At 30.0% G+C, this 57,671-nt stretch carries 57 protein-coding genes and 1 tRNA gene (1 of these 58 running past the window's edge); 23 read left to right on the forward strand and 35 right to left on the reverse strand.

The window, feature by feature from the left end; translation table 11 throughout:
- Positions 1 to 85: 85 nt before the first annotated feature.
- The 5 genes from gshB to L1S33_RS09655 are packed head-to-tail and all read left to right on the forward strand — an operon-like array spanning position 86 to position 4,368.
- Positions 86 to 1,120, forward strand: a complete 1,035-nt coding sequence (gshB, locus tag L1S33_RS09635) for a glutathione synthase (RefSeq protein WP_240562173.1) — start codon at positions 86 to 88, stop codon at positions 1,118 to 1,120.
- A gap of 55 nt (positions 1,121 to 1,175) precedes the next feature.
- Positions 1,176 to 2,015, forward strand: coding sequence for a sulfurtransferase (locus tag L1S33_RS09640; RefSeq protein ID WP_240562174.1), 840 nt, complete (start codon positions 1,176 to 1,178; stop codon positions 2,013 to 2,015).
- Between the two features lie 6 nt (positions 2,016 to 2,021).
- Positions 2,022 to 2,348, forward strand: coding sequence for a hypothetical protein (locus L1S33_RS09645; RefSeq protein ID WP_240551974.1), 327 nt, complete (start codon positions 2,022 to 2,024; stop codon positions 2,346 to 2,348).
- Positions 2,348 to 3,178 carry an N-formylglutamate amidohydrolase gene (locus L1S33_RS09650; protein ID WP_240562175.1) on the forward strand — a complete coding sequence of 277 codons (831 nt, stop codon included), beginning with the start codon at positions 2,348 to 2,350 and terminating at the stop codon, positions 3,176 to 3,178. The genes L1S33_RS09645 and L1S33_RS09650 overlap by 1 nt, the downstream gene beginning before the upstream one ends.
- A 32-nt stretch (positions 3,179 to 3,210) precedes the next feature.
- The gene (locus tag L1S33_RS09655; protein WP_394801772.1) at positions 3,211 to 4,368 is read left to right on the forward strand and encodes a flavohemoglobin expression-modulating QEGLA motif protein; all 1,158 of its coding nucleotides are present in this window, start codon (positions 3,211 to 3,213) and stop codon (positions 4,366 to 4,368) included.
- A 2-nt stretch (positions 4,369 to 4,370) separates the two neighbouring features.
- On the opposite strand, the gene L1S33_RS09660 is transcribed toward L1S33_RS09655, so the two are convergent.
- Positions 4,371 to 4,787 (reverse strand): thiol-disulfide oxidoreductase DCC family protein, encoded by a 417-nt coding sequence (locus L1S33_RS09660; RefSeq protein ID WP_240562177.1) that lies wholly within the window; start codon positions 4,785 to 4,787, stop codon positions 4,371 to 4,373.
- A gap of 163 nt (positions 4,788 to 4,950) precedes the next feature.
- Here L1S33_RS09660 and L1S33_RS09665 point away from each other — a divergent pair, with 163 nt between their 5' ends.
- From L1S33_RS09665 to L1S33_RS09680, 4 genes are read left to right on the forward strand one after another with little or no spacing between them, the layout of a single operon-like run.
- The gene (locus tag L1S33_RS09665) at positions 4,951 to 5,655 is read left to right on the forward strand and encodes an ABC transporter ATP-binding protein (protein ID WP_240562178.1); all 705 of its coding nucleotides are present in this window, start codon (positions 4,951 to 4,953) and stop codon (positions 5,653 to 5,655) included.
- Between the two features lie 2 nt (positions 5,656 to 5,657).
- Positions 5,658 to 6,887, forward strand: coding sequence for an ABC transporter permease (locus tag L1S33_RS09670; RefSeq protein WP_240562179.1), 1,230 nt, complete (start codon positions 5,658 to 5,660; stop codon positions 6,885 to 6,887).
- A 1-nt stretch (position 6,888) separates the two neighbouring features.
- Entirely contained in the window at positions 6,889 to 8,109 is a 1,221-nt protein-coding gene (locus L1S33_RS09675; RefSeq protein WP_240562180.1) for an ABC transporter permease, read from the forward strand.
- Between the two features lie 34 nt (positions 8,110 to 8,143).
- Positions 8,144 to 9,250 carry an efflux RND transporter periplasmic adaptor subunit gene (locus tag L1S33_RS09680; RefSeq protein ID WP_240551980.1) on the forward strand — a complete coding sequence of 369 codons (1,107 nt, stop codon included), beginning with the start codon at positions 8,144 to 8,146 and terminating at the stop codon, positions 9,248 to 9,250.
- Between the two features lie 120 nt (positions 9,251 to 9,370).
- Here L1S33_RS09680 and L1S33_RS09685 read toward each other — a convergent pair whose 3' ends face one another.
- The 3 genes from L1S33_RS09685 to L1S33_RS09695 all read right to left on the reverse strand — a co-directional run bounded on the left by L1S33_RS09685 (position 9,371) and on the right by L1S33_RS09695 (position 12,119).
- Complete coding sequence (locus L1S33_RS09685; RefSeq protein WP_240551981.1) at positions 9,371 to 9,979, reverse strand: acyloxyacyl hydrolase; 609 nt, start codon at positions 9,977 to 9,979, stop codon at positions 9,371 to 9,373.
- A gap of 28 nt (positions 9,980 to 10,007) precedes the next feature.
- Entirely contained in the window at positions 10,008 to 10,895 is an 888-nt protein-coding gene (locus L1S33_RS09690) for a 3-hydroxyacyl-CoA dehydrogenase family protein (protein ID WP_240562181.1), read from the reverse strand.
- A gap of 264 nt (positions 10,896 to 11,159) precedes the next feature.
- Positions 11,160 to 12,119: a Gfo/Idh/MocA family protein gene (locus L1S33_RS09695; protein ID WP_240551983.1), complete on the reverse strand. Its 960-nt coding sequence runs from the start codon at positions 12,117 to 12,119 to the stop codon at positions 11,160 to 11,162.
- 210 nt (positions 12,120 to 12,329) lie between these two features.
- On the opposite strand from L1S33_RS09695, the gene L1S33_RS09700 reads away from it, so the two are divergent.
- Positions 12,330 to 12,971 carry a protein-L-isoaspartate(D-aspartate) O-methyltransferase gene (locus tag L1S33_RS09700; protein ID WP_240551984.1) on the forward strand — a complete coding sequence of 214 codons (642 nt, stop codon included), beginning with the start codon at positions 12,330 to 12,332 and terminating at the stop codon, positions 12,969 to 12,971.
- 56 nt (positions 12,972 to 13,027) lie between these two features.
- Here the strand turns inward: L1S33_RS09700 and L1S33_RS09705 are convergent, their stop codons facing one another.
- The 3 genes from L1S33_RS09705 to L1S33_RS09715 are packed head-to-tail and all read right to left on the reverse strand — an operon-like array spanning position 13,028 to position 14,712.
- The gene (locus L1S33_RS09705) at positions 13,028 to 13,453 is read right to left on the reverse strand and encodes a DUF2147 domain-containing protein (RefSeq protein ID WP_240551985.1); all 426 of its coding nucleotides are present in this window, start codon (positions 13,451 to 13,453) and stop codon (positions 13,028 to 13,030) included.
- 46 nt (positions 13,454 to 13,499) lie between these two features.
- Positions 13,500 to 14,027: a KdsC family phosphatase gene (locus tag L1S33_RS09710; RefSeq protein ID WP_240551986.1), complete on the reverse strand. Its 528-nt coding sequence runs from the start codon at positions 14,025 to 14,027 to the stop codon at positions 13,500 to 13,502.
- Positions 14,017 to 14,712, reverse strand: coding sequence for a Rossmann-like and DUF2520 domain-containing protein (locus tag L1S33_RS09715; protein WP_240562182.1), 696 nt, complete (start codon positions 14,710 to 14,712; stop codon positions 14,017 to 14,019). Before L1S33_RS09715 ends, L1S33_RS09710 begins: the two co-directional genes overlap by 11 nt.
- Positions 14,713 to 14,787: 75 nt before the next feature.
- Here L1S33_RS09715 and L1S33_RS09720 point away from each other — a divergent pair, with 75 nt between their 5' ends.
- The 3 genes from L1S33_RS09720 (at position 14,788) to L1S33_RS09730 (ending at position 16,822) form a co-directional block, all read left to right on the forward strand.
- On the forward strand, positions 14,788 to 15,942 hold the full coding sequence (locus L1S33_RS09720) for a trans-sulfuration enzyme family protein (RefSeq protein ID WP_240562183.1): 1,155 nt from the start codon (positions 14,788 to 14,790) through the stop codon (positions 15,940 to 15,942).
- A 33-nt stretch (positions 15,943 to 15,975) separates the two neighbouring features.
- Entirely contained in the window at positions 15,976 to 16,692 is a 717-nt protein-coding gene (gene bshB1, locus L1S33_RS09725) for a bacillithiol biosynthesis deacetylase BshB1 (RefSeq protein ID WP_240551990.1), read from the forward strand.
- Positions 16,693 to 16,746: 54 nt separating this feature from the next.
- A tRNA-His gene (locus L1S33_RS09730) sits at positions 16,747 to 16,822 on the forward strand.
- 42 nt (positions 16,823 to 16,864) lie between these two features.
- On the opposite strand, the gene L1S33_RS09735 is transcribed toward L1S33_RS09730, so the two are convergent.
- From L1S33_RS09735 to L1S33_RS09755, 5 genes are all read right to left on the reverse strand, one after another.
- Entirely contained in the window at positions 16,865 to 17,614 is a 750-nt protein-coding gene (locus L1S33_RS09735) for a LytR/AlgR family response regulator transcription factor (protein WP_240551991.1), read from the reverse strand.
- 11 nt (positions 17,615 to 17,625) lie between these two features.
- On the reverse strand, positions 17,626 to 18,462 hold the full coding sequence (locus L1S33_RS09740) for a metallophosphoesterase (RefSeq protein ID WP_240551992.1): 837 nt from the start codon (positions 18,460 to 18,462) through the stop codon (positions 17,626 to 17,628).
- Positions 18,463 to 18,467: 5 nt separating this feature from the next.
- Positions 18,468 to 20,435, reverse strand: coding sequence for a sensor histidine kinase (locus L1S33_RS09745; protein ID WP_240562184.1), 1,968 nt, complete (start codon positions 20,433 to 20,435; stop codon positions 18,468 to 18,470).
- Between the two features lie 78 nt (positions 20,436 to 20,513).
- The gene (locus tag L1S33_RS09750) at positions 20,514 to 21,605 is read right to left on the reverse strand and encodes a hypothetical protein (protein WP_240562185.1); all 1,092 of its coding nucleotides are present in this window, start codon (positions 21,603 to 21,605) and stop codon (positions 20,514 to 20,516) included.
- Between the two features lie 26 nt (positions 21,606 to 21,631).
- Positions 21,632 to 21,817: a hypothetical protein gene (locus tag L1S33_RS09755; protein ID WP_240562186.1), complete on the reverse strand. Its 186-nt coding sequence runs from the start codon at positions 21,815 to 21,817 to the stop codon at positions 21,632 to 21,634.
- Positions 21,818 to 22,170: 353 nt separating this feature from the next.
- Between L1S33_RS09755 and L1S33_RS09760 the strand changes: the two genes are divergently transcribed.
- Positions 22,171 to 22,674: a hypothetical protein gene (locus L1S33_RS09760; RefSeq protein WP_240562187.1), complete on the forward strand. Its 504-nt coding sequence runs from the start codon at positions 22,171 to 22,173 to the stop codon at positions 22,672 to 22,674.
- Between the two features lie 127 nt (positions 22,675 to 22,801).
- Here L1S33_RS09760 and L1S33_RS09765 read toward each other — a convergent pair whose 3' ends face one another.
- The 4 genes from L1S33_RS09765 to L1S33_RS09780 form a co-directional block, all read right to left on the reverse strand.
- Entirely contained in the window at positions 22,802 to 24,964 is a 2,163-nt protein-coding gene (locus L1S33_RS09765; RefSeq protein WP_240562188.1) for a PepSY domain-containing protein, read from the reverse strand.
- 11 nt (positions 24,965 to 24,975) lie between these two features.
- Positions 24,976 to 25,449, reverse strand: a complete 474-nt coding sequence (locus L1S33_RS09770) for a DUF2271 domain-containing protein (RefSeq protein ID WP_240551998.1) — start codon at positions 25,447 to 25,449, stop codon at positions 24,976 to 24,978.
- A gap of 78 nt (positions 25,450 to 25,527) precedes the next feature.
- Positions 25,528 to 27,018 (reverse strand): ankyrin repeat domain-containing protein, encoded by a 1,491-nt coding sequence (locus L1S33_RS09775; RefSeq protein ID WP_240562189.1) that lies wholly within the window; start codon positions 27,016 to 27,018, stop codon positions 25,528 to 25,530.
- A gap of 5 nt (positions 27,019 to 27,023) precedes the next feature.
- Positions 27,024 to 27,920, reverse strand: coding sequence for a DUF6607 family protein (locus L1S33_RS09780; RefSeq protein ID WP_240562190.1), 897 nt, complete (start codon positions 27,918 to 27,920; stop codon positions 27,024 to 27,026).
- A gap of 97 nt (positions 27,921 to 28,017) precedes the next feature.
- Between L1S33_RS09780 and L1S33_RS09785 the strand changes: the two genes are divergently transcribed.
- The gene (locus L1S33_RS09785; protein WP_240562191.1) at positions 28,018 to 30,087 is read left to right on the forward strand and encodes a TonB-dependent receptor plug domain-containing protein; all 2,070 of its coding nucleotides are present in this window, start codon (positions 28,018 to 28,020) and stop codon (positions 30,085 to 30,087) included.
- A gap of 43 nt (positions 30,088 to 30,130) precedes the next feature.
- Positions 30,131 to 30,754 (forward strand): HmuY family protein, encoded by a 624-nt coding sequence (locus L1S33_RS09790; RefSeq protein ID WP_240562192.1) that lies wholly within the window; start codon positions 30,131 to 30,133, stop codon positions 30,752 to 30,754.
- Between the two features lie 231 nt (positions 30,755 to 30,985).
- On the opposite strand, the gene uvrA is transcribed toward L1S33_RS09790, so the two are convergent.
- Positions 30,986 to 33,778: an excinuclease ABC subunit UvrA gene (uvrA, locus tag L1S33_RS09795; RefSeq protein ID WP_240562193.1), complete on the reverse strand. Its 2,793-nt coding sequence runs from the start codon at positions 33,776 to 33,778 to the stop codon at positions 30,986 to 30,988.
- Positions 33,779 to 34,050: 272 nt separating this feature from the next.
- Here uvrA and L1S33_RS09800 point away from each other — a divergent pair, with 272 nt between their 5' ends.
- Positions 34,051 to 34,635 carry an RNA polymerase sigma factor gene (locus L1S33_RS09800; RefSeq protein ID WP_240562194.1) on the forward strand — a complete coding sequence of 195 codons (585 nt, stop codon included), beginning with the start codon at positions 34,051 to 34,053 and terminating at the stop codon, positions 34,633 to 34,635.
- A gap of 361 nt (positions 34,636 to 34,996) precedes the next feature.
- Here the strand turns inward: L1S33_RS09800 and L1S33_RS09805 are convergent, their stop codons facing one another.
- Positions 34,997 to 35,647, reverse strand: a complete 651-nt coding sequence (locus tag L1S33_RS09805) for an endonuclease III domain-containing protein (RefSeq protein WP_240562195.1) — start codon at positions 35,645 to 35,647, stop codon at positions 34,997 to 34,999.
- A gap of 34 nt (positions 35,648 to 35,681) precedes the next feature.
- Between L1S33_RS09805 and bcp the strand changes: the two genes are divergently transcribed.
- Positions 35,682 to 36,137, forward strand: a complete 456-nt coding sequence (gene bcp / locus L1S33_RS09810) for a thioredoxin-dependent thiol peroxidase (protein WP_240562196.1) — start codon at positions 35,682 to 35,684, stop codon at positions 36,135 to 36,137.
- A 41-nt stretch (positions 36,138 to 36,178) separates the two neighbouring features.
- On the opposite strand, the gene L1S33_RS09815 is transcribed toward bcp, so the two are convergent.
- The 5 genes from L1S33_RS09815 to L1S33_RS09835 form a co-directional block, all read right to left on the reverse strand.
- A complete protein-coding gene (locus L1S33_RS09815) occupies positions 36,179 to 37,117 on the reverse strand; it encodes a sterol desaturase family protein (protein WP_240562197.1) in 939 nt (312 codons plus the stop codon).
- 27 nt (positions 37,118 to 37,144) lie between these two features.
- Positions 37,145 to 37,780, reverse strand: a complete 636-nt coding sequence (locus L1S33_RS09820) for an alpha/beta hydrolase (RefSeq protein ID WP_240562198.1) — start codon at positions 37,778 to 37,780, stop codon at positions 37,145 to 37,147.
- A gap of 66 nt (positions 37,781 to 37,846) precedes the next feature.
- Entirely contained in the window at positions 37,847 to 38,179 is a 333-nt protein-coding gene (locus tag L1S33_RS09825) for a hypothetical protein (protein WP_240562199.1), read from the reverse strand.
- A 3-nt stretch (positions 38,180 to 38,182) separates the two neighbouring features.
- A complete protein-coding gene (locus tag L1S33_RS09830) occupies positions 38,183 to 39,442 on the reverse strand; it encodes a dihydroorotase (RefSeq protein WP_240562200.1) in 1,260 nt (419 codons plus the stop codon).
- Positions 39,439 to 41,388, reverse strand: a complete 1,950-nt coding sequence (locus tag L1S33_RS09835) for a BatA domain-containing protein (protein WP_240562201.1) — start codon at positions 41,386 to 41,388, stop codon at positions 39,439 to 39,441. The genes L1S33_RS09830 and L1S33_RS09835 overlap by 4 nt, the downstream gene beginning before the upstream one ends.
- A 118-nt stretch (positions 41,389 to 41,506) precedes the next feature.
- Between L1S33_RS09835 and bshC the strand changes: the two genes are divergently transcribed.
- Entirely contained in the window at positions 41,507 to 43,111 is a 1,605-nt protein-coding gene (gene bshC / locus L1S33_RS09840) for a bacillithiol biosynthesis cysteine-adding enzyme BshC (protein ID WP_240562202.1), read from the forward strand.
- Positions 43,112 to 43,113: 2 nt separating this feature from the next.
- Here bshC and L1S33_RS09845 read toward each other — a convergent pair whose 3' ends face one another.
- Complete coding sequence (locus L1S33_RS09845) at positions 43,114 to 44,865, reverse strand: amidohydrolase (RefSeq protein ID WP_240562203.1); 1,752 nt, start codon at positions 44,863 to 44,865, stop codon at positions 43,114 to 43,116.
- A gap of 96 nt (positions 44,866 to 44,961) precedes the next feature.
- Here L1S33_RS09845 and rlmF point away from each other — a divergent pair, with 96 nt between their 5' ends.
- Positions 44,962 to 45,813, forward strand: coding sequence for a 23S rRNA (adenine(1618)-N(6))-methyltransferase RlmF (gene rlmF, locus L1S33_RS09850; RefSeq protein WP_240562204.1), 852 nt, complete (start codon positions 44,962 to 44,964; stop codon positions 45,811 to 45,813).
- A 10-nt stretch (positions 45,814 to 45,823) separates the two neighbouring features.
- Here the strand turns inward: rlmF and L1S33_RS09855 are convergent, their stop codons facing one another.
- From L1S33_RS09855 to argS, 8 genes are all read right to left on the reverse strand, one after another.
- Positions 45,824 to 46,237, reverse strand: coding sequence for a DUF2147 domain-containing protein (locus L1S33_RS09855; RefSeq protein ID WP_240562205.1), 414 nt, complete (start codon positions 46,235 to 46,237; stop codon positions 45,824 to 45,826).
- Positions 46,238 to 46,266: 29 nt separating this feature from the next.
- Positions 46,267 to 46,740 (reverse strand): hypothetical protein, encoded by a 474-nt coding sequence (locus L1S33_RS09860; RefSeq protein ID WP_240562206.1) that lies wholly within the window; start codon positions 46,738 to 46,740, stop codon positions 46,267 to 46,269.
- Between the two features lie 71 nt (positions 46,741 to 46,811).
- Entirely contained in the window at positions 46,812 to 47,387 is a 576-nt protein-coding gene (locus L1S33_RS09865; protein ID WP_240562207.1) for a Crp/Fnr family transcriptional regulator, read from the reverse strand.
- Positions 47,388 to 47,426: 39 nt separating this feature from the next.
- Entirely contained in the window at positions 47,427 to 47,834 is a 408-nt protein-coding gene (locus L1S33_RS09870; RefSeq protein ID WP_240562208.1) for a DUF3592 domain-containing protein, read from the reverse strand.
- A gap of 51 nt (positions 47,835 to 47,885) precedes the next feature.
- A complete protein-coding gene (locus L1S33_RS09875; RefSeq protein WP_240562209.1) occupies positions 47,886 to 48,539 on the reverse strand; it encodes a hypothetical protein in 654 nt (217 codons plus the stop codon).
- Positions 48,540 to 48,705: 166 nt separating this feature from the next.
- Entirely contained in the window at positions 48,706 to 50,094 is a 1,389-nt protein-coding gene (gene lpdA / locus L1S33_RS09880; RefSeq protein ID WP_240562210.1) for a dihydrolipoyl dehydrogenase, read from the reverse strand.
- Positions 50,095 to 50,213: 119 nt separating this feature from the next.
- Positions 50,214 to 50,867: a hypothetical protein gene (locus L1S33_RS09885; protein WP_240562211.1), complete on the reverse strand. Its 654-nt coding sequence runs from the start codon at positions 50,865 to 50,867 to the stop codon at positions 50,214 to 50,216.
- Between the two features lie 22 nt (positions 50,868 to 50,889).
- Positions 50,890 to 52,665 (reverse strand): arginine--tRNA ligase, encoded by a 1,776-nt coding sequence (gene argS / locus L1S33_RS09890; protein WP_240562212.1) that lies wholly within the window; start codon positions 52,663 to 52,665, stop codon positions 50,890 to 50,892.
- A gap of 87 nt (positions 52,666 to 52,752) precedes the next feature.
- On the opposite strand from argS, the gene L1S33_RS09895 reads away from it, so the two are divergent.
- Both L1S33_RS09895 and L1S33_RS09900 read left to right on the forward strand, forming a co-directional pair.
- Positions 52,753 to 53,277 (forward strand): YkgJ family cysteine cluster protein, encoded by a 525-nt coding sequence (locus tag L1S33_RS09895; protein ID WP_072555128.1) that lies wholly within the window; start codon positions 52,753 to 52,755, stop codon positions 53,275 to 53,277.
- Positions 53,278 to 53,470: 193 nt separating this feature from the next.
- On the forward strand, positions 53,471 to 54,301 hold the full coding sequence (locus L1S33_RS09900) for a sterol desaturase family protein (RefSeq protein WP_240562213.1): 831 nt from the start codon (positions 53,471 to 53,473) through the stop codon (positions 54,299 to 54,301).
- On the opposite strand, the gene L1S33_RS09905 is transcribed toward L1S33_RS09900, so the two are convergent.
- The 3 genes from L1S33_RS09905 to L1S33_RS09915 are packed head-to-tail and all read right to left on the reverse strand — an operon-like array spanning position 54,285 to position 56,876.
- Positions 54,285 to 54,560 carry a DUF3781 domain-containing protein gene (locus L1S33_RS09905; RefSeq protein ID WP_240562214.1) on the reverse strand — a complete coding sequence of 92 codons (276 nt, stop codon included), beginning with the start codon at positions 54,558 to 54,560 and terminating at the stop codon, positions 54,285 to 54,287. The two genes, L1S33_RS09900 and L1S33_RS09905, sit on opposite strands and share 17 nt — an antisense overlap.
- 13 nt (positions 54,561 to 54,573) lie before the next feature.
- Positions 54,574 to 55,644 carry a serine hydrolase domain-containing protein gene (locus L1S33_RS09910; RefSeq protein ID WP_240562215.1) on the reverse strand — a complete coding sequence of 357 codons (1,071 nt, stop codon included), beginning with the start codon at positions 55,642 to 55,644 and terminating at the stop codon, positions 54,574 to 54,576.
- Between the two features lie 5 nt (positions 55,645 to 55,649).
- Positions 55,650 to 56,876, reverse strand: a complete 1,227-nt coding sequence (locus tag L1S33_RS09915; RefSeq protein WP_240562216.1) for an exo-beta-N-acetylmuramidase NamZ family protein — start codon at positions 56,874 to 56,876, stop codon at positions 55,650 to 55,652.
- Positions 56,877 to 56,880: 4 nt separating this feature from the next.
- On the opposite strand from L1S33_RS09915, the gene L1S33_RS09920 reads away from it, so the two are divergent.
- A protein-coding gene (locus L1S33_RS09920) for an ABC transporter permease (RefSeq protein WP_240562278.1) crosses the window boundary here: on the forward strand, positions 56,881 to 57,671 show its 5' portion. The gene runs 445 nt beyond the window's last position; the window shows 791 of its 1,236 coding nt (coding positions 1-791); it begins with the start codon at positions 56,881 to 56,883; its stop codon lies off the right edge, out of view.

The following is a 57,671-nucleotide window of genomic DNA, read 5'->3' on the forward strand; positions in this document are numbered from 1 at the left end:
CTAACAACTAACAACTAACAACTAACAACTAACAACTAACAACTAACAACTAACAACTAACAACTAACAACTAACAACTAACAATATGAACGTTTGTTTTTTAATGTATCCATGGGAAAGTATAAAAGCCCCAGAGAACGACACTTCTTTAACTCTCATTCACGAATGTGTAAAAAGAGGTCATGGTGTTGCAATTTGCTCGCCATCTAATTTAACTATTAGAAATAGCGTTACTAGTGCTTTTTGTACAATTTTAAAGCGTGCAGAAAAAGTTCCTGCAAATTTAAAGACGTTTCATAAAAAAACAGAACTTAGAGAGGAAATGCTGCCTTTAGCAGGTTTTGACATTATTTTTATGAGGGCAGAACCGCCTTTAGATCCAATAATGTTAAACTTTTTAGACTCGGTAAAAGATGATGTTTTTATAATAAATTCCGTTCAAGGAATGCGTGTAGCAAACAATAAATTATATACAGCTGTTTTTGAAGATCCAAATAATGAAATAATTCCTGTAACACACGTTTCAAAAAATAAAGATTATTTAGTTAAAATGATTGAAGAATCTAATTCAGATAAAATGATATTAAAACCCTTAAATGGTTTTGGTGGTTCTGGAGTTATTTTAATAGAAAAATCTGCAATGGGAAACATTAATTCTCTTTTAGATTTTTATATAAATAAAGGTGATGGAAATTCCGATTATGTTATTCTTCAAGAATATATTGAAGGTGCAGATAAAGGAGATGTTAGAATTTTATTGTTAAATGGTTTGCCAATTGGAGCTATGAAACGTGTTCCTGGAGATAAAGATCATCGATCTAATGTTTCTGCTGGAGGTACAATTGAAAAACATAAACTTACTGCACAAGAAAAACTATTGTGTAAAAAAATTGGACCCAAATTAGTGAAAGACGGATTGTATTTTGTTGGTATAGACGTAATTGGAGGTAAGCTTGTGGAGGTTAATGTAATGAGTCCAGGAGGAATTACTTACATGAATAGAGTTTATAAAACCAAAGTTCAAGAAAAAGTAGTTGATTTTATGGAAAGTAAATACCTTGAAAGAAATGCTGCGTTTATTAGAAAATCGGATTTAAAAAGACAAGTAGACGAAGCATAAAACAGTTGGCAGTTTTTAAGTTAGCAATAAAAAATAATATTTGTAAAAATAGAAGTTGATAAAAGTTGATAAACCTATAGTTTCAGTAGATTGGCTACATCAAAATATTGATGCAGAAAATCTTATTATTTTAGATGCTACAATTCCTAAAGTAGGAACTAAAAATGAAGTAAAAATCAATAAAAAGGTTATTCCAAATACTCGTTTTTTTGATATAAAAAATACATTTTCTGATAAAGAATCGCAGTATCCAAATACTATTTTATCTGCTAAAAATTTTGAGGAAGAAGCACAAAACCTAGGAATTAACAAAAACACATGTATAGTTGCTTATGATGATTTAGGAGTGTACGCTTCGCCCAGAGCTTGGTGGATGTTTAAATTAATGGGTTTTGATAATATAGCGGTTTTAGATGGAGGTTTTCCTGCTTGGGAAAAAGCTAATTTCAATACAGAAAAACCAAAGAAAAACCAGTTTACAAAAGGAAATTTTATAGCTGATTATCAATCAGAAAAAATAAAAGTAACTGAACAAGTTTTATCAGCAACCAAAAACAATACTATTTTAATTGCTGATGCTCGTTCTAAAGGAAGGTTTTATGGAACTGAACCAGAACCAAGAAAAGAAATTAGAGGAGGTCATATGCCAAATTCGGTTAGTTTACCTTATGGAGAAATACTTTCTAACGGAAGGTTAAAATCAACAGAAGAATTAAAAAGAATTTTCGAAGAAATAAACCCAACAAGTAGCTCCTTAATTTTTTCTTGCGGAAGTGGAATTACAGCTTGTGTTTTAGCTTTAGGAGCAGAAATTGCTAACATTAAAAATTACGCAGTATATGATGGTTCTTGGACAGAGTGGGGAAGTAGAACAGAATTACCAATTATTAAATAATAAATTATGACACAAAATTGGACAAAAGAAGAATTTACAGCATATGTTTTATTATATGTTGCACAAAGTAATTACATAGAGACGGAAGATGAAAGCAATTATATTTTATCTAAAGTAGATGAAAAATCGTTTAATGCAATTCATACAGAAATTGTACATGATAACGATTATCAAAGTATGGAAAAAATTAAGCAATATTTGTTAGATAATAAATATTCAGATGAAGATAAATCAAAGTTAATTAAAGAGATTAAAGAAGTCTGTTTTGCTGACGGTTCTGTAGATATTTTAGAAAAGAATGCATTTATGTTTTTAAAGAAAATATTAAAGTAATGGAAAAGTTATCTGTTGAAGAAATTATTCATAAAATTAAAAATGAAGAAATTTTTGAAGCCGTTTCATCAGATTATTCATTTACAATAAAGATTGAAGAATATGTTCCGTATGCTTGTGGAGCTGTACATGATGGAAATCAATTTAGAAAAGAATTGTGGGATAATTGTAAGCATACAGCGTATGAACGTTGGTTTGAAGAAGACCCGGAAACCAAAGAAATGGTTAAAACGCATCCAATAATTATAGCAGGTTTGGATTCTCGGTTTGAGTACGATTTAAATCGCCCACCAGAAACTGCAATTTACACAGATGCTTGGGGAAAACAATTATGGCATAAAGAATTACCGAAAAGTCAAAAAGAGAAAAGCTTAGTTAAGCATGCTAATTTTTATAAAGTAGTTAAAGCTTTAGTTGAGAAGTTAGAAGAAAAATTTGGAGTTTGTATTGTGTATGATATGCACAGTTATAACTGGAAACGTTGGGATAGAGAAGTGCCAACTTGGAATTTAGGAACCTCAAATATCGATAATAACCGTTTTGGTGAAGAAGTAGAATCTTGGCGTAAAGTTTTAGAAAAAATGCCATTACCAAACTTAATAAAATCAACTTCAAAAATTAATGATACATTTCAAGGAAATGGATATTTTTTAAAGTTTATCACTCAAAATTTTGACAATACTTTAGTCTTAGCAACAGAAATAGCAAAAGTGTATTGTGATGAGTTAACACAAACAATGTTTCCTGAAGTTGTGCAAGCCGTAGAAAAATATTTAAGAATTGAATTAAAAAAACACGCAGAAAACTTTTATAAAAAGCATAAAGCGTAACTTTGTGCCGTAATTTTTGCAATTGATTTATGATGAATGACACTTCTTTAAAAACAGCATCACTTTTTAAAATAGATAATTATGTAGATAGTTTGGTTAAAAAAATTGAACTATTAAGCTACGTAAATCCAACAAATATAGAAGAACAAAAGCAACTGTTTTTTGATTCAAATTACTTTACAGATCCTAATTTTGTATATCCTAAAAGAGATTTTGATAAGTTTAAATTACATAGAGAGTTTTTTACCCAACCGCTAGAAGAAATAGAAGACGAAAGATTACGTAATTTGTATGAAGAAATCATCTATTTTTATTCAGGTTTAATACAATGTATTGAAACTGTTGGAGAAGGTAAGAGGTTTTATTACAATAGTTTACATTCATTCGGAACGCCTACAGAACAAGATGTAGAAAACGCAAAATTTATTCTTCATTTTAATGCTGAAGATGAAGAGTCAGAGATTTTTCAACCAAAATACTCACCAAAAGAAGCCGAAGATTTATTTAGAAATTACGCCAAACAATACGATTTTACATTCGATATAAAATATTCTAAAACTATGGGAGCAATTGCTATGGTTTTAAATAATATTCAAACGTTAGTTTTAAATGAAAACCATACGTTTTCAGAAAATGAAATGGGTATTTTAACAAATCATGAAATTGGCGTACACATGGTTACTACAATGAATGGTTTATTACATCCATTAAAAATATTTTCTCATGGATTTCCAGATAATGTAGAAACACAAGAAGGTTTAGCAGTTTTTAGTGAATATATGTCCGGAAACTTAACTGTTAGAAGGTTAAAAGAATTGGCTTACAGAGTTTTAGCAGTAGATAGTTTAGCTAAAGGATATTCATTTTCTAAAACATTTAGATTACTACATAACACGTATGATTTAGAAAGAGAACAAGCTTTTTATATAACAACAAGAGCACATCGCGGAGGAGGTTTTACTAAAGATTACTTATACTTAACGGGTTTAAAAAAAGTATACGATTATTATAATGAAGGCAAAGATTTAAAATTACTATTAACAGGTAAAGTTTCTTTGGAGTTTGTAGATGATATTACTTATTTACTTGAAAATAAATATGCAACGCCAATAAAGCATTATACTGATGCTTATTTAAAAAATAATAACAAAAATAAAACAATAGACTTTATTTTAAACTCTTTAAAATAAACTTATTCAATAAATTTAGATTTTAATTCTTTAGTAGGAATCATACAGCTTTCTTTTTTACCGAACCATTTATAACGGTTTTTAGCAATAAAATCATACACAAGATTTCTAATTACTGAAGGAAATACCCAAAATAGTTGTGTCATTTTCCAAAAACCACCAAAATTAGCAGCTATTTTTAAAGCAGCAGAAGATTTAATGGTGTAGGAATAGTTTTCTTCAACCAAGATAATAGAATCAATTTTAGTTACATCAATCTTTAAATGGTTGGTAATTTCTTGTCCAATGTTAGATTGTAATGAAGCAAAAACAAAAATATGATGCTTGTCAAACTTAATTATTTTTAACACTGCGTTATTACACAAGTTGCAAACACCGTCAAATAAAATTAACTTTTTTCCTTTTGGAATATTCATCATTATCAGTTACTTAAATAATTATTGCAAAAATATAAGATATTTTGTAACAAAAAATTATTCTCGGCGTCTTATGGTAAGTACTCGTAAAATTAACAGCTTTTAACAAAAGATTAATAAGCATAATTTATAACAAATAGTACTATTGTATAAAATTAACTAACCAATGATTCGAATAGAAAAACTACACAAATCTTATCCAATAGGTAAAGATTCACTTCACGTTTTAAAAGGTATTGATTTACATATAAAAGAAGGAGAATTTGTTTCAATTATGGGGTCTTCTGGTTCTGGTAAATCTACATTGTTAAATATTGTTGGTTTATTAGATTCTCATGATGAAGGAGATTATTACTTAAATGGACAGTTAATTCAGAATTTAAATGAAAAAAAAGCAGCAATTTTACGTAATAAATTTTTAGGTTTTGTATTTCAATCTTTTAATTTGATTTCTTACAAAACAGCTTTAGAAAATGTTGCTTTACCATTGTCTTATAAAGGAATTGCAAGAAAAGAACGTTTAAAAATTGCGCAAGAATATTTAGAAAAAGTAGAATTAGGACCTTGGGCACATCATTTACCAAATGAACTTTCTGGTGGTCAAAAACAACGTGTTGCAATTGCAAGAGCTTTAGCAACAAAACCTAAAGTTGTATTAGCAGATGAGCCAACTGGAGCATTAGATTCTACCACTACAGATTCTGTAATGGGACTTCTTAAAGATATAAATGATGAAGGAATGACAGTTTTTGTTATTACGCATGAAGAGGAAGTTGCAGAGCAAACCAAAAGAGTTGTACGCTTAAAAGATGGTGTAATTATTAGTGATGAATTAACATCTATAGGAAAAGCAAAAGCAAAAGCCCTTTAATTATGTTTGATTTAGACCGTTGGAGAGAAATATTTCAAAGTATCAATAAAAACAGATTAAGGTCAATTTTATCTGGTTTTACTGTAGCTTTTGCAATTCTGTTATTCACACTGCTTTTTGGAATAGGAAACGGTTTACAAAATACCTTTAAGAAAGAATTTGCAGGAGATGCAACTAACTCCGTTTATATTTGGGCAGGTAGAACAACTAAGCCTTATAAAGGTTTACAAAGTGGAAGAAGAATTCAGTTTAAAAATGACGATTACGAGTTTTTAAAGAAAGAATTTGATAATGAAATTCAATTTATTAGTCCTAGAATTCAAAGAAGTGCAAATGTAACTTATAAAACCAAAAACGATACTTATACCATAAGAGGTGTTTATCCAGGTTACGATGTCTTAGAATCTATTTCTATGGCAGATGGTAGGTATTTAAACTTATTAGACTTAAAGAGCAAATTAAAAGTTGTTGTAATTGGTCAAATGGTTGAAAAAGATTTATTTAATGGTTTAAGCGCCTATGGAAAAAACATTAACCTTGGCGGTATAATTTATAAGGTAATTGGTGTGTTTACAGATCCAGGAGGAGATAGTGATGAGCGTTACATTTATATGCCATACACCACAATGCAACAAATTTACGGAGGAAACGACAATATTGGAGATTTTGGGATGACTTACAATCCAAAATTAAGCATTGATGCTGCAATTGCTTTTGGAAATAAAATGAAAAGAGCTTTGCAAAAAAGACATGATGTTTCTCCAAATGATCAACGAGCAATTAGAGTAAATAATTACGCAGAAGACAATAGACAAGTGTCTACAATGATGCTTGGATTAAACATATTAATATTAGTAATTGGTTTTGGAACTTTAATAGCAGGTATTGTTGGGATCAGTAATATTATGGTTTATGTAGTAAAAGAACGCACCAAAGAATTAGGTATTAGAAAAGCATTAGGAGCAAGCCCTGGTTCTATTATTACAATGATAATGTTAGAATCGGTATTAATAACAGCACTAGCAGGTTATTTAGGTTTGGTAGTTGGTGTAGGAATTTTAGAGTATATAGGACCAAGTTTAGAAAAGTATTTTATTTTAAACCCAGGAGTTTCAACTTCTACAGTAGTTGCTGCAACAATAACACTTATTACAGCAGGTATTATTGCTGGTTATTTGCCAGCAAAAAAAGCAGCACAAATTAAACCCATAGTAGCATTAAGAGCAGATTAATATGAAGTTTTTATTCGATTCAGATACTTGGCAAGAAATTTACGGAAGCATCCGTAAGAACATGACTAGAACCGTTATTACTATTTTCGGTGCTTTTTGGGGTATCTTATTGTTAGTGTGTTTGTTGGGGGCGGCAAGAGGTATTGAAAATAGTTTCAATTCGTTATTTGGAGATTTTGCAACAAATAGTTTATTTATTGGTGGAGGTAGAACTTCAATGCCGTTTAAAGGCTTTCAAGAAGGAAAACAAATTTCACTTAATATAAATGATGTAGATGCTATAAAGAGAGAAGTTAAGGGTATTGAGTTTGTTGTGCCAAGAAACGCAACTGGCGGACAAGTAACACATGGTTTTAAAACAGCAAATTTTACAGTTTTTGGAGATTATCCAAAATTAGATAAAGTACAGAAGAAAAATATGGTTTATGGTCGTTTTATCAACCAAAATGATATTAATGAAAACAAAAAAGTTTGTGTTATTACTGAAGAGGTTTACAAACAATTATATGATAAAGAAGAAGAAGCTGTAGGAAGTTATTTAAAAGTAAACAGTATTAGTTTTTTAGTTGTTGGCGTGTATAAAGCAGGACAATTTGAAGGAAATACATCAGTACATATACCATTTAGTACATTTCAGTTAATTTATAACAAAGTAGATGAGTTTGCATGGATGATGGTTACTGGAAAGTCTGGATTTGACATTGAACAAGTAGAATTTGATGTGAAATTATTATTAAAAAATTTACACAAAGTACATCCAGAAGATAATAGAGCGTTTGGAGGATTTAACCTAGGAAAAGAAATAGGTAAATTAACAGGGTTTTTAACAGGTATGCAGTTTTTAACTTGGTTTGTAGGTATTGCAACATTAATTGCAGGGGTTTTTGCAATTGGTAATATTTTATTAATTACGGTAAAAGAACGTACAAAAGAAATTGGTATACGAAGAGCGTTAGGAGCAACTCCAGCTAAAATAAAACAACAAATAGTATTAGAGTCTGTGTTTTTAACATTATTAGCAGGTTCTTTCGGTATAATTGCTGGAGGAGTAATTTTAATGCTTATAGATGCTGCAGACACATTTTTAGTAAATCCAACAGTAAATATACCAGTAGTATTAATAGCATTTTTACTACTAGTAACCTTAGGAACATTAATAGGTTTTATACCTGCATATATTGCTACAGTAGTAAAACCAATTGAAGCATTAAGAGACGAATAATAAATTAAGAATAAGCAAGCAAAAATAAATACAAATGAAAAAAATTATCATTTTTGGTGGAATAGCATTAGCTTTAATAGCAGTGTTAATTTGGTTCGGAAAAAAGAACAGCGCATCACCTGTTAAATACGAAACTGAAAAAGCATTTAAAGCTACAATTGTTAAAAAAACTGTTGCTACAGGTAAAGTACTTCCTTTAGAAGAAGTAGAAATTAAGCCTCAAATTGCTGGGATTATAGATAAAGTTGTAGTAGAAGAAGGAGCAATTGTAAAAATTGGAGACCTTATTGCAACTGTTAGAGTTGTACCAAACGAGCAGTCTTTAACAAGTGCAAAAGGGCGAATTAACTCTGTAAAGATTCAATTAAACAATGCTAAAACACAATACGATAGAAATAAAAATCTTTTTGAAAAAGGTGTAATTTCTCGTACGGCTTTTGAAGCATCTGAATTAAGCTATAATCAAGCTAAAAACGATTTAAGCAATGCCAATAATGATTATCAAATTATCAAAAAAGGATCTGTAGGTTCCTCTGGAGCAAACACAAATATTAGAGCAACAACTTCTGGTATGGTTGTAGAAATTCCTGTTAAAAAAGGATATCAAGTTGTGCAAACTAACGGATTTAATGCAGGTACAACTATCGCAACAATTGCAGATATGAGTAAAATGATTTTTGAAGGTCAAGTAGATGAATCTGAAGTTGGTAAACTAATAAAAGATACCGAATTAGAAGTGTCTTTAGGAGCAATTGAAGACAAAAAATTCCCTGCAATTTTAACTTTTATTGCACCAAAAGGAACAGAAGAAGCAGGTGCAGTTCAATTTAAGATAAAAGCAGATGTAACTTTAGATGATGAGCATTTTATTAGAGCAGGTTATAGTGCAAATGCAGAGATTGTATTAGAAAAGAAAGACAGTGTTTTATCTATAAAAGAAGCTTTATTAAGGTTTGACAAGAAAACTGAAAAGCCTTATGTAGAAGTTAAAACAGGAGAAGATACTTTTGAGAAAAAAGAATTAAAATTAGGAACTTCAGATGGTGTAAATGTTGAGGTTTTAGAAGGCGTTACTAAAGATGACGACATTAAGATATGGAACAAAGCAACTAAAGAAACAAAAGAGAATAAGAATAATTAGTAATTAAAAATTGTTTTTGATTTTTGTTAGATTGAAGAGGAGATTCATTAAGTTGAATTTCCTCTTTTTTGTTTCCTGTTATTCCTGCGAAAGCAGGAATCTATAAAACCTTATAAATATTTACTGAAGTAAATAACTAAATCCAATTTCAAGACCTAAAACGTTATAACCGTCGTTTGGTAATTGAAAATTAAGGTTAGAAACATGTCCAAAGTTACTTCCTAAATAGATAAAAGTTCTAGTCGAGGTCTGGTAATTAAAGCCTAGAGAAAAGTTCTCTATAAACGTAAAACCTTTTGCTAAACGCTCCGTTTCTGTATCAATATAAGAAAACCCAAGTCCAATTGTAAATTGTGTGTCTAGTTTAGTAGTAAGTTGTTTTTTTATACCCAATCCAAATTCTAAACTATATAAATTCATAGCTTTTCTTTCGGCATATATTTCACGTAATTCTAGATAATTATCTCCATATCTAGGTTGTACAAAAGGTGGGTTTAATAATTTATGACGTAAAAACTGAATTTGAGGTTGTGCAATCAATTCAAAATTAAGTTGCTTCCAAGAACCTAATTTGTAAAATAATTGACCTTTATAAGTGTTGGTTTGGTAAGAATAATCTTTATCATCAAACAGAAAATTCTTTTCGTTTGCATGATTAAAAAGCAAGCCAATTTTATAAGGAGAGAATTTACTTTTGTTAGATTCTTGTCCGTATGAAGAAGAAATCATACAGACAAAAATCAATAATATATAGGTGTTAAGAGAACATTTTTGCAACATTCTCAGCTTTTCTACTTTCAGAATAATCATAAAAACCTTCACCAGACTTTATACCTAATTTACCAGCATTTACCATGTTTACTAATAACGGACATGGAGCATATTTTGGATTTTTAAATCCATCATACATTACATTTAAGATAGATAAACAAACATCAAGCCCAATAAAATCAGCTAATTGTAAAGGTCCCATCGGATGCGCCATTCCTAATTTCATAACAGTGTCAATTTCAACAACACCGGCAACACCGTTGTAAAGTGTTTCAATAGATTCGTTAATCATTGGCATTAAAATACGGTTTGCCACAAAACCAGGATAATCATTTACTTCAACCGGAATTTTATTAATTTTCTTGGTCAAATCCACAATAAAATCCATAGTTTCATCAGAAGTATTGTAGCCTCTAATTATCTCAACCAGTTTCATAATTGGCACAGGATTCATAAAATGCATTCCAATAACCAACTCAGGTCTTTTAGTAACACCTGCAATTTGAGTAATAGAAATTGAAGAAGTATTTGTAGCCAAAATTGTATCAGCAGGACAAACTTCATCCAATTCTTTAAAAATTTTCGCTTTCAATTCGGCATTTTCAGTAGCAGCTTCCACTACCAAACTAGCATTTTGCACACCTTCTTTTATAGAAGTGTACGTTGTAATATTTCCTAAAGTTCTGTTTTTATCATCCTCAGAAATTTTTTCTTTAGCAACCATTCTATCCAAATTCTTGGTAATTGTTGCCATTCCTCGGTCTAAACTAGCTTGAGAAATATCAATTAATTGAACATTATAATCAAATTGAGCAAATGTATGCGCAATTCCATTACCCATAGTTCCAGCTCCAATAACAGCTATATTTTTCATGTTTCTTATTTAAGTATTTAATAATTTAAAGATTAAAATATTCAACCTTTAATCATTTATTTTTTCAATTTTTTAATAATTATTTTGGGCGTTTTAACAGGCTTTCGCTACTCGCTTTTTTTAGTTTTGTTCTCGATATAAATTTTTTTCATACTTCAAAAATTCACTCGAACTGACAACTAAAAAAGAGCTTAAACAAACCGCTCAATCCCTAACGCACGTACTTGCTAACTTCCTTCTTCAAACTTCAAACTTCTTTCTTCCTTAAAAGCAATCAATAATCATTTGTGCAACTCTAAGTGCTTCTGTTCCCTGAGTTAAAGAAACCACAGGAACGGTATCATTATTTACAGCATCTGCAAAAGACTCTAATTCATCTAAAATTGCATTATTTGGTATTACATCCGGATTCTCAAAATAGATTTGTTTTTTAACACCTTCAGCATTTTGTAAAATCATGGCAAATTCTCCCGGATTTTCAGGAGCATCTTTCATTTTTACAACTTCAGATTTTTTCTCAAGAAAATCAACAGAAATGTAAGCATCCTTCTGAAAAAAACGTGTTTTACGCATGTTTTTCATAGAAATTCGGCTTGCTGTTAAGTTAGCAACACAACCATTTTCGAACTCAATTCTTGCATTTGCAATATCTGGAGTTTCAGAAATAACTGAAATTCCGCTTGCATGTACATTTTTCACGTTAGATTTTACAACCGATAAAATAATATCAATATCATGTATCATTAAATCCAACACCACAGGAACATCGGTTCCACGCGGATTAAATTCTGCCAATCGATGACATTCAATAAACATAGGAGTTTCAATCTTATCTTTAGCGGCAATAAAAGCAGGGTTAAAACGCTCTACATGACCAACTTGCCCACGAATATGTTTTTGACTTGCCAACGTTCTAATAGCTTCCGCTTCTTGTAAGGTATTAGTAATTGGTTTCTCTATAAAAATATGTTTCCCTTTTTCTATGGCTTGTTTTGCGCAATCAAAATGCGATAATGTTGGAGTTACAATATCAACAATATCTACAGCATCAATTAAATCTTCTACAGAAGAAAATAATTTATAACCAAATTCTTTGGCAACTTTTTCAGCATTTTCAGTAAATGGATCATAAAAACCTACTAACTCATATTTCTCTGATTGATTTAATAAACGAAGGTGGATTTTACCTAAATGACCAGCTCCTAAAACGCCTGCTTTTAACATATAAAAAGTATTTTATTGATTGTTTTTAATTGATTTTTATGAAAAAAACCAACGAAAACAAAGATACAATTTTATAGCATATTTCTCATAAAGAAACTTGTGGAGTCTTAAAAAGAAAATAGTAGTTAAATAGGATTAAAAAATATTATTAATTAATCTCAATTATCGAGTAATTTATTTAGATTAATTACTATTTTTAGCTTCACAAATATGAAAGATACTGCAAAACATCAAGGACTTAGAAATCAGTTAGCTGCTGTTCTAGAAGCCAAAGGAATTACTGATAAAAAAGTTTTGAAAGCAATTAAACAGATTCCTCGACACTTATTTATAGATTCTAGTTTTGAAGCACATGCTTATCAAGATAAAGCGTTTCCAATTGCTGCAGATCAAACAATCTCTCAACCTTATACAGTTGCATTTCAATCGCAAACTTTAGAAGTAAAGCCAGAAGATAAAGTCCTAGAAATAGGTACAGGTTCTGGTTATCAAACGGCAGTTTTGTTAGAGTTAGGAGCAGAATTATATTCCATAGAAAGACAACACGAATTGTTTAAAAAAACATCACTGTTCTTACCAAAATTAGGTTATAGAGCAAAGAAATTAATTTTTGGAGATGGTTATAAAGGTTTACCAGAACAAGCACCTTTTGATAAAATTATAGTAACTGCTGGTGCACCATTTGTGCCAAAACCGTTGTTAAGTCAGTTAAAAGTAGGAGGTAAGCTGTTAATTCCTGTTGGAGATACCACACAAATAATGACGCTCTTTATTAGAAAGTCACCAAAAGAATTCGAAAAACACGAACTTGGAGATTTTGCTTTTGTACCAATGTTGGAAAAGAAGAATTAGACTTAAATTTTTAGTTTTTAATGTCTCACTCAAAATTAATAATTAAAAACTCAAAACTATTTTTTACGAAACCAATATGCAGTTCTACCGAAAGCAGCAAAACCAATATAACCACGTATTTTTAGTTTGTTCTTGTTTTCTAATTTAATATAACATTTGTATTCTTTCCCGTTTTTTGGATCTAAAATTTTTCCTCCGCTCCATTCATCACCTTTATTTTTTAATCCGTTTAGAATGTGCATTCCAAGAATAGGTTCATTTTTAAGGTTGTCTTTACATTCAATACAAACATCATTTTTGTGAGCTATATCTGTAATCTCAATAATTTTTGCATAGGCTTTTCCGTCTTTTTCATAGACTTCAATAATAGAATCTACTTTATTGGTTTCTTCGTCTCTATTTTCCCATTTACCAAAAATGGTTTGTGCGTTTATTGAAAATGTTACTGTGAAAATTAAAAGTGTTAAGAGGTGTTTTTTCATTATAAGGGTTATTTTTATGGATTAATTTCAATAATCATTCCAAAAATTAATCATACTTAGCATCAAAATTTCCGTTCCATTTTCCTTGAACTCGCATAATTTGCTCAATAACATCACGTACGCAACCTTCGCCACCTTTTTTGTCGGAAATATATTTAGAAACTTGCTGAATTTCTCTTGCAGCATCATTTGGGCAACATGGCATTCCAACTAATTTCATTACAGGAAAATCTGGAACATCATCTCCCATGTACAATACATTTTCTGGTTTTAAATTATACTTTTCAACCAACTCGTTGTATTGTTTTATTTTATCGTGAGCGCCTAAATAAATATCTTTAATACCTAAATTAGCTAAACGAGTTCTTACACCTTCGTTAGTTCCGCCAGAAATAATACAGACATTAAAACCTGCATTTACGGCAGATTTTAAAGCATAACCATCTTTAATGTTCATGTTTCTAATCATTTCTCCGTCTGGCATTATAGTTACAATTCCGTTTGTTAAAACGCCATCGACATCAAAAATTAAGGTAGTTATATTTGGTAATAATTGTTTGTAGCTAATTTCCATTTCGGATAGATTTTGTGATTGTTTTATAGATTTTCTGTTGTTTTTTATTCAACAAATCTAAATGATTTTTTATTGTTTTTTTATCGTTTCTAATTGCAGGTCCAGTTTGCGCTTCTATTGGCGATAATGTTTCAATTTTTTGAGCCGTTTCTTTAATTAACGGTTGTAAAATTTCAAAAGGAACATTGTATTCTTCGCAAATATCGTTTCCGGTTTTATACATATGATTTGTAAAATTATTTACAAAAACGGCTGCAACATGCAATACTTTTCTTTGTTCAGAACTAATTGAATATATCTTTTTCCCTATTGATTTTGCTAAAGATTCAAGTAGTTTTTTATCATCTTCATTTTCTGCTTCTAAACAAAACGGAACTTCAGAAAAATTGACTTTTTTGTCTTTAGAAAAAGTTTGTAGCATATAAAATACACCTTTTCTAGTCTTATTTTGTAAAGAATCTAAAGAAACGCTTCCAGATGTGTGTACAACAAAAGAGTTTTTAATTTTTGAAGAAACTTCTGAAATAGCATCATCAGAAACCGCAATAATAGTAACATCTGCTTGCGGAATAGCTTTTAATTCTCTAGAATTTACTTGTGTTGCATTTACGTTTTTAGTTTTAGAAAAAGCGTTTGTAAGATGTGTTGCCACTTTTCCATTACCAATAATTGTTACTGTAATCATATAAAGCGAAGATATTGAAAATCTTGTAATGATTAGAATTGGTTTTACTAAATTAGCTGATGTAAACTTAAAAGAATGAGTAAAAACAAAAACCTAGGAATAAATACAAAATGCGTTCACGTTGGTGAAGTAGAAGACAAGCAATTTAAAGGAGCAGTTTCTCCAATTTATATGGCAACTTCGTATGCTTTTGATGGTGTTGATGTAAAAAGATATCCGCGTTATTTTAACACACCAAACCAAGAAATGTTGTGTAAAAAGATAGCAACTTTAGAAAATTGTGAAGCTGGTTTAATTTTTGGATCAGGAATGGCAGCAATTAGTGCGGCACTATTTGCATTTTTAAAAACAGGCGATCATGTAATTATTCAGCAAGTTATTTATGGAGGAACGTATAATTTAATTGTAGAAGAATTTGAAAAATACGGCATTGAATATTCATTTACTGACTCCGATAAAATTGAAGATTTTATACCACTAATTAAAGAGAATACAAAAGTACTGTATATAGAAACACCGTCTAATCCGCTATTAGGAATTACTGATATTAAGGCGATTGCAAGCTTGGCAAAAGAGCAAAATATTATTACAATGATAGATAATACATTTGCATCTCCAATAAACCAAACTCCTGCTGATTTTGGGATTGATATTATTTTACATTCAGCAACAAAATATATGGGAGGACATTCAGATATTTCCGCTGGAGCAATTGCTGCAAGTCAAGAACACATTGATTTAATATGGAAAACTGCCATTAATTTTGGAGGTAATCTAAGCGATCAAACTGTTTGGTTATTAGAAAGAAGTTTAAAAACATTAAATCTTCGTGTAAAAGAGCAGACTAAAAATGCGCAAATAATGGCGGAGTATTTTGAATCGAATTCAAATTTTGAAAAAGTGTATTATCCTGGTTTAAAAAGTCATCCACAACACAAGTTGGCAAAATCTCAAATGCATGGTTTTGGTGCAATGTTATCTTTTGAATTAAAAGAAGGTATAGATGCGATGGATTTTCAACGTAATTTAAAATTGATTAAACCTTCATTAAGTTTAGCTGGTCTGGAAAGTACAACGGTAAGTCCGGCACAAACAACACATGCTTTATTAAGTGAAGAAGAACGTTTAAAAAGAGGAATTAGCGACGGATTAATTCGTTTTTCGGTAGGAATAGAAGAAACAAAAGATTTAATTGCAGATATTGAACAAGCGTTAAGCAGTATCCAGTAAACAAATAAACAATTACACGATTACACAATAATTATGAAATTAGACATATTAGCTTTTGGTGCACATCCAGACGATGTAGAATTAGGAGCAGGAGCAACCATAGCAAAAGAAATTTCTTTAGGAAAAAAAGTAGGAATAGTAGATTTAACACGCGGAGAACTTGGTACAAGAGGTTCAGCAGAAATACGTGATGTAGAAGCTACAAATGCTGCTAAAATTCTTGGAGTTTCCGTAAGAGAAAATGTAGGTTTTGCTGATGGTTTTTTTACAAATGATAAAGAGCATCAGTTAGAAATTATAAAAATGATTCGTAAATATAAGCCAGAAATTGTGTTGTGTAACGCAATTGATGACCGACATATAGATCATGGAAAAGGAAGTAAATTAGTTTCTGATGCTTGTTTTTTAAGCGGATTGTTAAAAATTGAAACTGAAGTAGCGGGTAAGCAACAAGAAAAATGGCGACCAAAGAAAGTGTATCATTATATACAATGGAAAAACATTGAACCTCAGTTTGTAGTTGATGTAACTGGTTTTATGGAAACTAAAATAGATGCTGTAATGGCTTATTCTTCACAATTTTATGATCCTAAAAGTACAGAACCTCAAACACCAATTACAAGCAAAAACTTTACAGAAAGTATAGATTATAGAGCAAGAGACTTAGGACGTTTAATAGGAGTAGAGCACGCAGAAGGTTTTACAACAGAGCGTTACGTTGCTGTAGAAAATTTAGATAAATTAATTTAAGTTTTCTTTTGTTGTAAAATAAAAATTAAAGTATATTTGCATCCGCAATTATATGGTGGTTGTAGCTCAGTTGGTTAGAGTATCGGTTTGTGGTACCGAGGGTCGCGGGTTCGAATCCCGTCTTCCACCCAAAATAACAAAGCCTTTTCAGAAATGGAAAGGCTTTTTTTGTTTACATAAAGTTTAAAGCGCTAACAACTTCAGCACGTTTTCTTACTGAAACCGGAATTGTTTTTTTGTCTTTTAGAACAATATAACCTCCGTCAGATTTTATAAACTCTTTTACATATTGTAGGTTCACTAAATGACTTTGATGCACGCGTAAAAACTGAAACTCTTTCAACATATCTGCATAAAATTTTAATGTTTTTGCTACCAAAATTTTGCTTCCGTCTTGCATAAAAAATTCCGTATAATTATTGTCCGATTTACAACGAACAATTGTATCTAAACTCACAACTACAATTTTATCTGAAGTATGTAGAGAAATCTTTTTAGGTCTTGTGTTTGGCTTGTTAATAGAGTCTTGCAGAACGTTTAGCTGCTCTTTATTGGGTTTAACTTGGCTTTTAGCTTTGTCAATAGCAATGTCTAAATCTTCAATGGAATATGGTTTTAAAACATAATCTATTGCTGAAAATTTAAAGGCTTTTAAAGCAAACTCATCACTTGCAGTAACAAAGATAATTTTTGAAGTTAAATCTGGATGAATTTCTAACACATCAAAACCAGTTCCGTCTCCTAACATAATGTCTAAAAACAAAATATCTGGCTGTTGTTTTCTTAATAATTTAGAAGCTTCAACTACGCTTTTTGCAGTGCCAATAATTTCTATTTCTGCATGATGTGTTTCCAAATCTTGCTGTAACATTGCCAATGCGTTAGGTTGATCTTCTACTAATATTGCGGTAAGTTTTTGCATTTTCTGTTGTATTATTCTAATTCAAAAATTGTAATTTCTGGCCTAACATTAAATCGAACCTGCCATAAATGACCTAAAGCTCTATTTATGTATAATGTTCTACCATCTTCTAAATTAATCTTTCCAGAGGAATATTTTTTGTTTTTTACTGGTAAAAGAGGTGGATTCAAAAACGGCGGTTTAACTTGTCCGCCATGTGTATGACCAGATAAGATCCAACTTTTATAGTTGTTCCATACATCTAAATCGCAAACATCAGGATTATGACATAAAACTACATTAGCTTTTTTATTATCTAGATTATTCATTATTTTTTTTGGATTAAAATTCAATCCCCAATAATCATCTAAACCAATAATATTTAATCCGTTTATATTTTTTTCTTCATTACTTAAAACTGAAACTCCAGATTTTTCCAGTATTGAAGTTATCTTGTTGGCGACATTTTGTTCGGTCCAATTTTTACCATAATCATGATTTCCTAAAATACCAACAGTGCCAAATTTTCCTTTTACTATGTGTTTACAAACCTCTTCTAATTGTGAGAATTGTTCTTCATTTTCATAAGAAACATAATCTCCAGTATAAACAACAAAATCGGGATTTAATAATTGTGTTTTTTTGAATGAATCAATTATATATTGATAATCGAATCTATTTCCAATATGGATATCACTAATTTGAATTAAAGTTTTACCTTTTAAATGTTCTGGTAAATTATTTATTTTCATTTTCTTTTTTACAAATTCTAACCAAAAAGGTTCAATTTGCCAAGAATAAATACCGCCAATTAAACCAACTCCAATAGCTCCTTTAAATGAGTTTTTAATAAATTTTCTCCTTTTCATGGTTTCTAATAATCTGTTTTTAAAGGAATCTTAAACCAAACTCGTGTTCCAATTGTGTTTTCTTTTTCTTTCAATTCTTTAATTGAAAATGTACTTTGTTTAGATAAATTTTCAATACGTTCTTGTGTCACCTTTACAGCAACAGATTGATGATTTTTTACAGTGCTTTGTTTTTTAGATTGCTCAAAACCAATTCCGTTGTCATCAATTGTACATTGTAAAAAGTTATTATTGGTTGTAAAAAGTACGGTTATTTCTCCGTCTTCTTTTAAGTTAATTCCGTGTTTAATGCTGTTTTCTATAAAAGGTTGCAACAACATTGGTGGAATTAAAATTTCTTCTTCGTCAATAGAAAGATTCGTTTTAATGTTGAAATCAAATAGATTTGCACTCATTTGTTGTTCCAATTCTAAATAGTTTTTTAAGGTTGCAATTTCTTCAGATAAACTAATTTCTTCTTGTCTAGAGTTCAATAAAACCGAACGTAACAAGGTAGCGAATTTGCTAATTGTTGAACTTAATTCTTTCGTTTTCCCAGTGCTTCCAAGCGCTTTAATTCCGTTTAAAACATTAAAAATAAAATGCGGATTCATCTGTAACTGCAACGCTTTTTGTTCCAATGATAACAAATGATTTTCCAATTTCAATTTTTCAACCTTTGCTTTGTTTCGTTTTTTCATTCGGTTTATATAATTCAGAATTATTAAGCCTAAGAGTAAACTTAATCCACCTAATAAACTCCATAAAAACCAGTCTTTTTTATACAATGGTTTGTCAATAAAAAACCTGAATGAAATAGGTTCACTTTCTACAGTATCAATTTTAGATTGTGCGATAAACGTATAATTTCCTGCCGATAGATTTGCAAAATCAATAGATTCTTTGTTTGTCCAAGGACTAAATTTTTCATTTAGTTTAAATCGATATGCAACTGCTTTTGGATTGTTAATGTTTACTGTTTTATATGAGAACGAAACATGATTTTTATCTGAAGGAAGCTGTAAAACCTTTTTATATTGATTGATATTTATAGAATCTAAAGGTTCATAAACCACGTCAATATTTGTGAGTGTAATAATTGGTTTTAGTGTTTTTTTACTGTCTGTTTCATATTTGTACAAACCAGCATTTTCGGTAGCAATCCAAACGTTATTTTGTTGATCTTTAAAAATTAAATTGATATTATTAGTAGCTAACGTATTGTATTTGTTAATGTTTTTATCGAAAGTAAAATCAGTATTTAAAACGGTAATTCCATTATTTTTAGTGGCAATCCAAAACTGATTGTTAATTTTCTGAATGTCGGTAATTTCCTTTGGTTGTTGTGCAATTAAAAAAGCTTGTTCCCCTTCAATAAAAAAAAGACCAATTTCATTACTTGTGATTATTTGATTTTCAAAAATTGAAATAGTTTTAAAATCTCCAATTTCAACACGTTTTAAAGATGTTGGCTTTAAAAGATTGTCAACTTTCCAAAGTGCTTTGTTTGTTGCAATAAAATAATACTTTCCATCAAATTTTAAATCGTTTATTTGGTTTAAATCAATTTGAAAATTAGTTTTTAAAGGTGATAAATAATCTTCTCGAAGCCTGTAAATACCTTGTGCAGTTCCAACAAAAATAATTCCTTCTACTGTTAAAATTGAATGTACTTTTTTACTTTCGAAATGAGAAAATTTACCATGCGCATAAATAGTAAAACTATTATTTGTACCAATTAGTAAACTATCGTTTTTTACTTCTAAAATATTGATTACGCTATTTTTAACATCGTAATTGTTAAATTCTTCGCCATTAAATTTACTTATTTTGTTTTTAGAAGCTAACCAAATAGCACCAATATTGTCTTGTGTTATAGATACTATTTTAGCATTTGGAATTCCATTTTTTACGGTATAGTTTTTCAACTGAAAATTTTGAGCAGACGCTTGTATCAACCCAAAAAGTAAAAATAAAAATGTAAAAAACTTCATATTAACAAACTTACAAATTATTAAAGACCTACAAGATTTTAATTCTTGTAGGTCTTAATTAGCTCAATTATTATTCCACTATTTCATTGCGTACAAACGCTTGTTCTTAGTGTCTGGCTCAACATGTTCTAAATCTCCGTAAGGTTTAGTTACTGGTTTTAAAACTGTTAAAACTGTAGTTTTCCCTTTAATTATTAATTGGCTATTTACAATATCCCAAGTCCAACGGAACTTATCAACCGGAATGTTTAACGCTTTAATTTCTCTTTGTAATTCTGGCATTTCTTCAATAAAATCCATTATTTCTTCTTGCATTGTAAAAGTAGGAATCGCTTCATCTGAGTTATGGTAATCCAATTCAAACTTTACAGGTACATTAAATTGTTGTGTGTACGCTTCACCAACATAACGCTCTTCTTCATTGTTTAAAGCATCAAACCAGTTAATTTCTTTTTCTTCGCTGTATTTTCTTGCAATTTCTTTAGATAAATCAATTTTTCCTGGCGAATGTGCTGTTGGATAAAAAACATAATAAGGTTGCGCTAAATAATGTTTCTTAAACTCGCCGCCAAAGACGTTGTAATACTGAGTTGCCACAATATTTGGCGTTTCGTTTGCTACAAAAGCATCTTTTATAGTTTTCATTAATTCGGTATTTTCTGCCAAACCTTGCGAATGAAAAATGATATTTGTGTTTCTATTTACAACACTTTTTAAAGAAGGTAATTTACCTTGTGTAATGTTTTTTCTCAATGTTTCTGCGGTAATAGTTTCGCCATTTACAACCGTTTCTAAACTCATTCCTGTAAACGGATTGTTGTAATTTACAATATGAACTTCGCCAAAAGGTTTGCTTTCTCCATTGCTATTCATCCACGTAATAATTTCCTCTAAAGAATACGCGCCTTCTACAATTTTAAGATTTTTCTCTTTAAAATACGTTCGTGCATTTTTGTAAAAATCGCTATTACTTTTATCAATTCCTGTTATAAAAACAATTGGTTCTTGCGTTGCAACATCTTCTAATTGTGTGTTGTCAAAAGCGCTCATTTCTACAACTTCAGCAACTTGTTTTGTTTCTTTTTTAGGTCTATTGTCGCAACTTGCAAAGATTCCTAAGATTACTAAAGTTGCAAATGCTACGCTGGTTTTTCTAATTACATTTTTCATGATTTCTATGGTTTTAAGGTTATTTTTTAAATTTGTGAAGTAACAGGCAGTTTATTTAACAGCTTACATAAATTACGATCGGTTTGCCAAAAACCATCTTGTTCTTTTTCTGTTTTTACAATTTTCCCTTGTGTGTCAAAATGTATTTTTACTTGATTGTATTTTGTCAAATACATTTTAATTACTGAATAATAACTGCCTTGTAACTTCATTTTTTATTGTTTTATACTCCAAAGGTAGATGAGGAATTGACGTTAATTTTGCTGTAATTAGAATTCGTAAGAAGTAAATTAGAATTCGTAGAAATAGTGTTTTTTTGAAGCTATTTCGCGCTTTCACTACTCGCTTTTTTTCTAAAAAAGAAAAAAGAGCTCAGACAAACCGTTCAATCACGGCTAAACTTGTTTGTGAGCTATTTGTCATTCCAGACATGATGCGAAATCTATAAAAAAGTAAGTTTGGATTCCCAATTACTCGAGTATGACAAGACGTTTATTGGGAAAAAGTTTTTAAGAAATTATTTGTTTTGAAATTTTGTTTGTAAGTTGGAAGAAAATATTAAGCTATGAAAAAGAGTATTTTGTTATTATTTGTTTTGGCATTTTTAAGTTGTACTTCAACTAAAACAGTGGAAACTCAAAACTGGATTAATTCTCAAAACTTTACTATTATTAAGCCAAGTAATTGGAGGTCGGTTAAACATCATGGATATGTCGGTTATACACCACTTAAAAATGGAACAAATTTTTATAATAACGTAGTCTCTGTTTTTCAATTTCAATTAAAAGATAAACCTGAATTTAAAAAATTTGTTTTTGATCAAATTAAAAAATCAAATGAAGTTTTAAATCCAACTTCTCAAGTTGTATTAATTGAAAATAATCATTTTGGAGAGGCTTATGTACATAAATATGAATCAACTTGGAATGGGATAAAATATAAAAAATACGTTATGAATTTTCAATATAAGGGAGAATACTATAATTATACATATTCGTCTATTTTAGAAAAATATGATAAACATTTTAAGGAAGCTATTTCCATATTAAATAGTATAAAGTTTAAATAATTATTCAGTTCACTTTATAAACAAGCTTAGCCCTGATTGAGCGGTTTGTTTAAGCTCGTTGAGGAACGAAACAGCGAGTAGCGAAAGCAGGAAATAGCTTCTAAAAAAAATCACATTGTTTTAAATTTTAATAACAATCAGTTTTAATTTTATTTGCTTTCTGAAACTTGCTTAACGGTGTATTTAATTGGGTTTTTGTTATTTGCTCTAATACTTTTAAAACGCCATTCATCATACTCACAGAACCGCAAATCATAATAGTTCCGTTGTTTTTTAAAACGCTAGCAATTAAATGCTGCTTTTTTAAAACTAAATCTTGCACGTATTCTTTATTTTGCTCTTGAGAATAAGCGGTGTAAATAGTTTTGTTTTTTAAATAAGTAGCGTACATTTTTAGTGAGTCTTGTGTTCTTCCTCCCCAAAATACATGCGTTTTAGAATCCGAATTTAACATGCCTAAAAAAGGTGCAATTCCGGTTCCGTTTGCAATTAAAATAGTTTCATTGGCTTTTTTCGGGAAATGAAATTGGTTGTTCTTTTCAATTTTTGCAATTAAATTATCTTCTTTATTAAGGTTAAAAAGTAAGTTAGAGCAAATGCCAAATTGATGTTTTTTTACACTCAATAAAATGTCATTATCTATTTTTCCTACAGAATATAAGCGCTCAATATTGTCTTCAGTTGGTGTTATGGATAGTAAATCTCCAGATGTAAATTGAAGTTTTTTTGTCGGTTTTAAACGAATTAAAAAAGAATTATCTGAGTTTAAAGCGGTTTTTTCAACAACTTTAAATGTTTCCTGATTTTTTAGTTTTATAGGTTTTTGTTTTAGCTCTAAATCGACTTTTGTTTTTTCACTCCATTGTAAACTCCAGTTTTTAAAATCAGAAAAAGACTGATTGTTTATTTTACAAATTGGTAGGAGAGAAGTGAAATTTTTATGTTGTTTTAATGTATTGTCAACTTCAATTGCAAATTGACAAAAATCTGAATATGCAAGAGACCCAAAACCTACAACAGCATATTTAATTAGGTTTTCTTGCGAAGTGTTTTGTAGTAAATGAAGAAAATTAGATGCGTTTATTGGCGCTTCTCCTTCTCCATAAGTAGACGTTAAAACAATAAGTTGTTTCGCATTTTTATAAGAAGTGTAATTGTTTAAATGATCTATAAAAACAGCTTTGTTACGTGCTAAAATTGCTTCAAAAAATGAATTTGCAATGTTAAATGTGCTTCCGGTTTCCGAGCCAACAAGAATAATAATTTCTGCGGTGTCTTTTTTAAACTTGTTTTTAGATAATGTGCTTTTTTTTCTTCGTTCTAAGGTCATTGCAAAACCAGAATACATAAAAAACAAAATTGCAATACAAGACAGAAGTAAAATTAGAGACCAAATTATTGTGCCGCGACCTGTGTGTAAAAACAAACTCCAATCAGAAATAATTTGTGTCCAAGACAAATTTTTAGCACTAATAATTTCACCTGAATATTGATGTACAATAAGCTCTTTGTTGTTTAGTTTTAAGAAAAAATAATCTTCAACATCCTCAGAAAAGGGGAATTCAATACTTTTTACTTCATCTAGTTTTATGTTTTTGAAAACTGTAAAATCTTCAATTGGAACTTTTGTATCAATACTAACTTTAGAAAAATCTATTGTATGATTTATTTTAGTTTCTGGTAAAAGTGAAAACTTTTCTAAAGATAAATACACACCAGAAAGTGTGATTATTAGTATTGGAATTAGCGTAAAACGCCCAATAATTACATGGTAATATTGATTAAAACCTTCTTTTACAACTTTGGTAAAGAATTGTATAATTCCGCCTTGTCTTTTAATAATTAAAATGCTTCCTGTTATAGAAATTAACAAGAGTAAGAAAGAAAAGAACCCAACTAAAAAACGCCCAGTTGATTTTAAAAATAAAGAACGATGCAAATTGGTTGTCCATTTAAATAGCGGAGATTTTTCAATTAAAGCGCCTATTTTTTTTCCTGTTATTGGATTTACATAAAAGGTTTCGTTTTTCCCTTCGTTTGTAATTACAGAAGCTTCTAGGAAATTGTTTTCATCAACTTTAAAAGAAATTATTTCATCGTATTCGTTCTTTAAAGAGCCAATTGTTTTAGAAATAGAGATTTCTTCAGCATTTTGTATTGCAAATGGTTTTAACTGATTCGAAATAGGTTCGAAAGCTAAAATTATTCCTGTAACGGCAGCTGTTAGTATAAAAAGGAAAGAAGATATAGCCAAAGTTAAGTGGCTATATCTCCAAATTGAAATGGTCATTTTTGTTAAATTTATTGTGGTATCATGCGAACGTAACGTATAAAACCTTTTCCTTCAATTTTACTTTTTACATTTTCAGTTGTAAGTTCAAACTCAACATCATCTTTATAATATTCTTGATCTTCAACCGCAGTTTCAAACCTAATTTTATAGCCTTTATCAAGTTTATCATTTGGAATTTCAATAACACTAATTGCTCTATTTCCACCGCTAATGGTTGCGCCGGTTATTGCGTCTATATCAGAACGAACTTTCCCTTGAAAATTCCACCATTCTGTAATATCATGGTACCATTCTTCATCATCTCCTTGCACGTAAATTGTTTCTTGGTATTCTCCTTCCGGATTTAATAAGGAAATTACAATATAAGCGCCTTCACCTGTATAATTTTTCATTTGAATCATACATTTATACTTAGCGTTTTCTGTTGTTGTAAAAGCAGTAATCGAGAATATTACTACAAGTATTGCTATTATTTTTTTCATAATTTTATCTTTTTAGGTACTCGATGAGCCAAACTTAATTGTCCCACCGAGTTTCGGCATGGGGGAAACTGCCAAAGTTTATTTTAAAAAATTAATATCGATTGTTTTTAATGCTTCATTTTCTTTAGCTAAGTCGAACAAAGTTTCTTCAAAATCTGTTTTTACAGTTTTATCTGCGCCTTTTGAAATTAAATACTTCATAATTTCATCATTTTTAGCAGTCATAACTGCTTTTTGTAATGCAGTTAAACCTTCATTATTTTTAGCGTTGATGTTAATTTTATAATTTTCTATATACTTTAACATTGCTAAACTTTGCTTTTCAACCGCTAAATGAAACAAGGTATTTCCGTTTTTTTGAGGCTTATCAACTTGTAATCCTTTAGCTTTTAAAAGGTTTACTTTTTGTTGAAATTCTTTTTCGTTTTTAGGATTGAAAGTATTGAATACATAATGTCCTAAATTATTGCCTTTAGAATCAATTATTGAAACATCTGCACCTTTTTTTAATAAGAATTCTACAGTTTTAACGTTATTATTTAATGCTTTAGTTAAAGCAGATTGCCCATTTTTATTGGTGTGATTAATATTAGTAGTTTTTGAAGCTAATAACTTAATTACTTCAAAAGAATTACGAGAAACCGCATTTAATAAAGCTGTATTTCCTTCTTTATCAGCTTGGTTTACATCAACTCCTTTGTTAATAAAGTAGTTTATAGTTGCTATATCTTTATTACTGTAAGCTAAATTGTGCAATGGCGTTTTACCTTCATTATTGGTAATATTTGGAGCAATTCCTAAACCTTCTAAATAATTAAAAAATTCTAAAGAATTATATCCACTTCTAGAGCCTAGCGTTGCAAATAGCATTGCGTTACCACCATTTTTGTTCAATGATTTATAAGGCAATCCTTTTTTTATCAGCAACTCAAGCATTTCTTTATTACCTTTTTGTGCAGTATAATTAAAGGCTCCGTTTCCATTTTTATCTGTAGTATTTATGTCTAAACCTTTATTGATAAAATAATCTGCAAGCGTAAAATCTTTTAAATTTGGAATAATTAACAACAAAGCATCTGCACCTTTTGGAGTTTTATCTTTTACAACATTGGCTCCATGTTTTATTAAAACATCATAAAGCGCTGTATTTTTAACTCCTGCGGCAGCAGTAAAGTTTAAAATTGTATATCCTTTATCGTCAATAACATCTGTTTTTGCGCCGTTTGCTAATAAATATTTTACAATAGATATATTGTTTTTATAAGCTGCCCAAAAGATATACGTTCTTCCATCGTGTGTTAATTTATTAACGCTATTGCCATCTTTAGTTAACAAGTGTTTAATTACATTTTCGTTGGCGTTTTCCAATAAAGCGTATACAATTGCGTCAAAACCAGAACGATTAAGTTTTGTAGCACTGTTACCTTCTTTAATTTTTTGTTCAACTTGCTCAATAGTAGGATTCGTTTTCCAGAAACCTCTTTTCAAGAAAATGTTTGAATTTTGAGCTGTTACTATTGTACTTAAAAGTATAAGACTTAATAGTATGGTTAGTTTTAATGATTTCATTTAAATTATTTTTTTACAAATGATTCAATAACTTCACTAATTTCTGCTTCTGTTTCAATTTTATCAGAAAATAATTGCTTGAATAATAGTTTGTTATCAACCTTTTTTTCTAAAGTAAGATCTTTGTTTCTTTCAAAAACTGAAGTCCATTTATTTCTTACTAATTGCCATTTTGATTCATTTTTTGTCCACCAATCTTTTGCAGCTTTACAACGAGCATCAGGTACTTTTACATACGTGTTGTAACCCTTTTCGTAAGCTAAAACAACATCTTTTTCGCCTTCTTTTCTAATGATTTTTTTATTGTCTTGATCGTGTAACCATCCGTAGTTTGTAATTTCATGGCGATTTCCTCTTTCAGTTACATTGTAATCGCTTCTTTTTGTATATTCTCTTCTTGGTAAAGGCGCATCTGTTGTGTTTTCCCAATAACTTTTCCCATCAACATGTACCCAAGTTCCAGAACCTTCGTAACGAGGACTGTCATCTACTTGATACACTTTTTGTGTCCATTGGTTTTTTACATCTGCTTTAGTTTTGTTCTTATAAAGCCAATTATTATCGCCATTAAACATATAGAAATCACGATTTTGATACATCCAATCTTGTCTCCAGTGCTTTACAATATGTGGTTTTGCTGGGCTTCCAACTTGTAATAAATGTTGAATTGATATTTTATTATTATCATCTTCTATTAATTGTGCCCATTCTAATCCTTTTGCAATCTTAGTTTTAGATGCTTTGTATAAAGAGTCTTTACTAGCGTTAAAAGTTTCTGCAAAGTTAAAAGTTACCTCAAAACATCCACACATTTCTTTTATTGCTTCTCTGTCTTTTTTCTTTTGTGCATTAACAGAAATTGTAATCAATAAGATTAATGTACTAAAAATTAATTTTTTCATTTTATGTTTTTTATTGTTTTAAAATTTTTGACAAAAATATAACTTTTATTTAGATTGAATTAAAATAAGAATATATATTTGCCAAAAATTATTAAGAATGTTTCTAAATAGAATAATTATACCAGTTGCCTTATTGTTTACTTCAGTTGCTTTTTCGCAAGAAGAAGTACAGCAAATAGATTCAATAAAAAATAATAAACTAGATGAAGTAATAGTAACAGCAACAAGAACAGTGAGACAATTATCTTCTGTGCCAATGCCTGTAACTTTAATATCGAAAAAACAAATTCAGCAATCAGGATCGGTTCGTTTAAGTGATATTTTAATTGAACAAACGGGTATTACTACAGCTTCTGACTTTGGAGGATTTAATGGCGTGCAAATGCAAGGTTTAGATGCAGAATACACATTAATTCTAATTGATGGCGTTCCGTTAGTTGGTAAAAGAAGTGGAAATATTGATTTAGATAGAATAAGCGTTAATAATATAAAACAAATTGAAATTGTTAAGGGTCCGTCTTCTTCTTTATACGGATCGGACGCTATTGGAGGTGTTATAAATATAATTACAGAAAAGCCAAAACATGATGTTTTAAAGGGAGGTTTACAGTTTTTGGCTCGTGGTGGCGCAAAAAATGAGTTGGATATGAATGCTAATTTAGTTTATAAAAAAGATAAACTTGGCATTAATGCAGGTATAAATACGAACTCTAGTGCTGGTTTTGATTTATCTCCACAAACAAGTTTTAAAACCACAAATGGACACGAAAACTTTACAGGTAATTTTAAAGTTTTATATGATTTTACTGACAAGCTTAAAACTACTGTTTCAACTCGTTTTTTTGAAGAAAATCAAGGCAATTTAACGGAGCAAAACAACCAAAAAGATTGGAGTGTTAATGTTGATTTTAATCATAAAATATCAGATAAATGGAACTTAGATTACACGTTTTATGCAACTGATTTTAAAACAAAAAGTGAAACAGATGTTGAAGTTTCTACATTTAATCAAACATTAATAAGACCAGAAATAAGATCGCAATTTGCAATAGGAAAATTGAATGCAATTGTAGGTGTTGGTGCTTCTTTTGAAGAAGTAGATAGAAGCGATTTCTTAAAAAAAGAGAAGTTTGATTCTCAATATGTTTTTGGACAACTAGATTATAATCCAACTTCAAAATTAAATGTAATAATTGGCGCTAGATTTGATAATCATAGTCAATATAAATCGGCATTTAGCCCAAAAATATCAACAAGATATGCTGTTAATAATTGGTTAGCAGCAAAAGCCTCTGTAGGTTATGGATTTAAAGCTCCAGATTTTCGTCAACTATATTTTAATTTCAGAAATACCGCAAGCGGATATGTTGTTTTTGGTATAAAAACCTTGCATGAATTGTATGGTAATTTACCAGAAGTACAGCAATTTGATACAGATTTAAATCCAGAAAACTCTATTGGTTTTAACCTTGGATTTGAGTTGAAACCTATCAGTAATTTGGCAATAAATATCAATGTATTTAGAAATGATATTGAAGATTTAATAAACACTTTTGATACTCAAATAAATCCGTTGAATTTTAATTTACCAGCCGGAACACGAGTTTTTACTTACGAGAATAGAGATAGAGTTTATACGCAAGGAATAGAGTTGGATGCAAACTATATAATTGATGATAATTTTAGGTTTATTGCTGGTTATCAGTTCTTAGAAGCAAAAGATAAAGAAGAAGAAGCTTTAATAAATAGTAATCAAATTTTTATTAGAAGAACGCCAACTTCACCCTCAGAAAAACTTACCATAGATAATTATTTTGGTTTGCCTAATAGATCTAAACACATGGCAAATGCAAAACTATACTATCAAAATTTTGAACATCGATTTACAGCAAATCTTAGAGCAATTTATAGAAGTAAATATGCACTTTATGACACTAATAATAGTCAAGGTATAATAGATGAATATGATGATTTTGTTTCAGGTAATATTACTCTAAATACTGCTATTGAAAAGAAACTATTTAGCTTATTAAAAGTACAATTTGGAGTTGATAATCTGTTAGATGAAAAAGGTGAATCTAATGCAACAAAACAAGCTTTTCTTAATAATGATGCTGCTTTGCAATTAGGAAGAACGTACTATGGAAGAATTCAATTCAATTTTTAAAATAAATATTAATCAAATAAGTAATAATTAAAATCAATTTAAAATGAAAAAAATAATTTTAACATTAGCAGTAGTCTCTTCAATGATATTTACATCTTGTAGTGAGGATGATACAACAGTTACAGAGGCAGTAGTTTTTAAAGAAGTAAAGAATTTACATGCTCCGCAAACTACAGATTACACTGTAAATCCACCTGCAACTGCTGGAGAATTTACAAAATTTAGCTTTAAAACTGGCGCTGTTGTTACTGATGATAGTTGGGATTTGGCATTTAGAGGTACAACTATTTTAGTAAATGGGGGTGTGGAAGTTGGTGGTTTAGTTGATGAACCAACAAGATCTGGAGACGCTTCTTTGGCTTTAGAAACTGGAACATTTGCCGATATTTCTATTGCACCTGTAGCTGCAAATTTTAAACAAGATGTAGCAGGAAGTTACGCTTTAGCGTCTGGAAGTGGAAGTGGTTGGTATACATATGCGGGAGCTCCAACACATGCAATTAACCCAATTGCAGGAAAAATAATTGTTGTAAAAACTATTGATGGTAATTATGCTAAAATGGAAATTTTAAGCTATTACAAAGACCAAGATGCAACAAGCGATTCTAGATATTACACATTTAACTATGTATACAATCCTAATGTAGGAGATAAAGATTTTCAATAATCATCATAAGTTATTGAATTATATGTTTAATTTTAGTTATGAAAAGCTGCTCAGTTTAAAAACTGAGTGGCTTTTTTATTGTTTTGCGTTTTCTATAAAGTATAAGCTTAATTTATAAAAAATAAACTTCGGAATAATAATTAGCCAACAAGCAAGCTTAGCCCTGATTGAGCGGTTTGTTTAAGCTCGTTGAGAAACGAAACAGCGAGTAGCGAAAGCAGGAAATAGCTTCTAAAAAACTAATTTCTCTGCCAAATAAGGAGCAGTCAATGATTTTTTATTGCGTGCTAAATCTTCTGGAGTTCCTGCAAAAATAAGGTTTCCGCCATTTTTACCGCCTTCTAAACCAAGATCTATAATGTAATCGGCGCACTTAATGAGTTCTATATTGTGCTCAATTACAATGATGGAATGTCCTTTGTCTATTAAGGCATTAAAGGATTTTAACAACTTCTGAATATCATGAAAATGCAAACCTGTTGTAGGTTCGTCAAAAATAAATAACGCCTTGTCTTTGGTGTGTCCTTTTACCAAAAATGAAGCCAGTTTAATACGTTGCGCCTCGCCGCCAGAAAGTGTTGAGGAAGATTGCCCCAATTGTACATAACCCAAACCAACGTCTTGCAATGGTTTTAACTTATTGGCAACTTTGGTGACTAAATTTTCTGAGAAAAAGGCAACAGCATCGTCAATAGTTAGATTTAAAATATCGTCAATAGATTTTCCATCGAATTTTACTTCTAATACTTCTTTTTTAAAGCGTTTTCCGTTACAGGTTTCGCATTCTAAATGCACGTCTGCCATAAATTGCATTTCTATGGTAACTTCTCCTTCGCCTTTACAAACCTCGCAACGACCGCCTTCTACATTAAAAGAAAAGTGTTTGGGTTTGTAGTTTCTAATTTTAGATAATTTCTGATTAGAATACAAGGCTCTAATGTCATCATAAGCCTTTATATAAGTTACCGGATTGGAGCGCGAAGAACGCCCAATTGGATTTTGATCTATAAATTCTACGTGTTTTATACTTTCAAAACTTCCTTTTACTTCTGTGTGCTGACCGATTTTATCTCCGTAACCAATTAGTTTTTTTTGCATTGACGGATATAAAATATTCTTTACCAACGTACTTTTTCCGCTTCCAGAAACTCCTGTAATTACTGTTAAAGTATTTAGTGGAAAAGAAACATCAATATTTTTTAAATTGTTTTCACGAGCGCCAATAATATCAATTGAATTGTTAGAAGTTCTACGTTTTGTTGGCACTTCAATTTTTAGTTCTTCGGATAAGTATTTTGCTGTTAAAGATTGCGATTTTAAAATGTCGTCAAAATTACCTTCCGCTACAACATGACCTCCGTAAGTTCCTGCTTCTGGACCGATATCGATAATATAATCGGCTTCTTTCATAATATCTTCATCGTGTTCTACCACAATTACGGTGTTTCCTAAATCGCGTAAATCTTTTAAAACGCCAATTAATTTTTCGGTGTCTTTTGGATGTAAACCAATACTTGGTTCGTCTAAAATATACATAGAACCAACTAGCGAACTTCCTAAAGAAGTTGCTAAATTTATTCGCTGACTTTCTCCACCAGAAAGTGTGTTGGATGTTCTGTTAAGTGTTAAATAATTTAAACCAACGTCTTGTAAAAACTGTAATCTGTTGTTGATTTCAGTTAATAATCGTTTGGCAATTTTTTCTTCGTACTTATTGAATTTTACCGATTTAAAGAATGTTGCTAATTCATCTAAAGGAAGTGAAACCAACTCAGAAATAACTTTTCCGCTTACTTGCACGTAGTTTGCTTCTTTTCGTAATCGTTTTCCGTTACAATCGGTACATTTTGTTTTTCCGCGGTAGCGAGAAAGCATCACTCTATTCTGAATTTTATAACTTTTTTCTTCTAAAGCTTTAAAAAAATGATTGATTCCTTTAAATTTCTTTGTGCCTTCCCAAACGTGTTGTTTTTGTTTTTCAGAAAGTTCAAACCAAGGTCTGTGAATTGGAATATCGAATTCTTCAGCATTTAAAATTAAATCATCTTTAAAATGTCTGTAAGAATCTGTTTTAAAAGGAAAAATACAATCTTCATAAATAGATAAACCTGTGTTTGGAACTACCAAATCGGCGTCAATTCCAATTACATTTCCGTAACCTTCGCATGTTGGACAAGCTCCATAAGGATTGTTAAAACTGAATAAATGTGTGTTTGGTTCTAAGAATGTAATTCCGTCTAACTCAAACTTATTACTGAATTGCGTTGTGTCTTTTGTTTCTAAATTTTCGATAAAACAAAACCCTTTTCCTTCAAAAAAAGCAGTTTGAATTGCATCTGCCAATCTGTTAAAAAAATCTTCATCGTCTTTAATTACAATTCTATCAACAACTAAAAATAAGTCGTCGTTTTTATATTCATCTTGCGGAAAATCTTCAATTCTATAAACTGTTTCCTTGTATTTTAAACGCGCATAACCTTGTTGTGTCAACACATTTAAGACCGATTTTATATCTCTATTTTCATTAATTTTAATAGGAGCAAGTAGCAATAATTTAGAACGGACTTCAATTTTTTTAACAAAATTTAGAACATCAGTAACGGTATGTTTTTTTACTTCTTTTCCAGAAATAGGAGAGATGGTTCTACCAATTCTTGCGTATAATAATTTAATATAATCGTAAATTTCGGTAGAAGTTCCAACTGTAGAACGCGGATTTGTAGAGTTTACTTTTTGCTCAATAGCAATTGCAGGTGCAATACCTTTAATATAATCTACCTTAGGTTTGTGTAATTTTCCTAAAAACTGGCGCGCATACGAACTTAAACTTTCTACATAACGCCTTTGTCCTTCTGCATACAAGGTGTCAAAAGCCAAAGAAGACTTTCCAGAACCAGATAAACCTGTAATTACAACTAGTTTATTTCTTGGTATAACAACATCAATATCTTTTAAATTGTGCAGTTTAGCACCTTTTATAATAATATTTTCTTTAGGATCTATGGTAGAAAGGTCTGTTTTCATTCAGTAAAAATAAGCGCTAAATTTACTGTTTTTTAGGCAGAAATCAGCTTGAGATTTACTATATTTTTATTCATTAAAATGCAGTGTTTTTATAGAAATATTAATATAAGTTTAAGAAAAGCGGAACAATATTTGCTTTTTAGAATAAAAAATTACATTTTTGTTGCTCATACTTAATCACTTAAATCTAAAAACGTATAGATAAAAAATTACTTTAAACAGTTATAACTAATAATAACCGAAAAGCAATCCGCTTTTTAAAAAGTAATTTTATGCGTAGAGATGTAGCCCAAGACAGTACTTTAGTTAGTGAATATATTAACGGAAATGAATTAGCATTAGAAACTTTAATTAAACGCCATAAACAACGTTTATATAGTTTTATATATAGTAAAATTCAGAATAGAGATATTACAGAAGATATTTTTCAAGACACATTTATAAAAGTGATAAGAACCTTAAAAAGAGGTAATTATAACGAGGAAGGTAAGTTTTTACCTTGGGTTATGAGAATTAGCCACAACTTGGTTATCGATCATTTTAGAAAATCTAATAGAATGCCAAAGTTTAGAAATACCGACGAGTTTGATATTTTTTCGGTATTAAGTGATGGTGCTTTAAATGCAGAAAAAAGAATGGTAAAAGAACAAATTTCTGCAGACGTTAGAGAGTTGATTGAAGAGTTGCCAGAAGAACAAAAAGAAGTTTTAAAAATGCGTATTTATAACGATATGAGTTTTAATGAAATATCAGAAAATACAGGCGTAAGTATAAATACAGCGTTAGGTAGAATGCGTTATGCGCTTATAAATTTGCGTAAGATTATAGAAAAAAATAAAATTATTTTGGTAAGCTAACAATAAAAGTAATTTTGTGTCGTTAATAAGTTAATAATCAATGATAAAACGACTTATATGATGCAACTTTACACTGAAAAGTCATCTGATTTTCAGATGCAACCTAGCGAAGAAACAATTCAATTTTTGATTAACTTTTCTAAGTCATTAGAAATTATTAAAACCAAATCAAACTGTCTCATTGAATTGAATTTGAATTAAGAGTGGAAAAAGTCTCAACAATGTTGAGGCTTTTTTTATGCTTTTAATTTGGGCGTTACCTAAAGGTCGGGCTTTACGCACTCGCTTTTTTTGAGAAAAACAAAAAAGAGCTCAAACAATTGCTTCAATCCCTAACGCGCATACTTGCTAACAAATAGATTTATTTTTTATAATACTCGTCTAAAACAGATTTTCTTCCAATTGTCTTTGTAATAATATCATTGTCTAAATTCCAACCACGCGCAGGAGAATATTCACGTCCATACCAAATAATCTGTAAATGTAAATCGTTCCAAAGTTCTCTAGGAAACAAGCGTTTCGCATCTTTTTCGGTTTGTTGTACATTTTTTCCATTTGTTAAATTCCAACGCCAAAGTAGTCTGTGAATATGAGTATCCACAGGAAAAGCAGGAACACCAAAAGCCTGACTCATAACAACGCTAGCGGTTTTATGACCAACAGCTGGTAATTCTTCCAAGCCTTCAAAACTTTGCGGAACTTCGCCATCATATTTTTCTATCAATATTTTTGACAAACCGTAAATTCCTTTCGATTTCATTGGAGATAAACCACAAGGTCTAATAATTTCCTTAATTTCTTCCACAGTCATTTTAACCATATCAAAAGGATTATCCGCTTTAGCGAAAAGGAGCGGAGTAATCTTATTTACACGAACATCGGTACATTGCGCAGACAATAAAACCGCAATTAACAACGTGTAAGGATCTTTATGGTCTAACGGAATTGGAATTTCAGGATATTTTTCTTCAAGAGTATCAATTACAAACTGTACTTTTTCGGCTTTGGTCATTTTCTGTATATTTACAACTACAAAAATACAAATAATGACAACATTAAAAATAGGAGATAAGGCGCCAAATTTTGAAGCCAAAGACGAAAAAGGAAATACAGTAAAGTTGGCAGATTATGCCGGTAAAAAATTAGTAGTTTTCTTTTACCCAAAAGCAAGTACACCAGGTTGTACAGTTGAAGCGTGTAATTTAAGAGATAATTATCAAACTTTTTTAGCGAAAGGTTATGCTATTTTAGGTGTGAGCGCAGATTCAGCAAAGAGACAACAAAATTTTATCAATAAAAACGAATTACCATTTCCGTTATTAGCAGATGAAGATAAAGCTGTAATAGAAGCATTTGGTGTTTGGGGACCAAAGAAATTTATGGGAAGAGAATATGATGGAATTCACAGAACAACTTTTGTAATTGATGAAAAGGGAGTAATTGAAGATGTTATTCTAAAAGTGAAAACAAAAGCACATACAGAGCAAATTTTAAAAGATTAATTAATAAAAAAGCCAAACTTTAAAGTTTGGCTTTTTTATTATTATTTCTGTTGAGACCTTAAATCGGCCTGCAGTTCTTTACTTGTTTGCGTGCTTCCGTCATGAGACCAACCTGGAGGCATAAAAACATATTTTAAACGCGTTCCAAGTGGTAAATCTTTTTTGTTTTTAAAGAAGTCAGCAAATATTGCTTTCCATTCGTGAAAAATAATATTTACAGGGCCTTTATCTTCTAATGGAGAAGTTAAGCCAAATTTCAATTTTTCATATTCTTCCGTAGTTTCTTCGGCTTGAAATGTTCCAAACATTCTATCCCAAATAATTAAAAACATTCCCATGTTTTTATCTAAATACTTTACGTTTGATGCATGATGTACTCTGTGATGCGAAGGCGTTACAAAAATGTATTCCCAAATATTTAAAAAGAAACCTAAAACTCCTTTTCGTTTGTTTGGTTTAATAAAGTTGGTGTGACATAAGGTTCCGTAATTCTGATTCATTGCGTAAGCAAACATTATGTGTAAAGGTTCTATTCCTACTAAAATTAAAGGAATTAAAAATATAAAACGATATAATGGTTGTAATACAGGAGAACGGAATCCAGTAGATAAATTATAGTATTCTGAGTTATGATGCGTTACATGAACTGCCCAGAAAAAACGAGAATGATGATCTACATAATGATGAATATAATACAAGAAATCTTGACCAACAAAAGCAATAAACCAGTATAAAACACCAGTGCTTTCCCAATTAATTAATCTGTATTTAAAGAAAAAATCCATTACTATAAAAGAAGTAACATACATTAATCCGTCTAACAAAACATTTGTTAAAGCAAAATAAACATTGGTAGAGACATCTTTAAACTCATAGTTTTTAGCTTTCCTTTTGTAGCTAAAATACATCTCTATAAAAATGGCAAGCGCACAAATTGGTATAAACCATTTGTAAGCATTTTGATGTGTGAAAATATCCATTTAATAATTTTTTACAAAATTAGGGTTTTATTTTAAGCGTTCTTCAATCCAACTCTTAAAGTTGTAAAAGTTTTGAGGAGCAACTCCATGTCCAACTGGATACTCAGAAAAAACATTTTTTAACTGAAGGTTGTCTAGAAATTTTGGAGCTCTACTTGCCCAATCTACAGGAATTACTTGGTCTACACTTCCGTGAGAAATATAGTAATCTGTATTAATTTGTTCTTCAGAAGGGTTTTTAGGCAATAACTCTTCATTTAAATAGCCACTTAAAGCAATTACATGTTGTGCTTTGTTTGGGTAGTTAAAACTTAAAGCATAGCTTAAAATTGCTCCTTGACTAAATCCTAATAAAAAAGTTTTACTAGTATTATATTCTTTTTTTATAGTGTCAATAAAATCAGCAATTTTCACTAAAGATTTTCTTGCTTGGTCTAGGTCAGAGATTTTACCATTTGCAGCATCAAAATTTATTGCATACCAAGCGTAACCGCCCATTCCCATTTCATATGGTGCGCGAACAGAAACAATTAATAATTCGTCCGGTAATTCTTCTGCAAAAGAAAATAAATCCAATTCATTACTTCCGTAACCGTGTAAAAGTATTAGTAACGGTGGGTTTTCGGTTGCAGCTTTTGGTTTTCTTACTTCGTAATGTAACATACTTTTTTTATAAAAAAAACTCCCTAAAAGATTAAAGCCTTTAAGGGAGTTTGTAAAATTATATTTTTAAATTCCTTTAAACCAGTCTTGAAATTGAGCTCCAACAACAGGTACTAGTTTTTCTTCACCTTTAATGGCTCCCATAAATCCAATTATCCAAAGCACAAATAGAATTATACCAACAATTCCACCAACCATACCTCCTAAAAATCTAGTAATAATCCATCCGTTAAGAATAGATAATACACAAAGACCTATCATTTGACGAATATGAAAACTAGCAAAAGCGTTTTTCTTACTATTGTTTAAAATCCAAGCTATTATAACTCCTGGTATCCATAAATAGCTAATAATTGCATTTGTTTTTCCTTCTTCTACTGTTGTTGGTAATTTTTCCATGATTTAGTTGTTTAAAATTAATTGATTGTTTGCGAATATTCCATAAGCTTTTCCTTTTAAAGTTTTACCTAGAAAAGCACTGTTTTTACTTGTTGATAAAATATTTTCTTTAGAAAAAATGACGCTTCCTTCTGTAGTAAAGAAAGATAAATTGGCAGTTTCTCCTTTTTCAATTGAAGAAGTTTGTAATCCAAATATTTTCTTCGGATTTTCAGATAAGCATTTTGTAATTGTATTTAAGTCTAATAAAGTGTTTAAAGCGCCAAAAGCACTTTCTAAACCTATTGTACCGTTTTTTGCTACACTAAATTCTACTTTTTTGTGTTCAATATCAATTGGGTTGTGGTCAGAGGTAATTATGTCAATTGTTCCTTCTTTTAACCCTTTTATAAGCGCTTTAGTATCTTTTTGTGTGCGTAAAGGTGGATTTACTTTTACGTTAGAATCAAAACCATGTAGTTCGTCATCCGTTAAATATAAATTATGAATTGCAACACTACACGTTACGTTTAGTCCTTTTTTCTTAGCTTCTTTAATCAGTTTTACAGATTTTTCAGTAGAAATTGTTGGTATGTGCAATTTTCCGCCAGTATATTCTAGTAAAAATAAATCTCTTGCAATTTGAAGTTCTTCTGCTAAAGCAGGAGCTCCTTTTAATCCTAATTTTGTTGAGTTTGTGCCTTCATTTACTATTCCTTCACCAGAAATAGCATTATTTTTCGGAAAACTTAAAACTAGCCCATCAAAATTTTGTGCGTATAAAAGTGCAATTTTTAGTAAATTATCATTAGAAACTGGTTTCTTATAATCTCCAAAAGCAATTGCACCAGATTGTTTCATGTCAAATAATTCAGCAATATCAACACTTTTACTTTGTTGTGTTAAAGATGCAATAGGGTGTAAGCTAGTTGCAAAGCCATTTGCTTTATTAATTAAGAATTCAACCGCAGATTTATTGTCAATAACAGGATTTGTATTTGCGTTTACAGCAACATTTGTAAAACCACTTTTTGCAGCAACATTTAAACCATTTTTAATAGTTTCTCGTTCTTCAAAGCCAGGTTCACCAAGGGAAACACTAGTATCAAACCAACCGCAAGAAACATGTAAGTTATCAAGTTTAACTACTGTATAATTGTCTTTTTTAGGAATAGAATTCGCTATTTTTTCAATTTTACCTTCAGTAATTAAAATATCTTTTTGCTTGTTATGATGTGGGCTAGAAGTATCTATAATCGTTGCCGATTTAATAAGCGTGCTCATGCTTTGAAGAATTTTAGAATTAAGATTTCTAATAACAAAGATACAATAGCCAACGCTAAAAACCATTGCCAAAGCCATGTAACTTTGTTGTTTTTGTTAATTTCTGTAAAAATGGCTTTAACGGAAGTATCTGTGGAAATATTTTTATGTTCCTTGGTTAATACGTTTATATCTAAAAATTCAAGATTACTTTCATCTTTAGGGTAATTAAAAGCAATAGATTTTAAGGTGTCTTTTTGCTTTAAGACGTGATAGAAACCTGCTTTTAAAGGTTGCTCTTTAGTAGTTAGTGTAACTTTGTTTTGAAGCGTTTGTTGTAGCGGAATAAATGAGTTTTCTGTGTTTTTGATTGATAGAATATCATCCTTGCTAAGTTGTGTGGTAATGTCAATCTTATTTTCGTTATTTACAGTGAAGTATGGTCTTGAGTGCTGTAGGCTTTGTTGTGCCATGTTGTAAAAAACAGGAACAATTAAAGGTGAATTTGTGAAGTTGCTATTTTCTTTTTCTAAAGAAGAATTTACAAAATACACATTAGAATTTGTGGTTTTTATTTGCTGAATAAAAGGTGATTTATTTTCTAAACCTACAATTGTGCTTGCATTTGAAAATGCAGTTGTATAAGAGTTTTGTGTAGTTGGATATTGAAAATTTTGAACTTTCTTTAAAAAGACATTCTTAAGAAGTGGATGCTTAAAGTTGATGTCGGTAATTTTTAATGTATCCGTTTTCTTCTCTAGAATTTTTCCAGCAGATAAATTCTTTAAGAAGTTGTTGTAGGAAGTAATATTTATATTTTTATTAGGAATAATTACAAGATGACCTCCATTTTTAGAAAAGTTTGCCAAGCTAGAAATTAAGCTTTGCGGAATTTCTTCAACCTCATTTAAGACTACTAATTGTTGTTTTAAGATTGCATTATAATTTACATTTTTAACAGTAGAAGAGGAGAAGTTAAATTCGTTTTTTTGATAAATTTTAGGTAAGTAATTAGAAGGTTTTCCAATGCTTAAAACAGCAATTTTATCACCCTTATTTAATGTAAAATAAAAGTCGTTATCAAATTTAAAAGTATCGTTAAAAGTTAAATTTATTTTACCTAAAAAAGAATTCTTTTTTTCTATGTTGAAAGAAACAATTTTATCAGTGTTTTTTTCGATAGAGAAGGACTGCTTGCTAATTAGTTCTTGCTTGTTGTAAATTGCAATTGGAATGTTTTCTTTTGCTTCACCTTGATTTTTGATGTTGATATTTACAGTTAGGTTGCTTCCATCATTATCATTTGTGAAAACACTATCAATAGAAATGTTATCTTGTAAAGAGTTTTCTAGTTTTATTAGTGATAAATTGCTGTTTACATTTGTAAAATTATTTTTATAAGTATTCTGAAAATCAGATATTAATATATTTTTACTTGAAGTGTTTGTTTTATCTGTATTGTTGCTCTCAATTTTTAGTAATACTTCATCAATTGATAACTTTTTACTAGTATTTGTGATGTTTAAAAGTACTTTTTTTAACTCAGATGACGAAATATTTTTATAGAATTCATCATTTGTAAGTAAAGAAAATTTATCTTTATTAGAAATTGTTTCAATGATTTCTTGAGATGAGATTTGTAATAAATCTCCTTTTTCTCCTTTAGTATTTGTGCTTAATGAATTGTCTAAATAGATAAAATTATGTTGATTATTTGTTGCTTTTTTATTACTAAAATAAGGTTGGGTGAAAGCAAAAATTATCGCAGAAAGAGCTAGTAGTCTCGTGCTTAAAATTAACCATTTTTTTAACTTAGAACTCTTTCTGGTTTGGAGTATTAATTTCTGTAAAAAAGCAACGTTTGTAAAAGGAACTTTTACAAACTTTTGCAACTGGAATAAGTGCACTAAAATAGGTATAATTAATAGCGCTAGAAAATAAAAAATTTCAGGATGTTTAAATTGCATATCTTTAAAATGGATTGTAAAAATAGGTAATTAGATTGTTATAAAAAGCAACACGTTAAAAATCTGTTATAATTGATTTTATTTCTCATGCTTATATCTAATTTAGTATTTTTGATATATGACAGAAACAGATTGTATAGAACATATTCCGTTTAAAAACACTGGGTATTTCACAAAAACTATGTTAGATTATTTAGCTAAAGATGCTAAGATTCTCCCTTTTTACAATAATTTTCCAAACTTAGAAGGTTTTAAATCACAAATTGAGGAGAAAAAGTTGTCAGTTCTATCGCAGTCGAGAGCTATTCTAGTTGAATCTCTTAAAAAACAATATAAGAATAGTGCTATTTCTGATTTAACTCAAAGAAATATAGAGTTATTAGCACTTAATAATACTTTTACTGTAACAACAGGCCATCAATTAAATCTATTTACTGGTCCTTTATATTTTTTATATAAAATACTGTCTGTCATTAATTTATGCGAAGAATTGTCCGTGAAATTTCCGAAAGAAAATTTTGTTCCAATTTATTGGATGGCAACAGAAGATCATGATTTTGAAGAAATTAATTTTTTCAATTTTAAAGATGTTAAATTTAGGTGGAATACTAATCAGAATGGTGCTGTTGGTCGTTTTTCTACTGAAGGATTAGAAGAAGTATTGGCTGTTTTCTCAGCAAAATTAGGAGATTCTAAAAGAGCCAATGAATTAAAGGAGTTATTTTCTCAAGGTTATACCAAACACAATAATTTAGCAGAAGCAACACAATATATTGCAAACGAATTATTTGGAAAATATGGAATTGTAATTATTGATGCTGATACTGCGGATTTAAAACGTCCTTTTCTTCCGTTTGTAAAAGATGAATTATTGAATCAAACTTCTTATAATGAGGTTTCTAAAACGAATTTAGAGTTTGAAAAAAATTATAAAATTCAAGTTAATCCTCGAGAAATAAATTTGTTTTATTTAACTGACAATCAGCGAGAAAGAATTGTTTTTGAAGAGGGTGTTTATCAAATTAATAATACAGAAATCACTTTTTCTGAAGCTGAAATTTTAGAGGAATTAGAAAATTATCCCGAACGTTTTTCTCCAAACGTATTAATGCGTCCGTTATACCAAGAAGTAATTTTACCAAATTTAAGTTATGTTGGTGGAGGAGGAGAAATAGCATATTGGTTGCAGTTGAAAAGCTATTTTGAAAAAGTTAAAGTTCCTTTCCCAATTTTATTATTGCGTAATTCTGTACAAGTAATTTCAGAAAAACAATCTAAAAAACTTGAAAAATTAGATATTTCTTTAGAGGAAATATTTTTAAAGCAAAACGATTTACTAACAAAAAAAGTGAATGAAAATTCTGAGGTTTCAGTAGATTTTGGACAACAGAAAGAATTTTTAAAGCAACAGTTTTCTGATTTAAAAGTTATTGCTAAAAAAACTGATGTTTCTTTTGTAGGCGCTGTAAACGCTCAAGAGAAAAAGCAAATAAAAGGTTTAGAAAACCTTGAGAAGCGTCTTTTAAGAGCAGAAAAACGTAAGCAAAATGATTTAGTGCAAAGAATTACGGATTTACAAAATCAGCTTTTTCCAAACCAGAGTTTAGAAGAGCGTCAACGTAATTTTTCTGAATATTATTTAGAATACGGAAACGATTTTGTTCAGCAATTAAAAGATAACTTAAAACCATTGCAATTAGAGTTTATGGTTCTAAAAATGTAGTACTATTTTACTTGATTTCCATTTATAAACGTTTTTAAAATGTTTATTTGATGTAAGCTATCAATAGATATTTCAAAAGGATTTTTATCAATAATTATAAAATCGGCATATTTTCCTTTAGCTAATGAGCCAATTTTATCTTCCATATTAATTTGCCAAGCTGCGTTTATTGTCATGGATTTTAGTCCGTTTAAGAGCGATATTCTTTCATTATAACCAAGAGTATCATTTTCTTTAGTTTGTCTTTTTACAGCAGTTTGAATTAAATGAAACGGCTTGCTCTCAAACATTGGTTGATCTGCATGCATTGAATATTTTAAATTTAATGAATCAGCAGTATGTATTGGTAGTATTTTTTCTGCGCGTTTTTTTCCAATAATTTCATCAGATAGTGATTTTCCGTAGTAAAATAGATGGTTTATGTGAAAACTTGGTGCCATATTCAATGTTTTCATTTCCGAAAGACTGTTTTTAGAAAGCAACAAACAATGCTCAATTCTGTGTCTTTTTTCAGTAATATTTACTTCTGAATTAGCTTTCTTAAAAGCATTAATTACATTTCTGCTTGAAAGATCTCCTTGAGAATGGATAGCAATTTGCCATCCTTTTTTATCATATTTTTTAATAAAATTGACCAGCGAATCTTTTTCAATTAGTGCTTTCCCTGATGAGCCTTCTGGAATATGTAATTTGTTTTTGTTGAATTCAGTTCTTAAATATGGCGATTTTAAATACATGGAACCAGTGTAAGGAGAACCGTCATACCAATGTTTAACACCAATTATATTGTAAAAATCGTCTTCGGTTTTTGTCTTTGGTAGTAAAAAACTTCGATCGTGTCTTATGTATAAAAAATGCCTTGGATTTTGCTCCCTTTTTGGTAAAAGACCAAATGTTACCAATGCTTGATTTACAAACCCAGATTTTTCTGATGATAAATGTTTGTAAAGCAGTAAAGGCTTGTTGTCATTAATTGTAATTCCTGCTGAAACGACTGTTGTATTCCCGTTTTTAGCGTATTTATTCAATGTACTAACTGTTGAGTTTATTAAAAATTCAGATGTTAAAACATCTTTTTTAAGTTGATTTAAAATAGGAATAAACGCTTCTTGTTCAGCTATTAATCCTGTTAACTCTCCATTTTTATCTTTTTCATAATAACTTGCTTTTGATGGATTTGGAGTTTCTTTTGTGATGCTTACTTTCTTAAATGTATTAGAATTTACCCAATACGTATGCAGGCTTTGTGAGATTAATAAAATAGGATTGTTTGGAGAAATTTCGTCTAAAAAAGCAATGTTAGGTGTTTTTAAATCCTCTACTAAAATTGGATCAATTCCTTTGCAAATAACCCATTCACCTTCTTTTTTTGTTTTAATCTGTTTTTTTAAATGATTCCAAACTTCTGCATTGGTTTTGTGTTTAAAGCCAGATAAGTCAATCATATCATTTAAAAAGGCAGATAGTGCAACATGAGAATGGCTGTCAATAAACCCTGGAAGAACAGTTGCTCCTTTTAAATCTACAACAGTATTCCCATTTTTGTATTTCTCTAATTCATTAGTTGTTCCAATGTCTTTTATTTTTCCATTTTCAATAAAAATAGCTTCCGCATTTTTAAGTGTTTTATTTAGTGTAATGAAGTTTCCGTTAATATAAAGTGTATCGCTATTTTTATCAAAATCTTTAGTGATTAAAAAATAACTTATAAAAGCAATTGCAATTATTCCTAATAGAATTTTGGATTTACTCATAATTATAAAAATGAATTTATCAAATATAGCAAAGATTTTAGGAGAAATACTTTTATATGGAGTTGTTAGGTTAGATTTTTAAGTTAATTTTGGCGCATGAGTAAATCCTTACACCCAAAAAATAAACACAACAACGGTTACGATTTTGACAAACTAATTAAGGTTTCGGAAGATTTAAAACCTTTTGTTACTAAAAATAGTTACGGAACAACAACGATAGACTTTTCTGACCCTAAAGCCGTAAAAGAACTTAATAAAGCATTATTAAAAGCTCATTACGGAATTGAATATTGGAATTTTCCTGACGAAAATTTATGTCCGCCAATTCCTGGTCGTGTAGATTATATTCATCATTTGGCAGATTTGCTTTCTTCCGAAGAGAATATAAAAATTTTAGATATTGGTACAGGTGCAAGTTGCGTGTATCCGTTATTGGGTGTTGCTGAGTATAATTGGGATTTTGTTGCTACAGATATTGATTTAGACTCTTTAGATTATGCACAGGATATAATTGATGACAACAAGTTGGAAGCTAAGATTACCTTACGTCAACAATTTAAAGAAGAACATATTCTAAAAGAAATTTTAGAAGAAGACGATGCTTTTACGGCAACGATGTGTAATCCTCCGTTTTATAAATCTGCGGAAGAAGCAAGAGGAGCAAACCGACGAAAAACCAGAAATTTAGGAAACAACGCTGTCAGAAACTTTGCAGGAAACAATAACGAGCTTTGGTATATTGGTGGCGAAAAAGCCTTTTTACACACCTATTTGTATGAAAGTTCTTTGAATCCTAAAAGTAGCAAATGGTTTACAAGTTTGGTTTCTAATAAAGACAATGTAAAGTCTTTGGAAGCTTCTTCTAAAAAATTAAAAGTTACTGAATTTAAAGTAATACCAATGACACAAGGAAACAAGGTTACAAGGATTGTTTGTTGGAGGTTTTAAATATTTGTTGTTATTCTTTTCGAATCCAATATTGAGTTCTTCCAAAAAGAGCAACACCAAGAAAACCTCTTACTTTTAGTTTGTTGTTGCTAACTAATTGTAAATAACACTTGTAGGTTTTTCCGTTTTCAGGATCAAGAATAGTTCCTCCATTGAATTCATTTCCGTCTTTTTTAATGTTTTCAATAATATGTAAGCCAATTATTGGTTTACCTTTTTTTGTCCCTTTGCATGCTTTGCAAAGAGCGTTTTTATCAACAGTAAAACTTTCAATTATTTTAGCCGAGTAGGTGTGGTCCGTTTTGTAGATTTCAATAACTGCTTTTTTTTCTTTGGTTTTATCGTCAAAAGTTTCCCATTTGCCAATAATAGTTTGTCCGTTAGTAGTTAAACTGATAAGAAACAAGATGTATAAATATTTCATTTTTGTATAATTTTAAGTTGTTTTGTAAATTATTGTTGTGTTTTTTCTGTTGTTAAAACATTAAAAGTTAATATTAAAAAAAATAAAGCTAAAATTTCTAAAAATACTCGACTCCAATGCCAATATTCCCAAGTGTTTAATTCAGATTTTAATTGAATAGCGTTAAAAGTTGCATTGTAAAATTGTTGATTTACTCCTTTAAAATAAATATAAAATACGGCTATAAATGAAAAAGTAAAAAAAGTTGCTATTATAGAATAACGTAATCCGGCTGATTTTTTTAAATAACAATACATACAAACAAATACAGGAATTAATGCAGCAATTAGTGTTAGAACTGTATAAAAACCACCTATTTTTTTTCCGAATTCAGAATAATAGTGATAAAATTCTGGTGCAGATAAAGTTTTCCAATAAGGAACTAACAATGCGCCTTCAGTAATTTGACTTCCTAAAAATATTGCAAAAATTGCAATTAAAAAATATGCTAAAACACGGTTCATATAAAATGATTTTAATTTTAGACAAAATTCAGTGTTTATTTATGCGCTGGCATTTACATATGTAAAGAAAATTAAGAATTTTTCAGTTTTCTCCTTATTCTACTCAATTGAGTTGGGGAAATTCCTAAATAAGAAGCTATATGATATTGTGGCAGTATCAATTCTATTGCAGGAAAACGGTCTCTCATAATAAGATACCTTTTATCAGCATCCAATAATGCCATTTCAATCTCTTTTTGTTCTTTCTCTAAAAAATAAAATTCTGCAATTTTTCTGCCTAACCGTTCTAAGTCATGGAATTTATCATATAATTTTTCCATTTCATTAAAATCGGCAACAAGAATTTCGCAATCAGTTAAAGCCTGTTGCGCTATTTTATTGGGCTGTTTGGTTAATAAAGAAGTGTATGCACCAATTATTGATGGACCAACAAAAAACTGCTTGTTGTATTCTTTTCCTTTTTGATTTAAGAAATAAGCTCTAACAATTCCTTTTTTTAGGAATCCAATTTGATGAGCATATTCACCTTCTTTAACAAAAAAATCATCTTTTAAGAGTTGTTTTGGCTTAAAACATTGTTGAATCTCTTTCAAAGCATCTTCATTGATAGGATTAATGCTATTTATGTAGTTTAAAAAATCATTCATTTTTATCTAAAAATCAAATTAATGTAAGAACAAGTAATCTTACCTATATGAATATCCAAAATAACTAAGACTAATAATTAATAGCGGGGCAGCAAAGCACAGTAAAATAATTGGCCAACGGTATAAGCCCCAAAAAGAAACTACTTTTCGTTTTTCATTGTCTTGTTTGCTGTAAACTATAGTTGCGTAATCACCAACGCTGTATGCTGGCGGACTAGAGCTTACATCACTTTCAAAAGTAACCGTTTCATCTAATCTGTTTAGGTATTCAAAAACAGGTTTGTAAGTATAACCATCATCGCTGCTAATTTTAAGTAAATCAATAACTTTTGCTTTGGTTTTTACGCCATTATTAATGAGGTTTCTAGAAACTATGTATTGTTTGTTTGCAAAATAAAGTAATAGTAAACCAATAATTAATAAAGCTGCGTATAAGTATTCTATCATTTTCATAAGTTTAATTATGCTCTAAATTAAATACACAAGATAGTAATTATTCTAGCTTTTATCTTCTAAAAATGTTTCGCCTTTAGTTAACCAAGAAACACCAAAAGCTATCAATGCAATTACTTCACACCAAAAAATAATATTTGTTGTGGCTCTTGTTTCATCACTTAAAAATTTAAAACTGATACCTGCTAAAAGAACAAACACTATAATTATAATGCCGCAAATTGTATAAACCTTGTTTCTTTTTAGTTTCATTTCCGTAGGTTTAATAGCTGGATTGGTTTTTTTGAAGATTACCAAACTGAAATAAGCAAATACACTAAAAAGTGCTACAGCAGACAAAAGATGTACTATTTGAATCGTTTCACTCTGACTTGTAGTTGGAAATATTGCAACACAAATAGCGAAAATTGCACCAATGTTAGCGATAACATTATCGTTAATTTTTTCAGGTTTATTCTCATCAGAATAACCTGTATAAGTCAATAAAAAGAATCCAAGAACAAATAAAAAACCTACAAAAAAGTCTCTTGCTTCAGTTGCGTAATATGCGCTAATTGAATCTTGAATTAAGATGTTATTTCCATTAACTAATAAAACAATTGGTAAAATTATAGGTAAACCAACGCCAATAATACCAATAAGTTTTCTTAACGTTAAATATGATATTATTTGATTATTCTTTTCATTTGATTTCTTCATAACAATTTTTAGTTGGTTGATAACCAAATATAAAGAAATAGAGTGGAATTAAATCACTGTATTTTAGAAGTGAAAAAACCTCACCAATTAAGGTGAGGTTTTTTCTTTAGTATCTTTATTCTTTTGTCTAAAAGTCTATTTATCCAAAAATCTAAGAATCTATTTTTTATAAATGAATTACTTCATCATAAGCATCAGCAACAGCTTCCATAACCGCTTCACTCATTGTTGGGTGTGGGTGAATTGCTTTTAAAACTTCGTGTCCTGTAGTTTCTAATTTTCTACCTAAAACAGCTTCCGCAATCATATCGGTAACTCCGGCACCAATCATGTGGCAACCTAACCATTCACCATATTTTGCATCAAAAATTACTTTTACAAAACCATCTTTGTTTCCAGCAGCACTTGCTTTACCAGAAGCAGAAAAAGGAAATTTTCCTACTTTTAATTCGTAACCAGCTTCTTTCGCTTTCGCTTCCGTTAAACCAACAGAAGCAATTTCTGGAGAAGCATACGTACAACCAGGAACGTTTCCGTAATCAATTGATTCCGTATGTAAACCAGCTAATTTTTCAACACAAGTAATTCCTTCTGCAGAAGCAACGTGTGCTAAAGCTTGTCCAGGAACTACATCTCCAATAGCAAAATAACCAGGAATATTAGTTTGGTAAAAATCGTTTACTAAGATTTTATCTCTGTCAACAATAATTCCAACATCTTCTAAGCCAATATTTTCTAAGTTAGATTTAATACCAACAGCCGATAATAAGATATCTGCTTTTAAAGTTTCTTCTCCTTTTTTAGTTTTTACAGTTGCAACAACTCCATCACCAGAAGTATCAACAGATTCTACAGAAGAATTTGTCATTACTTTAATACCAGATTTTTTTAGAGAACGTTCCATTTGTTTAGAAACATCAATATCTTCAACAGGCACAACATTTGGCATAAACTCAACAATAGTAACATCCGTTCCCATTGAATTGTAAAAATGTGCAAACTCAATACCAATAGCTCCAGAACCAACTACAATCATAGATTTTGGTTGCTTTGGTAAAGACATTGCTTGTCTGTAACCAATTACTTTTTTACCATCTTGCGGTAAATTTGGCAATTCTCTAGAACGAGCACCCGTTGCAATAATAATATTCTCAGCACTATATTCAGTTACCGTTCCGTCTTCAGCAGTAACATCAACTTTTTTACCAGTTTTAATTTTACCAAAACCGTTTATAACATCAATTTTGTTTTTCTTCATTAAGAACTGAACACCTTTGCTCATTCCTTCAGCAACACCACGACTACGTTTAATAACAGCTTCAAAATCCTTGTCAATTGCTTCAGCTTTTAAACCGTATTCATCTACATGTTTTAAATAATCATAAACTTGAGCAGATTTTAACAAAGCTTTTGTAGGAATACATCCCCAGTTTAAGCAAATTCCACCTATTTCACTTTTCTCTACAATGGCAACTTTAAAGCCTAATTGAGAAGCTCTAATTCCTGCTACATAACCTCCAGGACCACTTCCTATTATTAATACGTCGTATTTCATGTTGTTTATTTTTACGTGTTGTTTGTTTATTTTTTTGGCGTTCGAGCGGGCTTTCCGTTATATCTTTTTTGTGAAAAACAAAAAAGGATGTCACTTCAATCCCTAACGCGCTTACTTATTTACTTTATTTTTTCAATAGTCCTTCTAACTTTCATCATATTTGGTTGATGCTTTTTACATTCCTGAACATCATCAAAAGCTTTATCTTCAATAAATTTATTATAATCTTTACAAGATTTAAAAATATTAAATTCTTCATTCTTAAAATCCCAAACAATTCCTTTTCCTTTTATTAAGTCATTAGCAATTACTGATCCTGCAATACCAAAATTAACAGCTGTTCCCATTGCCCATTGATTAACTAGCTCAGCTTCTGTATATAAATAATTTTCTCCACCCATAATAACTCTAACAAAAGTATTATGAAAATTAGTGCTTTGAGCTCTGTCTGTTTTATTTCTGTTTTTTAATATGGCTTTTATTTGAAAGTATAAATGTCCTTTGTAGGAAATAGCGAAAATTTTCCTTACTTTTCTATTATTCTTTGGATAATAGAAATATGGATTATGAATGATACTATCAATATTTTGTCTTTTAAGATTCATCATTTTAACCTCTTCAAATATTGAAGGTTTTTTATTTATAAAATCTTTTTTAGACACATAAATTCCTTCTGGGTAATTAGGTTTGAATAACGTATCAGTTTTTATTTCATTTTGACTAAATATTGAATTTGTAATAAATAAAAATAATACAATAATTAATTTTCTCATTGTTTTAAATTAAATAATAAACTTACATTCTTTCAGGAACCTGAATTCCTAATAAACCAAATGCAGATTTAATAGTATCAGCAACCTTTTTAGATAACTGAACTCTAAATACTTTTTTATCTTGATTTTCTTCCCCTAAAATATGCACATTTTGGTAGAACGAATTAAATTCCTTCACCAAATCATATGTGTAATTAGCAATAACTGCTGGCGAATAATTCTTTGCCGCTTGCTGAATTACTTCAGGGTACAATTCTAATTGTTTAATTAATTCCTTTTCTTTTTCGTGTAATTCAATGGTAACTTCTTTTGAAACATCAAAAGTAGCTTTTCTTAAAATAGACTGAATTCTCGCATAGGTATATTGTATAAAAGGCCCTGTATTTCCTTGAAAATCTACAGAAGATTTTGGGTCAAATAAAATTCTCTTTTTAGGATCTACTTTTAAAATAAAATATTTTAAAGCACCTAAACCAATTACTTTATACAACTCCTCTTTTTCTTCGTTAGAATAACCTTCTAATTTTCCTAATTCTTGCGAAATTTCTTTGGCTGTATTGGTCATTTCGTCCATTAAATCATCTGCATCAACCACAGTTCCTTCACGAGACTTCATTTTTCCAGAAGGTAAATCTACCATTCCGTAACTTAAATGATATAATTGATCTGCCCAAGAATATCCTAATTTCTTCAAAATTAAGAATAATACTTTAAAATGATAATCTTGTTCGTTCCCAACCGTGTAAACCATTCCGCCTAAATCTGTAAAATCTTTGGCTCGTTGTATGGCAGTTCCAATATCTTGCGTCATGTAAACTGCAGTTCCGTCAGAACGCAAAACTAATTTTTCATCTAAACCATCTTCGGTTAAATCGCACCAAACAGAATCGTCTTCTTTTTTGAAGAAAACACCCGATTTTAATCCGTCTTCAATAATATCTTTTCCTAATAAATAGGTATTGCTTTCGTAGTATAATTTATCAAAATCAACTCCAATGTTTTTATACGTAACATCAAAACCTTTGTAAACCCAACCGTTCATAGTTTCCCACAAGTCAACAACTTGTTTATCTCCAGCTTCCCATTTACGAAGCATTTCTTGTGCTTCAATAAAAAGAGGTGCTTGTTTTTTAGCATCCTCTTCAGAAACACCTGAAGCTACTAATGTTGCAATTTCTTTTTTATATTCTTGGTCAAATTTCACGTAGTAATTACCAACCAATTTATCACCTTTTAAACCAGTGTTTTCTGGAGTTTCTCCGTTTCCGAATTTTTCCCAAGCCAACATCGACTTACAAATATGAATTCCACGATCGTTAATAATCTGTGTTTTGTAAACCTTTTTTCCAGAAGCTTTTAAGATTTCAGAAACTGAATATCCTAATAACACATTTCTAACGTGTCCTAAATGCAAAGGTTTGTTGGTGTTTGGAGAAGAATATTCAACCATTCTAGAATCGTTTTCTGTCGTAGACGAAACAAATCCAAATGTTGAGTTATTGTTAATTTCATTAAAGAAATTACTATAAAAACTATCTGCAATTACTAAGTTTAAAAAACCTTTTACTACGTTATAGTTTGTAATGTCTTCAACATTTTCAACTAAATATTTACCTAAATCTTCGCCTATTTGAACAGGGTTTCCTTTTTTGTATCTTAATAAAGGAAACACAACGACAGTAATATCGCCATCAAATTCTTTACGTGTTGCTTGGAACTCTACCGAAGGGATTTCGGTGTTATATAATGCTAAAAAACCTTCTTTTACTTTGGTTTCTATAGTGTTTTGAATATTCATTTATCAATTGAAATTGAAAAACAAATTTACATAATTTATTTGTTTTTTAGAACGATTTTTAGTGAAGAATATTTGTATTTTTACAGTATGGAAAAACGTTTAGAACAACTCCCAAAATTGGCGGCAGATGCAAAGAAAGAAAATCAAAAATACTTTGCAAGATTAAAGAAAAGAACGCCTAAAAACTTAGATTATGTAATGCAAGAATTACATGAAGAGGAGTTTGAAAAAACAGATTGTTTAACCTGTGGTAATTGCTGTAAAACTACTTCTCCAATTTTTACTGACAAAGATATTGAGCGTATTGCAAAGCATCAGAGAATGAAAGTTGCCGATTTTCAAAGTCAATATTTAGTAAGAGACGAAGACGATTTTATGGTCTTAAAAACAGCACCATGTTCTTTCTTTGACGAGTCTGATAATACTTGTTTTATTTACGATGTTAGACCAAAAGCCTGCGCAGAATATCCGCATACAAATCGTAAAAAGTTTATTGGAATTACAGATTTAACCATAGATAATACAGCAGTTTGTCCTGCAGCATATTCCATTGTAGAAAACTTAAAAAAGAAATTACCTTTAGTTTCTAAGGAAAAGAAGAGAAGGAGTTAAGATTCTTTGATATGTCATTCCTGCGAAGGCAGGAATCCAAACTAACATTCAAAAATAAAAATGTTTAAAACCAGAAAAGTAACTTCTATAATTTGAACATAACGTTTTATTTAATTTATGAATTATAGATTCCTGCCTACGCAGGAATGACAAATTGGATTTTTTGACTACTTTAGACAAAAATAAAATCTACTTGGAAACTATAATTACTTATTTCGAAACTATTCCGTCATCACATAGAAGTTTAATTCTTGTTGGAGGAATCACATTTTTCTGGTTATTAGAAGGCGCAATTCCGTTGTTTAAATTCAATTATAAAAAATGGAAACATGCTTTACCTAACTTGTTTTTCACTTTAACAACCATTATTATCAATTTTGCTTTAGCTTTTTTATTATTAAAAACAGCAGATTGGGTAACGGCAAATAACTTCGGAATAATAAATTGGTTGCCAGAAATGCCTTTGTGGTTATATGCAGTTTTAGGAGTTTTATTTCTTGATTTTTTTGGTGCCTATTTAGCACATTTTACTGAACATAAAGTAAGTACATTGTGGATGGTGCATTTGGTGCATCACACAGATCATAAAGTAGATACAACAACTGCTAATAGACATCATCCAATTGAAAGTGTAATTCGTTTTGGGTTTACTTTATTAGGTGTTTTTGTGGTTGGAACACCAATTGCTATTATAATGCTTTATCAGTCTATGTCTTTGGTATTTACGCAGTTAACGCATGCAAATATTAAAATGTCGACTAAAGTAGATAAACTTTTAAGTTACGTAATTGTGTCTCCAGATATGCATAAAGTGCATCATCATAATATGTTGCCGTATACCGATTCTAACTACGGAAATATCTTTTCTGTTTGGGATAGGCTTTTTGGAACGTACATGGAATTAGACAGAGAAAAAATTGTCTATGGAGTTGATACGTTTCCAGATGAAGCAACAAATTCTTCTTTAAAAGAGCTATTAAAACAACCGTTTCAAGGATATCGTAAACCTACGAATGTTGATTAATTTTATTCAACCTATCAACCGTAATAACTCTAAAAGTATTGGAATTAACAGTAATTCTAATATTGTTTTCTGAATTGCTTATGTAGAAGTTTTTAGCTGTCTTAGTAAAGAATTTTATGTCTGTTTCTTTTAGAATATTGAATAGAAAAACTTCAATCTCTTTTTTTGAAAAGGTGCTTTTTAACTTTTTATTTATTCTACCATAAACAAGTTCTGTATAACAGAGTTTATCTAAGATTTCTTGTTTGTTGATGGGCATAAATTAAAGAGAATTATTGAATGAAAATATCTTCTAATTCACTTATTAAGATTTTTGTTCCTACTCGAGATAAGTTTGTGAGAATAGCAATAACAATTTCTTCTTCAGGATATATTAATAAATAAGTTGATGCGCCAACTCCTCCACCAGAATGACTATATCTTACAGTTCTTTTTTTTGTTTTAGAAATTGATATTCCAATTCCATACTTTGTGTTTTTACCATTGGTTGTCTTTTGGGGAGTAACTAATTCTTTTAAAGAGCTTTTAGAAATAATTCTTTGCTTGATAAATTCGTTCCCAAATAAAACTAAATCTTCAGATGTAGATAAAAAACCGCCTCCAGCTGCTTTAAATTCGTTGTTAACAGGTGGACCTAATTTAATTTCACCTTTTCTTTTTATATAAAACTGTGTTCTATTTGAATTCTCTTTATCAGAAATATCTAAAACAGTGTTATTCATTTTAAGAGGAATGAAAATATTTTTTTCCATGTATTGAAAATAATCTTTTTTTGATGCATTCTGAATAGCAACACTCAACAAATTCCAACCATAAGTACTATATTTAAACTTTGTTTGAGGTTTAAAAAGAAGTTTAGAATCTTTAAAAACATCGAGACCTTCTACTATAGACATTTTTTTATTTAGTAAGAATTCATTTGCATTATAGTGCCTAATTCCAGCTAAATGACCTCCAAGTTGTCTAATTGTAAAATCATATTCTTTTTTAGGGAATTTTGGGACATATTCGTATAAAATAGCATCTAAATTTAACTTTTTGTCATCTACTAGTTTTGCTAAAGCTACTGAGGTAAGTGTTTTAGATATACTTGCAATTCTAAACTGTGTAGAATTCGGGTTTACTTTTGTTTTATTAATAATATCAGAATAGCCAAAGCCTTTAGACCAAATTATTTTTCCTTTTTGAGAAACAGAAATCGACATTCCTGGAATTTTTTGAGAATTTAAAAACTCCTGAGCTATACTATTTGCCTTACTATTTTTTTCTTCCGAATTTTGAGAAAAAAGAGTTACGTTGTAAACAATGAAAAATAAAAGAAATAGGATGTTATTTTTTTTCATAAAATCTATTTATATATCAAGTACTTACTCCTAGTTACTTTAAAAGCATCCAAATCACTCTCCCAAGTTTTTCTTATTTCTTTAGCACTTAAATCTTGCTCAATCTGTTGTTGTAGTTTTGTGTTTCCTGCGTGAATAGTAAACGTTTTTCCAAAGAATTTTTCTGTTTTTGGTGTTTTATTATACGCATCAATTAACCATTCTAAGTTAACTGAACTTTGTTTTTCAGTTGTACTTAAATCTACACCATAACAAAGTTTACCTTTATGTTTTGGGTATTTAGCGCCAAAATTAGGATTTGGAGTATAACTGAAATCACTTTTTTCGAAAAAAGGTGCGCCATATCTTTGAAACTGAAACTCAGTTCCACGACCTGCATTAATAGTTGTTCCTTCAAAAAAACCTAAACTAGGATATAAGTTTATAGATGTATTATTAGGTAAATTTGGCGATGGTCTTATTGCTAAATGATATTCCGAATTATGCGTATAATTTTCTAAAGGAATAACTGTTAAATCAGCTTGAATTCCATTTTTCAACCATTTTTCTCCGTTAATCATTTGTCCGTATTCTCCAATTGTCATTCCGTAAACCAACGGAACAGGATGTTTACCAACAAAACTTGAATGTTTCATTTCTAAAACAGGTCCATCAACGTAATGTCCATTAGGATTTGGTCTGTCTAAAATAATAACTGGAACTCCATTTTCAGCACAAGCTTCCATAACATAATGTAAAGTTGAAATGTAGGTATAAAAACGTGCTCCAACATCTTGAATGTCAAAAACCACAACATCAATTCCTTTTAATTGTTCAGCGGAAGGTTTTTTACTTTTTCCATGTAAAGAAAGTATAGGTAAACCTGTTTTTTTATCAATTCCGTCTTTTATATGTTCTGCTGCGTCTGCTTTTCCTCTAAAACCATGTTCTGGAGCAAAAACTTTTTGTACGTTAATATCTAAAGAAAGTAAACTGTCAACTAAATGTTTTGGTTCTTGGCTCTTGTTTCCTGTGTTAAGAACCGAAGTTTGATTGGCAACAATTGCAACATTTTTCCCTTTTAGTAAATTCAAATACAAATTAGTTCTATCTGCAGCTATTTTTATTTCGGCTTGGGTTTCTTCAACTTTTTCACTTTTTAACTGCGTCTTTTGCGCACAAGAAATCAGCTGAAAATTTAGTGACAGAAACAAGATTAAATATGTACTTTTGAAAGGTTTAAAATTTATCATCAATTTGAATTACGAGTTATTTATTGCTAAACGAATAGTTGCTAGTAAAGAGCATAAAAATAGTATATCATCTCCAATAATAAAAATTGCAACAACAGCAATTGTGTTAGGTATGATTATTATGTTGATTGCTGTTGCTACTGCATCTGGATTTCAGCATAAAATACGTGATAAAATGTCTGGTTTTAAAGGGCATATTCAAATTACAAATTACGATAATAATAACTCAGACGTTTCTATAGTTCCAATAGATAAAAATCAAGATTTTTATCCAGAATTCACGAATGTTGAAGGTGTTAATAAAGTACAGGTTTTTGCTAATAAAACCGGAATAATAAGAACGCCAACAGATTTTGAAGGTATTGTTTTTAAAGGCGTTTCTTCAGATTATAATTGGTCTTTTTTTAATGAATATTTGGTAGACGGTCGTTTACCAAACTTTAATCAGCAAAGAAATAGAGAAGTAATTCTTTCTAAATATATTGCTGATAGATTGCATTTAAAACTAAATGACACCATTCAAACTTGGTTTATGAATGGCACAAGCACTTCAAAAGCAAAGTTTAGAAAACCCGTAATTGTTGGAATCTACAATACAGGTTTCCAAGAATTTGATAAAAACATGATGGTTGGCGACATCTTTGAAGTACAACGTTTAAATGGTTGGAACGAAAACCAAGTTGGCGGATTCGAAGTTTTAATCGATAATTTTGATGAAATTAACCAAAAAGGAAAAGAAGTTTACAATAAAATTCCATCGACATTAAATAGCAAAACAATTGTAGATACGTATCC

The organism is Tenacibaculum aquimarinum (assembly GCF_022478115.1).
Lineage (GTDB): Bacteria > Bacteroidota > Bacteroidia > Flavobacteriales > Flavobacteriaceae > Polaribacter > Polaribacter aquimarinum_A.

Coding starts and splice junctions, on each gene's coding strand:
- L1S33_RS09720 (WP_240562183.1), top strand. CDS start 14,788: ATGAGTAAAAACAAAAACCTAGGAATAAATACAAAATGCGTTCACGTT.
- L1S33_RS09885 (WP_240562211.1), bottom strand. CDS start 50,867: ATGAGAAAATTAATTATTGTATTATTTTTATTTATTACAAATTCAATA.
- bcp (WP_240562196.1), top strand. CDS start 35,682: ATGACAACATTAAAAATAGGAGATAAGGCGCCAAATTTTGAAGCCAAA.
- L1S33_RS09830 (WP_240562200.1), bottom strand. CDS start 39,442: ATGAGCACGCTTATTAAATCGGCAACGATTATAGATACTTCTAGCCCA.
- L1S33_RS09775 (WP_240562189.1), bottom strand. CDS start 27,018: ATGAAATCATTAAAACTAACCATACTATTAAGTCTTATACTTTTAAGT.
- L1S33_RS09910 (WP_240562215.1), bottom strand. CDS start 55,644: ATGAAAAAAAATAACATCCTATTTCTTTTATTTTTCATTGTTTACAAC.
- L1S33_RS09765 (WP_240562188.1), bottom strand. CDS start 24,964: ATGACCATTTCAATTTGGAGATATAGCCACTTAACTTTGGCTATATCT.
- gshB (WP_240562173.1), top strand. CDS start 86: ATGAACGTTTGTTTTTTAATGTATCCATGGGAAAGTATAAAAGCCCCA.
- L1S33_RS09700 (WP_240551984.1), top strand. CDS start 12,330: ATGAAAGATACTGCAAAACATCAAGGACTTAGAAATCAGTTAGCTGCT.
- L1S33_RS09680 (WP_240551980.1), top strand. CDS start 8,144: ATGAAAAAAATTATCATTTTTGGTGGAATAGCATTAGCTTTAATAGCA.
- L1S33_RS09685 (WP_240551981.1), bottom strand. CDS start 9,979: ATGATTTCTTCTTCATACGGACAAGAATCTAACAAAAGTAAATTCTCT.
- L1S33_RS09715 (WP_240562182.1), bottom strand. CDS start 14,712: ATGATTACAGTAACAATTATTGGTAATGGAAAAGTGGCAACACATCTT.
- L1S33_RS09865 (WP_240562207.1), bottom strand. CDS start 47,387: ATGAATGATTTTTTAAACTACATAAATAGCATTAATCCTATCAATGAA.
- L1S33_RS09770 (WP_240551998.1), bottom strand. CDS start 25,449: ATGAAAAAAATAATAGCAATACTTGTAGTAATATTCTCGATTACTGCT.
- L1S33_RS09755 (WP_240562186.1), bottom strand. CDS start 21,817: ATGAAGTTACAAGGCAGTTATTATTCAGTAATTAAAATGTATTTGACA.
- L1S33_RS09660 (WP_240562177.1), bottom strand. CDS start 4,787: ATGATGAATATTCCAAAAGGAAAAAAGTTAATTTTATTTGACGGTGTT.
- L1S33_RS09745 (WP_240562184.1), bottom strand. CDS start 20,435: ATGAAGTTTTTTACATTTTTATTTTTACTTTTTGGGTTGATACAAGCG.
- L1S33_RS09740 (WP_240551992.1), bottom strand. CDS start 18,462: ATGAAAAGGAGAAAATTTATTAAAAACTCATTTAAAGGAGCTATTGGA.
- L1S33_RS09675 (WP_240562180.1), top strand. CDS start 6,889: ATGAAGTTTTTATTCGATTCAGATACTTGGCAAGAAATTTACGGAAGC.
- L1S33_RS09665 (WP_240562178.1), top strand. CDS start 4,951: ATGATTCGAATAGAAAAACTACACAAATCTTATCCAATAGGTAAAGAT.
- L1S33_RS09855 (WP_240562205.1), bottom strand. CDS start 46,237: ATGAAATATTTATACATCTTGTTTCTTATCAGTTTAACTACTAACGGA.
- L1S33_RS09695 (WP_240551983.1), bottom strand. CDS start 12,119: ATGTTAAAAGCAGGCGTTTTAGGAGCTGGTCATTTAGGTAAAATCCAC.
- L1S33_RS09895 (WP_072555128.1), top strand. CDS start 52,753: ATGGAAAAACGTTTAGAACAACTCCCAAAATTGGCGGCAGATGCAAAG.
- L1S33_RS09785 (WP_240562191.1), top strand. CDS start 28,018: ATGTTTCTAAATAGAATAATTATACCAGTTGCCTTATTGTTTACTTCA.
- L1S33_RS09645 (WP_240551974.1), top strand. CDS start 2,022: ATGACACAAAATTGGACAAAAGAAGAATTTACAGCATATGTTTTATTA.
- L1S33_RS09655 (WP_394801772.1), top strand. CDS start 3,211: ATGAATGACACTTCTTTAAAAACAGCATCACTTTTTAAAATAGATAAT.
- L1S33_RS09835 (WP_240562201.1), bottom strand. CDS start 41,388: ATGCAATTTAAACATCCTGAAATTTTTTATTTTCTAGCGCTATTAATT.
- uvrA (WP_240562193.1), bottom strand. CDS start 33,778: ATGAAAACAGACCTTTCTACCATAGATCCTAAAGAAAATATTATTATA.
- L1S33_RS09790 (WP_240562192.1), top strand. CDS start 30,131: ATGAAAAAAATAATTTTAACATTAGCAGTAGTCTCTTCAATGATATTT.
- L1S33_RS09815 (WP_240562197.1), bottom strand. CDS start 37,117: ATGGATATTTTCACACATCAAAATGCTTACAAATGGTTTATACCAATT.
- L1S33_RS09905 (WP_240562214.1), bottom strand. CDS start 54,560: ATGCCCATCAACAAACAAGAAATCTTAGATAAACTCTGTTATACAGAA.
- L1S33_RS09650 (WP_240562175.1), top strand. CDS start 2,348: ATGGAAAAGTTATCTGTTGAAGAAATTATTCATAAAATTAAAAATGAA.
- bshC (WP_240562202.1), top strand. CDS start 41,507: ATGACAGAAACAGATTGTATAGAACATATTCCGTTTAAAAACACTGGG.
- argS (WP_240562212.1), bottom strand. CDS start 52,665: ATGAATATTCAAAACACTATAGAAACCAAAGTAAAAGAAGGTTTTTTA.
- L1S33_RS09915 (WP_240562216.1), bottom strand. CDS start 56,876: ATGATAAATTTTAAACCTTTCAAAAGTACATATTTAATCTTGTTTCTG.
- L1S33_RS09870 (WP_240562208.1), bottom strand. CDS start 47,834: ATGATAGAATACTTATACGCAGCTTTATTAATTATTGGTTTACTATTA.
- L1S33_RS09750 (WP_240562185.1), bottom strand. CDS start 21,605: ATGAAAAATGTAATTAGAAAAACCAGCGTAGCATTTGCAACTTTAGTA.
- L1S33_RS09860 (WP_240562206.1), bottom strand. CDS start 46,740: ATGAACCGTGTTTTAGCATATTTTTTAATTGCAATTTTTGCAATATTT.
- bshB1 (WP_240551990.1), top strand. CDS start 15,976: ATGAAATTAGACATATTAGCTTTTGGTGCACATCCAGACGATGTAGAA.
- L1S33_RS09760 (WP_240562187.1), top strand. CDS start 22,171: ATGAAAAAGAGTATTTTGTTATTATTTGTTTTGGCATTTTTAAGTTGT.
- L1S33_RS09690 (WP_240562181.1), bottom strand. CDS start 10,895: ATGAAAAATATAGCTGTTATTGGAGCTGGAACTATGGGTAATGGAATT.
- L1S33_RS09845 (WP_240562203.1), bottom strand. CDS start 44,865: ATGAGTAAATCCAAAATTCTATTAGGAATAATTGCAATTGCTTTTATA.
- lpdA (WP_240562210.1), bottom strand. CDS start 50,094: ATGAAATACGACGTATTAATAATAGGAAGTGGTCCTGGAGGTTATGTA.
- L1S33_RS09875 (WP_240562209.1), bottom strand. CDS start 48,539: ATGAAGAAATCAAATGAAAAGAATAATCAAATAATATCATATTTAACG.
- rlmF (WP_240562204.1), top strand. CDS start 44,962: ATGAGTAAATCCTTACACCCAAAAAATAAACACAACAACGGTTACGAT.
- L1S33_RS09820 (WP_240562198.1), bottom strand. CDS start 37,780: ATGTTACATTACGAAGTAAGAAAACCAAAAGCTGCAACCGAAAACCCA.
- L1S33_RS09780 (WP_240562190.1), bottom strand. CDS start 27,920: ATGAAAAAATTAATTTTTAGTACATTAATCTTATTGATTACAATTTCT.
- L1S33_RS09805 (WP_240562195.1), bottom strand. CDS start 35,647: ATGACCAAAGCCGAAAAAGTACAGTTTGTAATTGATACTCTTGAAGAA.
- L1S33_RS09705 (WP_240551985.1), bottom strand. CDS start 13,453: ATGAAAAAACACCTCTTAACACTTTTAATTTTCACAGTAACATTTTCA.
- L1S33_RS09670 (WP_240562179.1), top strand. CDS start 5,658: ATGTTTGATTTAGACCGTTGGAGAGAAATATTTCAAAGTATCAATAAA.
- L1S33_RS09800 (WP_240562194.1), top strand. CDS start 34,051: ATGCGTAGAGATGTAGCCCAAGACAGTACTTTAGTTAGTGAATATATT.
- L1S33_RS09735 (WP_240551991.1), bottom strand. CDS start 17,614: ATGCAAAAACTTACCGCAATATTAGTAGAAGATCAACCTAACGCATTG.
- L1S33_RS09710 (WP_240551986.1), bottom strand. CDS start 14,027: ATGGAAATTAGCTACAAACAATTATTACCAAATATAACTACCTTAATT.
- L1S33_RS09825 (WP_240562199.1), bottom strand. CDS start 38,179: ATGGAAAAATTACCAACAACAGTAGAAGAAGGAAAAACAAATGCAATT.